The sequence below is a fragment of the Mesorhizobium sp. B2-6-2 genome, from assembly GCF_006440615.1.
GTDB lineage: Bacteria > Pseudomonadota > Alphaproteobacteria > Rhizobiales > Rhizobiaceae > Mesorhizobium.
The window spans coordinates 1-54103 of record NZ_VFUG01000019.1; the positions used below are offsets into that span (position 1 = coordinate 1).

The 54103-nt window shown below is 63.6% G+C and carries 58 protein-coding genes and 2 pseudogenes; 19 read left to right on the forward strand and 41 right to left on the reverse strand.

Annotation, left to right across the window (positions count from 1 at the left end):
* Positions 1-11: 11 nt before the first annotated feature.
* On the reverse strand, positions 12-896 hold the full coding sequence (locus tag FJ419_RS25500) for a LysR substrate-binding domain-containing protein (protein WP_140699718.1): 885 nt from the start codon (positions 894-896) through the stop codon (positions 12-14).
* A 115-nt stretch (positions 897-1011) separates the two neighbouring features.
* On the opposite strand from FJ419_RS25500, the gene FJ419_RS25505 reads away from it, so the two are divergent.
* Complete coding sequence (locus tag FJ419_RS25505; protein WP_140699721.1) at positions 1012-1302, forward strand: muconolactone Delta-isomerase family protein; 291 nt, start codon at positions 1012-1014, stop codon at positions 1300-1302.
* A 29-nt stretch (positions 1303-1331) separates the two neighbouring features.
* Here FJ419_RS25505 and FJ419_RS25510 read toward each other — a convergent pair whose 3' ends face one another.
* Together FJ419_RS25510 and FJ419_RS25515 are read right to left on the reverse strand one after the other, a co-directional pair.
* Positions 1332-2183, reverse strand: coding sequence for a hypothetical protein (locus FJ419_RS25510; RefSeq protein ID WP_140699724.1), 852 nt, complete (start codon positions 2181-2183; stop codon positions 1332-1334).
* A 340-nt stretch (positions 2184-2523) separates the two neighbouring features.
* Positions 2524-2706, reverse strand: a complete 183-nt coding sequence (locus FJ419_RS25515; RefSeq protein ID WP_140636372.1) for a hypothetical protein — start codon at positions 2704-2706, stop codon at positions 2524-2526.
* Between the two features lie 366 nt (positions 2707-3072).
* Between FJ419_RS25515 and FJ419_RS25520 the strand changes: the two genes are divergently transcribed.
* On the forward strand, positions 3073-3855 hold the full coding sequence (locus FJ419_RS25520) for a glucose 1-dehydrogenase (RefSeq protein WP_140699727.1): 783 nt from the start codon (positions 3073-3075) through the stop codon (positions 3853-3855).
* A 32-nt stretch (positions 3856-3887) separates the two neighbouring features.
* On the opposite strand, the gene FJ419_RS25525 is transcribed toward FJ419_RS25520, so the two are convergent.
* The 7 genes from FJ419_RS25525 to FJ419_RS25550 form a co-directional block, all read right to left on the reverse strand.
* A complete protein-coding gene (locus FJ419_RS25525) occupies positions 3888-4172 on the reverse strand; it encodes a hypothetical protein (protein ID WP_140699730.1) in 285 nt (94 codons plus the stop codon).
* A gap of 100 nt (positions 4173-4272) precedes the next feature.
* Entirely contained in the window at positions 4273-4884 is a 612-nt protein-coding gene (locus tag FJ419_RS31485) for a type ISP restriction/modification enzyme (RefSeq protein ID WP_281405836.1), read from the reverse strand.
* Complete coding sequence (locus FJ419_RS31490) at positions 4785-7583, reverse strand: type ISP restriction/modification enzyme (protein WP_281405835.1); 2799 nt, start codon at positions 7581-7583, stop codon at positions 4785-4787. Before FJ419_RS31490 ends, FJ419_RS31485 begins: the two co-directional genes overlap by 100 nt.
* A gap of 186 nt (positions 7584-7769) precedes the next feature.
* Complete coding sequence (locus FJ419_RS25535; RefSeq protein WP_140699732.1) at positions 7770-8255, reverse strand: DoxX family protein; 486 nt, start codon at positions 8253-8255, stop codon at positions 7770-7772.
* Between the two features lie 248 nt (positions 8256-8503).
* Complete coding sequence (locus tag FJ419_RS25540) at positions 8504-8965, reverse strand: tetratricopeptide repeat protein (RefSeq protein ID WP_140699735.1); 462 nt, start codon at positions 8963-8965, stop codon at positions 8504-8506.
* Between the two features lie 31 nt (positions 8966-8996).
* The gene (locus FJ419_RS25545) at positions 8997-9968 is read right to left on the reverse strand and encodes an MBL fold metallo-hydrolase (protein WP_140699738.1); all 972 of its coding nucleotides are present in this window, start codon (positions 9966-9968) and stop codon (positions 8997-8999) included.
* 325 nt (positions 9969-10293) lie between these two features.
* A complete protein-coding gene (locus FJ419_RS25550) occupies positions 10294-10515 on the reverse strand; it encodes a DUF680 domain-containing protein (protein ID WP_140699741.1) in 222 nt (73 codons plus the stop codon).
* Positions 10516-10935: 420 nt separating this feature from the next.
* Here FJ419_RS25550 and FJ419_RS25555 point away from each other — a divergent pair, with 420 nt between their 5' ends.
* Positions 10936-13473 (forward strand): EAL domain-containing protein, encoded by a 2538-nt coding sequence (locus FJ419_RS25555; RefSeq protein ID WP_246679390.1) that lies wholly within the window; start codon positions 10936-10938, stop codon positions 13471-13473.
* Between the two features lie 196 nt (positions 13474-13669).
* Positions 13670-14665, forward strand: a complete 996-nt coding sequence (locus tag FJ419_RS25560) for a transporter (protein ID WP_140699747.1) — start codon at positions 13670-13672, stop codon at positions 14663-14665.
* A 4-nt stretch (positions 14666-14669) separates the two neighbouring features.
* On the opposite strand, the gene FJ419_RS25565 is transcribed toward FJ419_RS25560, so the two are convergent.
* The 9 genes and pseudogenes from FJ419_RS25565 to cysS all read right to left on the reverse strand — a co-directional run bounded on the left by FJ419_RS25565 (position 14670) and on the right by cysS (position 22613).
* Positions 14670-15356, reverse strand: a complete 687-nt coding sequence (locus tag FJ419_RS25565; protein ID WP_140699750.1) for a glutathione S-transferase family protein — start codon at positions 15354-15356, stop codon at positions 14670-14672.
* 62 nt (positions 15357-15418) lie between these two features.
* Positions 15419-16348, reverse strand: a complete 930-nt coding sequence (gene rarD, locus FJ419_RS25570; protein ID WP_140699753.1) for an EamA family transporter RarD — start codon at positions 16346-16348, stop codon at positions 15419-15421.
* Between the two features lie 463 nt (positions 16349-16811).
* Positions 16812-18428 carry a citramalate synthase gene (gene cimA / locus FJ419_RS25575; protein WP_140699756.1) on the reverse strand — a complete coding sequence of 539 codons (1617 nt, stop codon included), beginning with the start codon at positions 18426-18428 and terminating at the stop codon, positions 16812-16814.
* A 52-nt stretch (positions 18429-18480) separates the two neighbouring features.
* Positions 18481-19446, reverse strand: coding sequence for a prolyl aminopeptidase (pip, locus tag FJ419_RS25580; RefSeq protein ID WP_140699759.1), 966 nt, complete (start codon positions 19444-19446; stop codon positions 18481-18483).
* Positions 19443-19919, reverse strand: coding sequence for a GFA family protein (locus FJ419_RS25585; protein WP_140699763.1), 477 nt, complete (start codon positions 19917-19919; stop codon positions 19443-19445). The genes pip and FJ419_RS25585 overlap by 4 nt, the downstream gene beginning before the upstream one ends.
* On the reverse strand, positions 19916-20407 hold the full coding sequence (locus FJ419_RS25590) for a GFA family protein (RefSeq protein ID WP_140699766.1): 492 nt from the start codon (positions 20405-20407) through the stop codon (positions 19916-19918). Before FJ419_RS25590 ends, FJ419_RS25585 begins: the two co-directional genes overlap by 4 nt.
* Positions 20408-20428: 21 nt before the next feature.
* Positions 20429-20815: a VOC family protein gene (locus FJ419_RS25595; protein WP_140699769.1), complete on the reverse strand. Its 387-nt coding sequence runs from the start codon at positions 20813-20815 to the stop codon at positions 20429-20431.
* A pseudogene (locus FJ419_RS25600) lies at positions 20812-20925 on the reverse strand (endonuclease domain-containing protein); the annotation flags it as partial. The pseudogene FJ419_RS25600 and the gene FJ419_RS25595, both read right to left, overlap by 4 nt.
* Positions 20926-21161: 236 nt before the next feature.
* Complete coding sequence (gene cysS / locus FJ419_RS25610) at positions 21162-22613, reverse strand: cysteine--tRNA ligase (RefSeq protein ID WP_140699773.1); 1452 nt, start codon at positions 22611-22613, stop codon at positions 21162-21164.
* Between the two features lie 390 nt (positions 22614-23003).
* On the opposite strand from cysS, the gene FJ419_RS25615 reads away from it, so the two are divergent.
* Positions 23004-23159: a hypothetical protein gene (locus tag FJ419_RS25615; protein WP_140699776.1), complete on the forward strand. Its 156-nt coding sequence runs from the start codon at positions 23004-23006 to the stop codon at positions 23157-23159.
* A 108-nt stretch (positions 23160-23267) separates the two neighbouring features.
* On the opposite strand, the gene FJ419_RS25620 is transcribed toward FJ419_RS25615, so the two are convergent.
* Complete coding sequence (locus tag FJ419_RS25620) at positions 23268-24029, reverse strand: SOS response-associated peptidase (protein WP_140699779.1); 762 nt, start codon at positions 24027-24029, stop codon at positions 23268-23270.
* A 117-nt stretch (positions 24030-24146) separates the two neighbouring features.
* On the opposite strand from FJ419_RS25620, the gene FJ419_RS25625 reads away from it, so the two are divergent.
* The 4 genes from FJ419_RS25625 to FJ419_RS25640 all read left to right on the forward strand — a co-directional run bounded on the left by FJ419_RS25625 (position 24147) and on the right by FJ419_RS25640 (position 26545).
* The gene (locus tag FJ419_RS25625; protein WP_140699784.1) at positions 24147-24572 is read left to right on the forward strand and encodes an NUDIX hydrolase; all 426 of its coding nucleotides are present in this window, start codon (positions 24147-24149) and stop codon (positions 24570-24572) included.
* Between the two features lie 71 nt (positions 24573-24643).
* Complete coding sequence (locus FJ419_RS25630; RefSeq protein ID WP_140699983.1) at positions 24644-25021, forward strand: TIGR02301 family protein; 378 nt, start codon at positions 24644-24646, stop codon at positions 25019-25021.
* Between the two features lie 353 nt (positions 25022-25374).
* A complete protein-coding gene (locus tag FJ419_RS25635) occupies positions 25375-25632 on the forward strand; it encodes a hypothetical protein (RefSeq protein ID WP_040984202.1) in 258 nt (85 codons plus the stop codon).
* Between the two features lie 124 nt (positions 25633-25756).
* Entirely contained in the window at positions 25757-26545 is a 789-nt protein-coding gene (locus FJ419_RS25640) for a hypothetical protein (RefSeq protein ID WP_181170808.1), read from the forward strand.
* A 244-nt stretch (positions 26546-26789) separates the two neighbouring features.
* On the opposite strand, the pseudogene FJ419_RS25650 reads toward FJ419_RS25640, so the two are convergent.
* A pseudogene (locus FJ419_RS25650) lies at positions 26790-27015 on the reverse strand (hypothetical protein).
* A 50-nt stretch (positions 27016-27065) separates the two neighbouring features.
* Positions 27066-28397 (reverse strand): dihydroorotase, encoded by a 1332-nt coding sequence (locus tag FJ419_RS25655; RefSeq protein WP_140699788.1) that lies wholly within the window; start codon positions 28395-28397, stop codon positions 27066-27068.
* An 85-nt stretch (positions 28398-28482) separates the two neighbouring features.
* Between FJ419_RS25655 and FJ419_RS25660 the strand changes: the two genes are divergently transcribed.
* The 3 genes from FJ419_RS25660 (at position 28483) to FJ419_RS25670 (ending at position 32185) form a co-directional block, all read left to right on the forward strand.
* On the forward strand, positions 28483-29346 hold the full coding sequence (locus FJ419_RS25660; protein WP_140699792.1) for a folate-binding protein YgfZ: 864 nt from the start codon (positions 28483-28485) through the stop codon (positions 29344-29346).
* Positions 29346-29984: an HD family hydrolase gene (locus FJ419_RS25665; protein WP_140699795.1), complete on the forward strand. Its 639-nt coding sequence runs from the start codon at positions 29346-29348 to the stop codon at positions 29982-29984. Before FJ419_RS25660 ends, FJ419_RS25665 begins: the two co-directional genes overlap by 1 nt.
* Positions 29985-30049: 65 nt before the next feature.
* Entirely contained in the window at positions 30050-32185 is a 2136-nt protein-coding gene (locus FJ419_RS25670) for an EAL domain-containing protein (protein ID WP_140699798.1), read from the forward strand.
* A 45-nt stretch (positions 32186-32230) separates the two neighbouring features.
* On the opposite strand, the gene FJ419_RS25675 is transcribed toward FJ419_RS25670, so the two are convergent.
* From FJ419_RS25675 to FJ419_RS25695, 5 genes are all read right to left on the reverse strand, one after another.
* Positions 32231-33121: a fatty acid desaturase family protein gene (locus FJ419_RS25675; RefSeq protein ID WP_140699988.1), complete on the reverse strand. Its 891-nt coding sequence runs from the start codon at positions 33119-33121 to the stop codon at positions 32231-32233.
* A gap of 210 nt (positions 33122-33331) precedes the next feature.
* Positions 33332-34795: a RimK family protein gene (locus FJ419_RS25680; RefSeq protein WP_140699800.1), complete on the reverse strand. Its 1464-nt coding sequence runs from the start codon at positions 34793-34795 to the stop codon at positions 33332-33334.
* Between the two features lie 4 nt (positions 34796-34799).
* Positions 34800-35897: a GNAT family N-acetyltransferase/peptidase C39 family protein gene (locus FJ419_RS25685; RefSeq protein WP_140699803.1), complete on the reverse strand. Its 1098-nt coding sequence runs from the start codon at positions 35895-35897 to the stop codon at positions 34800-34802.
* A gap of 208 nt (positions 35898-36105) precedes the next feature.
* Positions 36106-36900, reverse strand: coding sequence for an anti-sigma factor (locus FJ419_RS25690; protein WP_140699806.1), 795 nt, complete (start codon positions 36898-36900; stop codon positions 36106-36108).
* Positions 36897-37415 (reverse strand): RNA polymerase sigma factor, encoded by a 519-nt coding sequence (locus FJ419_RS25695; protein WP_140545291.1) that lies wholly within the window; start codon positions 37413-37415, stop codon positions 36897-36899. Before FJ419_RS25695 ends, FJ419_RS25690 begins: the two co-directional genes overlap by 4 nt.
* A gap of 216 nt (positions 37416-37631) precedes the next feature.
* Between FJ419_RS25695 and FJ419_RS25700 the strand changes: the two genes are divergently transcribed.
* Positions 37632-37883 carry a type II toxin-antitoxin system prevent-host-death family antitoxin gene (locus FJ419_RS25700; RefSeq protein ID WP_140699809.1) on the forward strand — a complete coding sequence of 84 codons (252 nt, stop codon included), beginning with the start codon at positions 37632-37634 and terminating at the stop codon, positions 37881-37883.
* Positions 37876-38271, forward strand: coding sequence for a hypothetical protein (locus FJ419_RS25705; RefSeq protein WP_140699812.1), 396 nt, complete (start codon positions 37876-37878; stop codon positions 38269-38271). The genes FJ419_RS25700 and FJ419_RS25705 overlap by 8 nt, the downstream gene beginning before the upstream one ends.
* Positions 38272-38308: 37 nt before the next feature.
* Here the strand turns inward: FJ419_RS25705 and FJ419_RS25710 are convergent, their stop codons facing one another.
* The 3 genes from FJ419_RS25710 to FJ419_RS25720 are packed head-to-tail and all read right to left on the reverse strand — an operon-like array spanning position 38309 to position 41794.
* Positions 38309-38722 (reverse strand): type II toxin-antitoxin system VapC family toxin, encoded by a 414-nt coding sequence (locus FJ419_RS25710; protein ID WP_140699815.1) that lies wholly within the window; start codon positions 38720-38722, stop codon positions 38309-38311.
* Positions 38722-38964 (reverse strand): type II toxin-antitoxin system VapB family antitoxin, encoded by a 243-nt coding sequence (locus FJ419_RS25715; protein WP_140699818.1) that lies wholly within the window; start codon positions 38962-38964, stop codon positions 38722-38724. Before FJ419_RS25715 ends, FJ419_RS25710 begins: the two co-directional genes overlap by 1 nt.
* 58 nt (positions 38965-39022) lie before the next feature.
* A complete protein-coding gene (locus FJ419_RS25720; protein WP_140699821.1) occupies positions 39023-41794 on the reverse strand; it encodes a DUF2339 domain-containing protein in 2772 nt (923 codons plus the stop codon).
* A gap of 348 nt (positions 41795-42142) precedes the next feature.
* Between FJ419_RS25720 and FJ419_RS25725 the strand changes: the two genes are divergently transcribed.
* Entirely contained in the window at positions 42143-42607 is a 465-nt protein-coding gene (locus FJ419_RS25725) for an NUDIX domain-containing protein (protein ID WP_140699824.1), read from the forward strand.
* 12 nt (positions 42608-42619) lie between these two features.
* Here the strand turns inward: FJ419_RS25725 and recO are convergent, their stop codons facing one another.
* The gene (recO, locus tag FJ419_RS25730; RefSeq protein ID WP_140699827.1) at positions 42620-43378 is read right to left on the reverse strand and encodes a DNA repair protein RecO; all 759 of its coding nucleotides are present in this window, start codon (positions 43376-43378) and stop codon (positions 42620-42622) included.
* A gap of 99 nt (positions 43379-43477) precedes the next feature.
* Between recO and FJ419_RS25735 the strand changes: the two genes are divergently transcribed.
* The 3 genes from FJ419_RS25735 (at position 43478) to FJ419_RS25745 (ending at position 44941) form a co-directional block, all read left to right on the forward strand.
* Entirely contained in the window at positions 43478-43756 is a 279-nt protein-coding gene (locus tag FJ419_RS25735; protein WP_140699830.1) for a DUF1778 domain-containing protein, read from the forward strand.
* Positions 43753-44280, forward strand: a complete 528-nt coding sequence (locus FJ419_RS25740) for a GNAT family N-acetyltransferase (RefSeq protein WP_140699833.1) — start codon at positions 43753-43755, stop codon at positions 44278-44280. The genes FJ419_RS25735 and FJ419_RS25740 overlap by 4 nt, the downstream gene beginning before the upstream one ends.
* Positions 44281-44467: 187 nt before the next feature.
* Positions 44468-44941: a VOC family protein gene (locus FJ419_RS25745; RefSeq protein WP_140699836.1), complete on the forward strand. Its 474-nt coding sequence runs from the start codon at positions 44468-44470 to the stop codon at positions 44939-44941.
* An 82-nt stretch (positions 44942-45023) separates the two neighbouring features.
* Here FJ419_RS25745 and FJ419_RS25750 read toward each other — a convergent pair whose 3' ends face one another.
* From FJ419_RS25750 to FJ419_RS25775, 6 genes are all read right to left on the reverse strand, one after another.
* A complete protein-coding gene (locus FJ419_RS25750; RefSeq protein WP_181170809.1) occupies positions 45024-45917 on the reverse strand; it encodes an aminoglycoside phosphotransferase family protein in 894 nt (297 codons plus the stop codon).
* A gap of 28 nt (positions 45918-45945) precedes the next feature.
* Positions 45946-46878, reverse strand: a complete 933-nt coding sequence (gene era / locus FJ419_RS25755) for a GTPase Era (RefSeq protein ID WP_181170810.1) — start codon at positions 46876-46878, stop codon at positions 45946-45948.
* Positions 46863-47579 (reverse strand): ribonuclease III, encoded by a 717-nt coding sequence (gene rnc / locus FJ419_RS25760; RefSeq protein WP_140699842.1) that lies wholly within the window; start codon positions 47577-47579, stop codon positions 46863-46865. Before rnc ends, era begins: the two co-directional genes overlap by 16 nt.
* A 4-nt stretch (positions 47580-47583) precedes the next feature.
* Positions 47584-48333 (reverse strand): signal peptidase I, encoded by a 750-nt coding sequence (gene lepB / locus FJ419_RS25765; protein ID WP_095766934.1) that lies wholly within the window; start codon positions 48331-48333, stop codon positions 47584-47586.
* Between the two features lie 79 nt (positions 48334-48412).
* On the reverse strand, positions 48413-48826 hold the full coding sequence (acpS, locus tag FJ419_RS25770) for a holo-ACP synthase (RefSeq protein WP_140699845.1): 414 nt from the start codon (positions 48824-48826) through the stop codon (positions 48413-48415).
* Positions 48823-49410 (reverse strand): DUF2062 domain-containing protein, encoded by a 588-nt coding sequence (locus tag FJ419_RS25775; protein ID WP_140545797.1) that lies wholly within the window; start codon positions 49408-49410, stop codon positions 48823-48825. Before FJ419_RS25775 ends, acpS begins: the two co-directional genes overlap by 4 nt.
* 211 nt (positions 49411-49621) lie before the next feature.
* Here FJ419_RS25775 and FJ419_RS25780 point away from each other — a divergent pair, with 211 nt between their 5' ends.
* Complete coding sequence (locus tag FJ419_RS25780) at positions 49622-50152, forward strand: GNAT family N-acetyltransferase (RefSeq protein WP_140699849.1); 531 nt, start codon at positions 49622-49624, stop codon at positions 50150-50152.
* Here FJ419_RS25780 and FJ419_RS25785 read toward each other — a convergent pair.
* The 4 genes from FJ419_RS25785 to rpoZ form a co-directional block, all read right to left on the reverse strand.
* Positions 50130-50513, reverse strand: a complete 384-nt coding sequence (locus FJ419_RS25785; RefSeq protein ID WP_140699852.1) for a VOC family protein — start codon at positions 50511-50513, stop codon at positions 50130-50132. The genes FJ419_RS25780 and FJ419_RS25785 overlap by 23 nt on opposite strands.
* A gap of 75 nt (positions 50514-50588) precedes the next feature.
* Entirely contained in the window at positions 50589-51167 is a 579-nt protein-coding gene (gene pyrE, locus FJ419_RS25790; protein WP_140545800.1) for an orotate phosphoribosyltransferase, read from the reverse strand.
* Between the two features lie 99 nt (positions 51168-51266).
* Complete coding sequence (locus FJ419_RS25795; protein WP_140699855.1) at positions 51267-53498, reverse strand: bifunctional (p)ppGpp synthetase/guanosine-3',5'-bis(diphosphate) 3'-pyrophosphohydrolase; 2232 nt, start codon at positions 53496-53498, stop codon at positions 51267-51269.
* Positions 53499-53622: 124 nt separating this feature from the next.
* Positions 53623-54024: a DNA-directed RNA polymerase subunit omega gene (gene rpoZ, locus FJ419_RS25800; RefSeq protein WP_095766929.1), complete on the reverse strand. Its 402-nt coding sequence runs from the start codon at positions 54022-54024 to the stop codon at positions 53623-53625.
* Between the last annotated feature and the right edge of the window lie 79 nt (positions 54025-54103).

The window sequence follows — 54103 nt, forward strand, 5'->3', positions numbered from 1 at the left end:
CCCCTACTCCCCTACTCCCCTACTGCCCTCCTCAAATCCCCAATCACCGCCCTCCCATCATTCCGCCGCCATGCCAGATGGATCGACACGCTGCGCTTGAACCATGGTAGGTCGCGGAAGACGATGCCGGGCGGCGCTGTGGAGCGCAGGCTTTCCTGTACCGTCGCCAGGCCCAGCCCGGCGCTGACAAGGCCAAGCGAGGTCAAGGGATCGGCGGTCTCATAGGCGATATCGGGCATGAAACCGGATTCGGCGCAGGCCGCCAGGAATTGCGCGCGGTTGGTGTCGCCGGGCTGGCGCACGACTGTGATCCAAACGCGGCCGTTGAGATGGCCGGGCGCGATGTCGGCGACATCGGCGAGCGGATCGCCTTCCGGGATTGCAAGCACCAGCGGTTCGCGCCGCACCAGTATGCTCTCGATATCCGGATCGCCTTGCGGCGCCGGCGCATAGACGAAACCGAGGTCGAGGACGCGCTGCCTCAGATCTTCGAACTGCGCCGCCGTCCGCCGGCTGCGCAACTGCAGATGAAAATCCGGCCGCGCACGGCGAAAATCCCGCAGCATGTCCGCGACCAGTCCGGAATGCACCGCGCCCTCGACATAGCCGATGGCGAGGCTGCCTGTGGCGCCGCTGGCAAGGTTGCGGCCGAGCTCTTCCAGCCGCGCCGCATTGGCAAGCAGCGTGCGGGCTTCGGCAAGGAAGGCCCTGCCCTCGGCGTTGAGATGGACGCGCTGCTTCGCCCGCTCGAACAAGGCGACGCCCAGCTGCTCCTCGAGTTGCATGATCTGCCGGCTCAAGGGCGATTGCGAGATGTGCAACTGCTCGGCGGCGCGGCCGACATTGCCGGCCTCGGCGACGGCGACGAAATATCGTACCTGGCGCAAGTCGAGCATCTTCACCTCCAAGGTCAGTCCTGAGAAGTCTCAACTGTATCCTAATCAGTCTTGGACAGTCTAATCATATGGCGCGATAGCTTCCAGCATCAACCAGCCATGAAAGGAGATCGCCATGCAGTTCTTTGCCCTGCTCACCCGCAACACCCAGAAGTTCGGCGACGCCGATTTCGCGCCGCTGCTGCCGCCCGAATCCGAGCAGCGCAAGACGCTCTACGTCCAAGGCGCCGTGCGCCAGATCTGGAACCGGGGCGACGTTCCCGGCAGCGGCATGATGTTCGAGGCGGCAGACGAACAGGAGGTGCGCGGCCACCTTGCCACGCTGCCGCTGATCGAGGCCGGCATGATGGACATCGCGGCGATCGTGCCGCTCAACCCTTATCCGGGCTTTGGACCGAAGCGGTGAAGCAGCTGCGGCGGCCCATTTGGCAGCGCCTACCCGCAACCGAAAAGACGACTGAAAATACCCGGGCGCGCGCCGCTGTAGCGCTCGGGCAGAGGGCGGATGAGCAGGAACTGTTCGTGGCCCTCGACGGTCTCGGTACCGCGATAGCTGCATTGCAGCGACCTTGCCAGCGGAACGATTTCCTTCAGCACGGAGCCGAAACCCTCGCCGTCGATCGGCACGTCCTTCGCCATCCTGAGCTCGCGCGAGACTATCTCCAGACTCAAGAAGCGGTAGCCGCGCTTTTCAAGCTCGGCGCGCAGCTTCGCCAGAGAAGGCTCGGCGCCCCAGAACTCGAAGCGTGTCGGCCGGATGCGGGCATCCGCGGCGATTTCCAGCCGGAGGTTGCCTATCGCCTCGGCGGGAAGGATGAGCGGCGCCAGCGCGGCAAGCGAATGCCGTTCCAGCGTGAGCGGAAAGGCCAGCGCCTCGGCGGCCTTGCCAGCTATCTGTTCGAAACCGGCGATATCTTCGGTCGTAAAATAGAAATCGCGGCCGCCCTCGCCATGCTGTTCGGCGATATAACAGGCTGGGCAGTTTGCGGCAGCCAGATCCTGGCAAAGCTTTTCGAGGAAAGCGTAGTTTCGCTGCGATCCATTGGGCGTCAGCAGAGTGTCACGCGCCGTCAACTCGTCTGCGCGCGGCGTGGGCTTCAGGCGCAGGATCGGCAGCGAGGCGGCGGCCCGCAACAGCGCCATGTTCACCCGCGTATGGATGAAGAGCTCGCCGCCATCGGGGCGGTAGCGTACCAGCGCGCGATGCGGTTCCGCCTCGCGGATGACCTCTTCCGTCTCATCGTCCGAGACCTGTTCGCCGGTGACCGGAAATTGAAGCAAAGTCATGCGATCGCCCCAAATCGCGTTGATCGAGCCATCCTGCCAGTTTGTTGCGACCTAGCCTAGATGCCTCACGGCCAGGCGTCCTGCATCGCATTCATCGACAACCAGGCCATCGCGGGCAGCGCGACGAGCAGCGCCAGCCGCGTCCCCGCCAACCTTGCGTGGTCGGCTTCACGCCGCTGAAGTCGGCGCCAGATCTGGAATGCCGCGGCGAGAATGAGCAGCGCATAAAAGCCGGCGCAGGGCCAGCCGCAGCCTTGCGGAATGCGCCTCAGCGCCTCGGGCTATGCTTGCGGGACAGCACGGATAGCGTTCCGCGGGCCAACGGACCGCCAGCCGAAGCCTAGCGGCGATCCGGCAGCAACCGCAGGACAAAGCCGACTATGAGACCGAGGACGAAGCCCAGCGGGCCGGTGATGAAGATGCCGAGCAGCGGACCCTGGTTTGCCTCCGGCGTGAAGATGACCGGGCCGACGAAGCCGCCGAGAAAGCCGATCACACCCAGGATTGCACCCCATTTAAGCATCGTTCCCCCATAAGCCTGCCGACGACCGCAAGCAATTCTCGCGTGAAATCAAGCCAAGTATTAGCTCCATCTCAGTCAACTGCACAGGGATGGGCGCCTTACGCGGATGCGCAAGCAATCCCGGGACAGTTTATGACATATCCCCCACGATGATAGGCCACGCCATACCGCACCGACTAATTGCCAATGCGGCACAGCCCGCTTGTTAGTCCGATTTATCAGATGAATCGGTTGAATGGAGCCGGGCTTTGCTGCTAGCTGTGAGAGGAAGAATTCCGCCCCCCCTGCTCGGCAACATTTTGCCGCTCGCCGAGGCCCGCAAGGTCGAGCTGGCCAGCGACAAATCGCAATCGATGAAGGTGCAAATTGCGCTCGACTGATTATCTCGGCCGTCTCTTCGGCCTCGAAGGCCGGCATGCCTTCGTCACCGGCGCCAGCCGCGGGCTGGGGCTCGCTTTCGCGGAGGCGTTGGCTGCCGCGGGCGCACGCGTCACCATCGGCGGCCGCAAGGCCAACGAACTGAAGGCCGCCGGCGACCGTTTGCGCGCCGAAGGCTACACGGTGGCGGAGGCGGTTATCGATGTCACCGACACGCAGTCGGTCGACGCGGCGATCGCGGCGAGCGAAGCCGGCACCGCGCCGATCGACATCTTGGTCAACAATGCCGGCATCCAGCGCCGCGCGCCGCTCGAGACGTTTTCCGACGCCGACTGGGACGCGCTGATGGCGACCAATCTCGACGGCGTGTTCAAGGTCAGCCGCGCGACCGTCAAAGGGATGATTGCGCGCGGCAAGGGTGTGATCATCAACGTGTCGTCGGTGCAGAGCGCGCTCGCCCGGCCCTCGATCGCGCCTTACGCGGCAAGCAAGGGCGCTATCACCATGCTGACCAAGTCGATGGCCGGCGAATGGGGCCAGCATGGCGTGCGCGTCAACGCCATCGCGCCCGGCTATTTCAAGACCGAGCTCAACGCCGCGCTGGTCGCCGACGAGAAATTCTCCACCTGGCTCGCCGGCCGCACCCCGATGCGGCGCTGGGGCGATGTCGAAGAGTTGGCGGGCGCGGCGGTGTTCCTGGCGTCGGATGCGGCAAGCTTCGTGACGGGACAGACGCTGCTGGTGGATGGCGGGATCACCAGCGTGTTGTGAAAGCAGGCAGAAGCGATTGCATCGAGCAGATATTACGCTGCAGCCAGTCGCCGCATCTCTTCCTCGAATTCGAAGCAGAGCTGCGCGCCTTCCTCCTGCGGCAACCAAAGGACCATCTGCGGCACGATCTTGCGATAGAGACGAACACTGTCCGCATCCCAAGGTAGCGAGTCAGCCGCTCGCGCTTCCGCGATCAGCTTGTGCAGCCTTGTGCGGACGCGATCGGGATCGCCCTGGTAGTAGACGGGTGGCGCGTCTTGATCGAAGAGCTCGGGCTCATCGCTGCCGAAAAGATCGAGCTGGTGTCTGCTGGCCATGGGTGTACCGGGTACGATTCGTACCTGCACTATGGCGTAACCAAATTGGTTACACGATGGCGCCAACCAGGCTTATCCCCGTTTTCCTGACATCCCGCTGTCAGTTATCCGCTTCGCCTTCGCCGAGCGCCGCCTTCAAATGATCGGCCTTGATCAGTTCGGCCTTCAAGATGCGTTCCATCAAATCGGCCTGCGCCGGCTCCAGCGCAATCAAGCGGCCGAGAACATTGAGGAGGTCGATCAGATCGGTCGTGTATTCGGCCAGCCAATGATCCGGTTGGATCGAATCGAGCTGCGACGGAGGCCGTTTGTCGCCGATCTGCGGGCGCGAGCGGTCCAGCCGGCGATAGCTGAACCAATGCCAAACGACCTTCTTGCCCGAAACTTCGTAGTTCCACATCTCCGGCGAGACATTGTCGATGAAGCCCTTGCCGACATGAAGCCGGCGCTGAGCAGCATCATACTCCATCGTGTCGGGCAACGGCTCCGGTGCGCCCGGAATGCCGCCGTCTTCCGGAATGAAGGGACGCAGGTCTTCCGGCATACGGGGTGGGCTTTTCGGCCGTCCAGCTTCCATGTCCGCAAAGCGCTCGCCATAACAATGCAGCCAGATCACCTCACGGCCAAGTGCCGCAGCTTCAGCGAACAGCATAGGGTCCGCAGTGAGAGGAACGCGCAGGCCAGGCTGCACCAAATCGGGTTGGAAGCGCACCGTGAAGGCCGGATGCGAAAGCACTGCAGCCAGATAGCCCATGACGTCCTCAGAGATATGGGGTGGCCATATACATCGGCTAGCGCGCCAAGCAGTTTTGGCAAGATGTTCGGGGTCTTTGCCGCTGCGTCGCGCCAAAGAGGATGTGCGCGCCCCCCACGTCCGTTGAAGTGGTCAAGATCGGGAATAAATCCCGTGAAAGTAATCGAGGGCCCGGATTTCGGGGCGACCCGCTCGAGTGCCGTTAAATAGACCTGTCTCGGTGAATAGTTATCCCACAACGAGGGATTTGGCCGATTGATAAGCCGATTATCAGGAATGATCCATTGGCGATCGAACGAGCGAAATCCATAGCGGGTTGGCGCAATCGCCGGAAGTTTATCCTTTCCGACGGCGATCAAACGACATTCATGGCCTGCCAATCCGTTCTGCGCCTGCTTTGAAACGGTCTTGTCGCCGCCTTGATGCGGATGAAACAGTTCCTCCTGCTTATTTGGATCCTTGTCGGAGGTAAGCTTTGTCCAGCGTCGCTTGAGTGACTGTCTATCTGGTGCAATGATCCAGGTTCGACCTGGCATGACGCCTGACCCATCATAGTCGAAGAAGGACTTTAGCTCCGGAAATGTCGCCCAATCGCCGCTGGCCGCGGGGAAAAAAGGGGCACGCCATGCGGACGCACAGTCCTGCCACGCCCCTGAGCCCAGTGTCAGCTTTTCCAATGCCGCGAACTTATCTTCGCGCGACCCTTTCGGCAGCGCACGGAAGCGCACTCTCGCGGGAGTGTCCTTGCTCTTTCCGAGTGTCTTGGCCGCGAGCACGATGCAGACCGGTTGCTGCACCCCCTGGAAAATGCGCGTCCTGACCTCAGGCTGGTGTCCGTCCGGAGAGCAGTCGATCACCCATATGTCCGAACAGGTGCGCCGAAGATCGTCGCGCATGCGTTCGAACCCGGGGCCGTTCAGAAAACCGGCAACCGTGATGAAACAGACGATGCCTTCCTCATCCTTGTCGGGAAAGCCAGTCGCAGCATAATTCCCGGTGCCGAATACCTTCCAGGTCGCCCAGCGCCAAAAATAAATATAGAGGTTTTTCAAGTGCTTCGCGTGCGCACCGACGCCCCATTCGCGCGGCGCGGCCCACCAATCCATCGGGGCCTTGAGCTTTCCCCCCGAGCCGGCCTCGATCCAGCCGCCGCGCCCCTTCGCCTTTTCCTTGTAAGGGGGATTGCCGAGGACAACCGTGATCTTCTGTTCTTTCTTCACCGTGTTGGCGTCACGCCGCGATTTGGCGATGGCGCCGCCCTGCATCAGCGTTTCTTCCTCGACGTAGGGATTGCCGAGCGTATTGGTGATGAAGAGTTTCATGTCCGGCAATTTTAGCGCCTCGCCGGGCTTCGGCTTGATAAGGGCTTGCATTTCGGCGACGAGCCGAAGCTGAGCCACCGCGAACGGGCCAAACTGCAATTCGAAGCCAACCAGTCGCTTCGCCGCCCCCTCGATGGCATTTGCGACCGCACCGGGACCCTGGTCGCCCGAGATGGTCGCGGCGATCTTGCGCAAGACACCGAGCAGAAAAGTACCCGTTCCCATCGCGGGATCGGCCAGTGTGACATCGGCGGATGCAAGTCCGGCCGGGCGCTCGAAAAGCGGCCCTCGCAGTGCCTCATCCACCAATCCGGCCATAGCATCGACGACTTCCGGCGGCGTGTAGTATGAGCCGGTTTGCTTCCTCAGCTTGTTATCGTAGACGCCAAGGAAATCCTCGTAAAAATAGAGCCATGCTTCTGGTTTATCCTTGCTGATCGTGTGCCAATTCACCTTGTCCAGCACACGTGTCAGCGTCGACAGAGAGGTCTGGAGAGCCTTCTGATTGGCGTCATCATCGGTCAGCATGCCGAGCGCTGTGCCTATGAGGGAGTTCGTCTTTCTGAGCTCGTGGGCCGCTTGATGGATACCGGCAGCGAGCGGAATATCGAGCGCCCTGGCAATCAACAAGCCGAAGGTCACGGCCTGTGCGTAGCCATCAGCGAATTGTTGATCATCCGCCTCGGGGAAAAGCAATTTGCGCCAGTCCTGCTTGAGGGCGGTCAGCCCTTCGCTGTTGCGGGCAAGTTGCTCAATCACCTCGTCGCGCAGGAGACGACAGAGGCGGGCACTAATCTCCGCGAGTCGTTTTGCATTTGGCGGGGGCACCGGTGCCCAGGTCAGAAAATCGAGCAACAACGGTAGCAAGCCGTCCGGCGGAGTGAGTTTTGAGCCGGCGGTTTCGAGATCGCCTTCCAAAGCGGCAATCTTGCCCACAAGCGCACCATCACGCCACAAGCTGAAAGCGCTGCCATCCGTGTAGAGAAGGTTCGGCAGAGATTTCAGCTTGTTCCACTGATCCTTGTCGTGCGGATCGGCGAAATGCCGTGGGTCGGCTCCCTTGCCCGGAGCCTTGACCTCGATAAATCCCACCAGAGCGTGGTGAACGGTGACCGCGAAGTCCGGGCGTGTCTTGATGTCGGCAAGACTGGTCTCGCCGACCAAATGGACTGAGCCGGCCGCCAGCCCGCCGATTTCACCCAGTTCGCGAACGAGCACTTCAAGCGGCGCGCGAAGCTGGTCCTCGGGTTGTCCCCCGATCGCCGGATTTGAAAGCTTCGGCTTAAGTGACGCGCCATAGGCCGATACGGCATCAGCCAAGGTCTTTACAGTCAACAGCCCCCTCCACCCCACTGGTTCAGCGCGATTTGAATCGCGTGAATTATCTATTGCGGGCGAAGCTTATTGAAACGCTTGCGTATTTGCAGGTGTTTTCTTTTCCGCCGATCGCTGCTGCTTACACAGCGAAAGATGTCCCAGGCCAGCAAGCGGGCTGAACGCCCAGCGCGGCGGCAGGTTCCCTCAGACCGGCAGGCTGGTAGCGCCCGGCGCGGTTCCGGCTTCGGGCTCTAAAGCGTTGGCTGCCCTGCCCTTCATCATCGCAATCAGCACCCTGTCCATCGACAGCCCGCCCGCGCCGCTGAGCGCCAGGATGAACATGCCGCCGGCAATGGCGAGGTCCTTCTCGAAATGCAGCAATTCGTTCTGGCTGGCGAAGTTGGTGTGAAAGAGGCCGGCCGTCATCAGGCAGAACAGGCCGAGCCCGATCGCGCCCAGCCGCGCCAGGATGCCGAGCGCCACCGATAGGCCGGCGCCGAGCTGCAACGCGATGGTGGCCAAAAGCAGCGGCGTGCCGACGCCGAGCGCGGTCATCGCCTTCTCAGCGCCCTCGAAATGCGTCGCCAGTTCCAGGCCCTCATGCACGAAGATCAGCGACAGCAGCAGCCGGCCGGCAAGCAGGACGACGTCGCTGGCGTGAAGTTTTTCGGCGAGTTCGATCGGTGTCATGGTCGGCTCCAGTCTTTGGAAACAGCCAATTTGGAAAATGGGCGGTCGCCCGTGTCCACGCAGGTGCGCTCGGGGTTGAAAGGTCGGAGCCGGCGCGAGGGAGAGGAACGCCGGCTCCGGTTTTCGGGCGCTACCGCCGTGGCGCCCAAAAATCGGTGCCTATGGGGGCTAGGTCGGTGCCAGGCCCCCTCTCCGGCCGCTTCGCGGCCACCTCTCCCCCACGTTGTGGGGGCGAGGTACAGGCTGAGCTACTTCGTCACCTTGGTGGCGATCGCCTGCTTGAGGTCGGCAAGCTCCTCGCAGCCGGCCGGGCAGAGCTTTTGCAGCGAGGCGAGCTGCTGGTTGGCCTTGGCCATGTCGCCGGTCTCGACATAGAGCTCGCCCAGATATTCATGCGCGGCCTTGTGATCGGGCTGAAGCTCCAGCGCCTTGGTGTAGTAGGTGAGCGAGGTCTGGTAGTCGCCGGTCTTGCGCAGCGTGAAGCCGAGCAGGTTGTAGACGTCGGCCTGCTGGGTGTCCTGCGCGAGGTCGCGCAGGTCGGCAAGCGCGCCCTTGTAGTCCTTGGCCTCGATCTTGGCTTTCACCGCCGTCAGGTCCGGCGCGTCGGCGCCTTCGATGTCGTCCACGGCATAGGCCGGAACGGCGATGGCGATCGGGGCCGCCGTCAAGACCGCAATGGTACCGAGCACCGCGAAAAGTGCGTGTTTCATTGTAGTTGTCACTTTCTGTTCAGGATCCGATTCAGATCTGGGTTGGGGTGAAAGCGTAGGCATTGCCGTCCTTGACGAAGCTGCCTGTGCCGGGGAACGGAAAGTGCGAGCCGCAGATGCGGACGTTGTCGGCGATCACCTGGTCGACGATCTTGTGGCGCGTGGCGATCGCCATCGGCCCGTCCTGGTCGTAGGCGCCCTGCCATTCGGGATGCGGGGCGAGCAGCGCCGGCACGTACATGGTGTCGGCCGAGACGAGGAACTGCTCGGAGCCGGCATCGACATGGTAGACGGAATGGCCGGGCGTGTGGCCGGGCGCCGCCATGATGCGGATGCCGGGCACCGCTTCAGTGCCGTCGTCGACCAGCTTCCAGTTCTTCCATTTCGGGAAGTTCTCGGCGATGCGCTTGCCCGCGGGCTTGCGGCCCTCGGGCAGCTTGGCCAGCCGGCTCGGATCGGTCCACCAATTATACTCGGCGGCGTTGACGATCAGCTCGGCATTCGGGAACACCGGATCGTTGGTGCCCTTTTCCATCAGACCCCAGACATGGTCCGGATGGAAATGCGAGATCAGAACAGTGTCGATCGCCTTGTAGTCGATGCCGGCCGCCTTCATGTTGGCCGGCAGATGCGTGGCGTTGGCCTGCCATTGGCCGACGCCGGAGCCGGCGTCCATCATGATGGTGCGGCCGTTCATCTTGAGCACCACGACGGTGAGCGGGATCGGCATGAATTCCGTGGTCAGCCCCGCCTTGGCGAGTGCCGCCTTGGTGTCGTCGACCGACACGTCCTTGATGAAGGCCGGGTCGTGCGGCTTGCGCCAGATGCCATCATAGACCGCGGTGACTTCGAGCGGGCCGACCTTGTATTTGTAGAAGCCGACCAGCGGCTCGACCGGGGTTTCGGCGTGAGCCGCGGGCGCGAATTCCAGCTTGCCGGCAATGCCGAAGGCGGCAGCGGCGGCGGCGGACCCCAGCACCATGCGACGTGTCATGTTGAACATCGGAAATCTCCTCTAATGGCTGCGGGTTGTTTCAGGTTTCATGCGGTATGCGAGAATGGCGGAGGGCCCGGTGCTGCCCTCCGCCCAGACTGCGGAAACCGGCGCCGACCGGTTCGACTGAAGACCGGCCGGCGCCGAGGAGATCAGGACTTCTGGTTTCCGACCCGGCGAGGCGTGCCTTCCCCGCCGCGATCAGAACCCTTCGCCCCGAGCTCCGGAGCGAGGACCTTTCGGTCCGGCTGGGATCAGAACCCTGCGGTTCTGACTCCTGGGCGAGGACCTTTCGGTCCCGCCTGGGATCGGGACCTGTGGTCCCGACTCCTGCTTAGTGACCCCAAATGCCCTGGCCGGGCTCTTCCGCAGTAATCCTGGCTGCCGGCTTCATGGCGTGGCGGGCCATTTCGGGCCTCGCGATGGAGCCGGTGGTGGTGGTGTCGACGACGGCAGCCTGCTGGCCGCCATTCGTCCAGGAGAAGTGGTCGCTGCCGGCAAAGGCGCTGCCGGTGGCAACCAGGATGGCGACTGCGGCAAAGGCGGTTCTGTTCATTTGCGTATTCCTTCCGGGTTGGTTGATGCGTGCCTTGGGAGGATGGCCTCGCTACAGCCAAGACCCCGAGGGCCCCGGCTTTATTCCCGGGGGCGGAAAGAATTTTTTGGAGGCAACGGAAGATCGCGATTTTTGCGCGATGAACGGCCCAGTCAGCCGGCGTTAATCATGGCTCGAGTTTGTTGGCTCAAGGCAAGGCTCCAGGCCGCGAATGGCGCAACTTGAGGCGGGCATGGAAGTTCTAATTTAAGCACTTTCCTTTAACTCCGATCGATGGCGCGTCGTCCTCCGATCGACAGAGCGTCGCCCAGGAAAGCTATTCGGGTTGAATTGACCGCGACAAGTTTCAACATCGGCCGTATCAGGCGGGCCGTTCTCTCTTCCGCCAACGTGCCGGCGGCGATTGCCTTCGTCGTGCTCATGATCTGCGCGATCTTCGTCGACCAGCAGAACAAAACGGTTTCCGATCAACTCACGCGCGCCGACGTCCTCTACAAGGTCAATATCATCCGCGCCAAGCTGGAAGGAAACGTCAACGGCAATCTCCAGCTGGTTCAGGGCCTCGTCTCGGCCATCGTCACCGAGCCCTATATGGGGCAGCAGAGATTTGCCTCGCTGGCTGCCAATCTCTTCAAGCAGAAATCGCAGCTGCGCAACATTGGCGGCGCGCCCGATCTCGTCATTTCGCTGATGTATCCGATGGAGGGCAACGAGAAGGCGATCGGGCTCGACTACCGCAAGAACGAGGCGCAACGCTTGGCGGCGCTTAGGGCGCGCGACCAGCGCATATCGGTGCTTGCCGGTCCCGTCGACCTCAGGCAGGGTGGGCGCGCCTTCATCGGCCGGATCCCTGTCTTCGTGCCGACAGCGGGGGGCGGCGATCGCTTCTGGGGCCTTGTCTCGGCGGCTATCGACATCGATCGGCTCTACGCCGCAAGCGGCCTCACCGACCCCGGTCTCGACATAGATGTGGCGCTTATCGGCAAGGATGCGCTTGGCGGTGGCGGCCAGCGCTTCTTCGGTGGCGCCGACATCGTCAAGAACAATCCGGTGACGGCAGAAGTGCAGCTGCCGTTCGGTTCCTGGCAGATATCGGCAGTCCCCAAGGGCGGCTGGCCGGCCGTGCCGAAGAACGAGCGGGTCTTGCAGGCGCTCATGGCGCTTGCCGCTGTGCTGGTGGTGCTGCCCATCCTGGTGGCCGGACGGCTGTTCGGCGAAAGGCAGAAAAACTATGCCGAATTGAGGCGCCTGTCCGGGAGGCTGGAACTGGCTCTGGAGGCTTCGGGCATCGGCGTGTGGGAGCAAGACCTCGTCACCGACGAGCTGCTGTGGGACGATCGCGTCAATGAGATCTACAGCAAGCCCGCCGATGGGAAGCCGCGCGGCTATGATGACTGGGCACTGGTGATCCACCCCGAGGATATCGCGCGGGCACAGCGCGAGTTCGACCTTGCCGTGGCTGCAAAAGGTCCCTACTCGTCGCAGTATCGACTGCTTCGCCCAGACGGCACCGTCCGCCATGTGCGGGCGCGTGCAAGCTACTTCCAGGACAGCGACGGCACGCCGAAGATGGTCGGGGCCGAATGGGACGTGACCAGCGACGTTCTGCTCAACGAGAATCTGGTGCGTGAACGGCAATTGTCGGAATCGAAGAATGCCGAACTCAAGGCAGCCAAGGCACGCATCGAGCATGTGGCGCTGCACGATTCGCTAACAGGCCTGCCCAATCGCCGTTACCTCGACGAGATGCTGGCCAATTCGCCCGAGGATCGCACTGCGCTGCTGCATCTCGACCTTGACCGCTTCAAGCACATCAACGACACGCTCGGCCATGCGGCGGGCGACGCCATGCTCATGTATGCCTCGAAGGTCATCAAAGCCAACGTCCGGGCAGGCGACTTCGTGGCGCGCATCGGCGGAGACGAGTTCGTTGTGGTGTGCCAGGGGCGCGATGACAATGAACTCGCCGCGCTAGCGGACCGTATCATCGAAGAAATGCGCCAGCCCGTCGACTATAAAGGCCACCAATGCCGGTTCGGGGTCAGCATCGGGATTGCGGCGCTTAGCGGCGTCGATGCAAAGCAGCTGCTGGTCAACGCCGATCTCGCGCTCTATCGAGCCAAAAGCCGCGGTCGCAATCGTTATGAGTTCTTCAATGAAGAGCTGCAGAGCGAGATCGTCAGGACCAAGCAGACCGCGGACGAGATCCTGGGCGGGCTGGAGCGCAACGAGTTCATCGCCTACTACCAACCACAGTTCGATGCCAAGACCCTCGAGATCGTCGGCGTCGAGGCGCTGGCGCGCTGGCGCCATCCACGACGCGGCATCCTCGCCCCCGACATCTTCCTCAAAGTGGCCGAGGAATTGAATGTGGTCTCGCTGATCGACCGCACGATCCTCGAACAAACGCTGGAGAATTTCCAGTGCTGGTCGCGCGACGGTCTCAACATCCCGCGCTTTTCCGTCAACGTCTCGGCACGAAGGCTGGAGGACAAAGACCTGATCAACGGCCTGCGCAAGCTGCCGATCAAGGAGGGAACCGTCTCATTCGAGCTCGTGGAATCGATTTTCCTGGACGAAAATGACGAGCTTGTCACTTGGAACATCGAGCACATCAAGGAACTCGGGATCGACATCGAGATCGACGATTTCGGCACGGGCCATGCATCCGTCGTCAGCCTGCTCAAACTGCAACCGAGCCGTCTCAAGATCGACCGGCAGCTCGTCACGCCGATAACCGGTTCGGCGGCGCAGCGGCGGCTGGTGTCGTCAATCATCGAAATCGGCAAATCGCTCGGCATCGGCGTTGTGGCGGAAGGCGTCGAGACGATGGAACATGCGCGCATCCTGAAGGACCTCGGCTGCGACATCCTGCAAGGCTACGCATTCGGGCGCCCGATGGACGCAAAATCCTTCAGGACCTTCGCCATATCGCGCAAATGGCTGGCCACGGCATAGCGGACGATGCGAGCTGCCGTTGACAGCACCGCCGCCGCGCGGGGTGTTCAGCAAACGAGCAAACGATAGGACAGCCCTGTCGAGAGTGACAGCAGCTGCAGTCATCAAACTGTCACACCAGGCGGCAACCTCCATGGTAGGTTTGCCGTGGCCGTCCCCGCGACCCCTGACCGCATCAAGAGCCGGCGAAGCCGCCATGAACATCGCCCTCCCCGCCGAAGGCACCGACCTCTCGCCCTATTTGCCGGACGAGCACGGGCTGTTCTTCATCTACCATTTCAAGGCCGACGGCAGCCGCACCAAGGATCCAGCGGAGGCGCATTGGAGCTGGCGCAGCTACCAGATCACCGACATGCGCGCCCGCCAGGAGATCGGCGCCGAGCAGGCCCTGCCGGCGCCGGTGCGCGATGCCTTCCTGTCGCCCAGCCATGGCTGGCAGATCGATTTCGAGGACGACTTCCTTTATGGCGACCTGCCCGACCTCAGGCACGATTTCGCCGAGGCGCGCGGGCTCACGCATTTCCGCTTCGCTTTCAACGACAGGATGCTGGTCGGCGCCCGCAAGCAGCCGCTGGAATCGGTCGACAAGATCCGCAAGCTGGTGGAGAGCGGCACGCGAAAATTCCGCACGCCGGCCGAGCTGATCGAGGCGGTGATGGGCCAGTCGCTCGACGGCATGGCGGCCGAGCTCGACAAGATGGGCGACACGCTCGACGGCATCGAGGACCGCATCGTGTGCGATGCATGGCACAATGAGCGCCAGGCGCTGGTCGACGCGCGCCGGCAGCTGGTGCTGATCCACCGGCAGATGGCGACGCTCACCAGCCTCTTCCGCCATCTCGACCATTCGCATCGCAACGAACTGCCCGACCCCATCAACGACATGGCGACCCGGCTTTCGCACCGGGCGCACACGCTGCATCACGACGGCGAGCAGTTACAGGCGCGCACGCGCCTGTTGCAGGACGAGCTGATGGCGAAGCTGACCGAGCAGTCGAACCAGCTGCTCTATGTCCTCTCCGTCATGACGGCGGTGCTGTTGCCGATGACCATCATCTCCGGGCTGTTCGGCATGAATGTCGGCGGATTGCCGCTGGTCGGCACGCCTCTGGGATTCTGGGTGGTGACGGCGATCTCGGTCGTCATCGCCGGCATCATCTATATGTTCGTGCGACGGCTGGGGCGCGTGTAGCGCTTCAGGCGGTCGCCCGCAAATCCTCGACGATCGCGCCGGCGGCCTGGACTTCGGCCTCGTGGCCAGGCTCGCGCCACGTCTCGGCAAGTCCGGCCACGTACCATTCGCGCATGGCCGGCAGGTCAAGCAGCTGTTGCGGGTAGGCAGCTGCCGCGCCTTCGAAAGTCAGGCCGTAGGACTGTGCCCTGAACGCGATGGGGGCGAAGAAGGCATCGACGGCACCGAAACGGTCGCCGGCCAGGAAAGGTCCGCCGAAACGCGCAAGGCCGTCGTTCCACAAATCTCCCATGCGGAAGATGTCGTGCTTGAGCGCGCCGGACATCGGCAATGGCTCGACGCGGACGCCGCAGCTCATCGGGCAGTCATTGCGCATCGCGGTGAAGCTCGAATGCATCTCGGCGGCGGCCGAGCGCGCCCAGGCACGCGCTTTTGCGTCCTCCGGCCAGACGCCCTGGTGGCGTTCGGCCAGGTATTCGACGATCGAGAGCGAATCCCAGACTGCCCAGCCGTCATCGACCAGGCAGGGCACCCGGCCATTTGGTGAGAACTGCCGGTAGAGATCGAAACTCGGTCCGCTCGGGAACGGCGTCAGCCGCTCCTCGAAGGGAATGTCGAGGACGCGCATCAGCAACCACGGCCGCAGCGACCAGGACGAATAGTTCTTGTTGCCGATATGCAGAACGTACATCAGGACCCTGCCCTGTTTGATGCAATCCTAGACGGAAAACTGTCTCGAACTTTCCCTGGAAGTTACTTTATCGCGGGCGCCGGCGAGCGAAGCTCACGGCCCCTGAACATCGACCAGCTATACATCGCCAGCGCCGTCCAGATCAGTGCGAAGGCGATCGCCTGCGTGGTGCCGAACGGCTCATCGAAAATCAGCACGGCGATCAGGAACACCATGGTCGGCGCGACATATTGCATGATGCCGATGGTGGACAGGCGCAGCAGCCTGGCGCCGAAGGCAAAGAGCAGCAGCGGCACCGCGGTGACGGGACCACAGCCGATCAGCAATGCGGTGTCGGCACCGGTGCTGGAGATGAAATGATCCTGGCCGGTGGCGATCAGGTAGACGATGTAGCAAAGCGCCGGCACCGAAAGCAAAAGCACTTCGAGCAGGAAGCCCTGGCTCGGGCCGATCGGCAGCGTCTTGCGGAAGAAGCCGTAGGCGGCGAAGGAGAAGGCGAGCGCCAGCGACACCCAGGGCAATTTGCCGGCCTCGATGGTGAGCACTGCCACCGCGACCGTGGCGAGCGCCACCGCGGCGATCTGCAGCCGGTCGAGCCGCTCGCCGAGCAGCACGGCGCCGACGACGACGCTGACCAGCGGGTTGATGTAATAGCCGAGCGCCGTCTCGACGGTGCGGTCGACCGCGATCGCCCAGACATAGATGCCCCAGTTGATCGAGATCAGCACCGCCGTCAGCGCTGCCATGGCAAGGCTTTTCGGCGAGCGGATCGCCGCCTTGAAGTCGGCGGTGCGGCCGGCCCAGATGAGCACCGCCGCGGCGATCGGCACCGACCAGACGACGCGGTTGGCGATCACCTCGGCAAGCGGCAGATGCGCCACCGCTTTCATGTAGAACGGCAAGAGCCCCCAAAGGAAATAGGCGCCAAGCGCCAGGAGGAAGCCGCGGCGGGCCTTGGCATCCTGATCGAGATCGGCTGTAGCGGTGACCATGGCCTAACGCTATGGCCCAGCGGAGCGGCCAAGACCATCCTAAAATTATGATGGATCAACGGACTTTTGGTGATGGTTCAAACGGTTCACAGGTCCTCGCCCCACGCAGTGGGCTACGGCATGCACACATTTCCAAGCGGCTGGTCTTTGGCGATAGCCTGCTTGTCAGCTTGGCGCATGCATTGTCTTATGTAGCGCAGGTCGACCCCCACTCCGTCTCGGCTTCGCCGAGCCACCTCTCCCCCGATCGACGGGGGAGAGGAAAGGCGCCAAGCCTTTTGCCGTCAATGCTTGTCCAGCAAGGCTCCCTTCCTTTCCCTCCGGAGGGGGGAAAGGTGGCGCTGCGAAGCAGCGACGGATTGGGGGAACCAAGTGGCAATCAAGCCTCAGGTCGATCAGTCACGCCAGTCACAGAAGATGTGTGCATAGCGTAGCCGCCTTCGCGGGGGCGAGGAAAGGCGGTCTACTCCGCCGCCACCAGTCCCGCCATCTCGCGGTTCTTCATCAGCTTGTAGACGATCGAATCCATCAGCGCCTGGAAGGAGGCGTCGATGATGTTTTCCGACACGCCGACCGTCCACCAGCGGGCGCCGGTGGAATCGTGCGATTCAATCAGAACGCGAGTGATGGCCTCGGTGCCGCCGTTGAGGATGCGCACCTTGAAGTCGGCGAGCTCGAGATCGGCGATCTCGTTCTGATACTTGCCTAAATCCTTGCGCAGCGCGATGTCGAGCGCGTTGACCGGGCCGTGGCCTTCGGCGACCGACATTTTCTCCTCGCCGTCGACCTCGACCTTCACGATCGCCTCTGAGACGGTCTTCAGATTGCCGTTGGCGTCGAAGCGGCGCTCGACCATGCAGCGGAAGGAGGTGACGTTGAAGAACTCCGGCAGGCCATGCAGCATTTTTCGCGCAAGCAGCTCGAATGAGGCATCGGCGCCCTCATAGGCATAGCCTTCCGCCTCGCGCTCCTTGACCACCGCGATCAGGGAGTCGAGCCGGTGATCGTCCTTGGGCACGTCGATGCCGCGCCGCTTCAATTCGGCCAGGAAATTGGCCTTGCCGCCCTGGTCGGAGACCATGACGCGGCGGCGGTTGCCAACGGCTTCCGGCGGCACATGCTCATAGGTCGCCGGCTCCTTGGCCAGAGCCGAGGCATGGATGCCGGCCTTGGTGGCGAAGGCGGAGGAGCCGACATAGGGCGCCTGCGCTTCCGGTGCGCGGTTGAGCAATTCGTCGAAGGCGCGGGAGAGCCTGGAGATTCCGATCAGATTCTCGGCCGAAATGCCGGTTTCGAAACGATCGGCGAAGGCGGGCTTCAGCGAAAGCGTCGGGATGATGGAGATAAGATTGGCGTTGCCGCAGCGCTCGCCGATGCCGTTCAGCGTGCCCTGGATCTGGCGCACGCCGACCTCGACGGCGGCGAGTGAATTCGCCACCGCCTGACCGGTATCGTCATGGGCATGGATGCCGAGATGATCGCCCGGGATGCCGTGCGCGATCACCTTGCCGACGATTTCGCGCACTTCCGAAGGCTGCGTGCCGCCATTGGTGTCGCACAGCACCACCCAGCGCGCGCCGGCGTCATAGGCGGTTTTGGCGCAGGCCAGCGCGTAGTCGGGATTGGCCTTGAAACCGTCGAAGAAATGCTCGCAGTCGACCATCGCCTCCTTGGCCGAAGCGACCGCCGCCTCGACCGAGGCCTTGATCGATTCCAGATTCTCCTCGTTGGTGCAGCCGAGCGCGACGCGCACATGATAGTCCCAGCTCTTGGCGACGAAGCAGATGGCGTCCGACTTCGACTGCACCAGCGCCGCCAGCCCCGGGTCGTTGGAAGCCGAGACCCCTGCCCGCTTGGTCATGCCGAAGGCGACGAATTTCGCGCTCTCAGTCCGTTTCTTCTGGAAGAACGTCGTGTCGGTCGGGTTGGCGCCCGGATAGCCGCCCTCGACATAGTCGATGCCGAAGTCGTCGAGCAGCTTGGCGATCGCGATCTTGTCCTCGACGGAAAAGTCGATGCCCGGCGTCTGCTGGCCGTCGCGGAGGGTCGTGTCGAAGAGGTAAAGGCGTTGCTTAGTCATGGCTGTAGCTCGAAAGGCTGCGATCCTTCACCGTGGAGAGCGACGTGCATCACTATTTCCCCGCGAACCGATCCGTCGCCCGGATCAGCCGGTCCAGGATCCCGGGCTCCGAATAGGCGTGGCCTGCCCCCTCGATGAGGTGGAAATCGGCCTTCGGCCAGGCCTTGTGCAGCGCCCAGGCATATTTCGCCGGGCATGGCATGTCATAGCGGCCGTGGACGATGGTGCCGGGGATGTCCTTCAGCTTCCAGGCGTCGCGCAGCAGCTGTCCCTCCTCCAGCCAGCCGGCATGGACGAAATAGTGGTTCTCAATACGGGCGAAGGCGATCGCGTAGTCGTCCTGGGCGAACGGGTCGCTGGTCTCGGGCTCGGGAAGCAGCGTGATCGTCTCGCCTTCCCAGATGCTCCAGGCACGGGCGGCCTGAACTTGAGCCTTGCGGTCGGAGCCGACCAGCCGCTTGCGATAGGCGGCCATCATGTCGCCGCGCTCGGCCTCGGGGATCGGCGCCAGGAAGCGCTCCCATTTGTCGGGGAACATCTCGGAGACGCCGAACTGATAATACCATTCGAGCTCGGCGCGGGTCAGCGTGTAGATGCCGCGCACCACGAGCTCGCTGACACGCTCGGGATGCGTCTCGGCATAGGCGAGCGCCAGCGTCGAACCCCAGGAGCCGCCGAACACCAACCATTTGTCGAAGCCGGCCATCTCGCGCAGGCGCTCGATATCGGCGACGAGATGCCAGGTGGTGTTGGCCTCCAGGCAGGCGTTGGGCGTCGACTTGCCGCAGCCGCGCTGGTCGAACAGGATGACGTCGTAGAGTTTCGGGTCGAACAGGCGCCGGTGTTTCGGCGAGATGGTGCCGCCCGGACCGCCATGCAGGAACACCGCGGGCTTGCCGCCCTTGGTGCCGCAGCGCTCCCAATAGACGGTGTGACCGTCGCCGACGTCGAGCATGCCGGACTCGAACGGCTCGATCTCGGGGTAGAGCGTACGCAAGGAACCGCTGTGGATCGTCATAGTTTCAAGCCCTGCTGCGGCCAGTTGACCGTCTCGTGGTCGGGATGCTGGAAGGAGATGATCTGCTCCTGCCGCCGATAGAAATCGGGGTCGTCAAGGATCGGCGCCTCGAAGATCTTTTCCACCCAGGGCAGGCGAACGGCGTAATTCACCTGGATCTGCGGCGCGAGGTCAGAGCGGTCGTCGAAAGCGCCGATGGCGATCTCCAGCGCGCCGGGCTGGCGGTAGGTCAGCGGCGTGCCGCAGCGGGCGCAGAAGCCGCGGTCGATATTGACCGAGGACTGGAAATAGCTCGGCTCCTCATGGGTCCATTCGACGCCGTCCTTCGGCACCGCCACCAGCGCGCCGAAGAAATTGCCGAACTGTTTCTGGCACATGCGGCAATGGCAGATGGACGGGCGCCCAAGGCTGCCGTGGACGCGGAAACGCACGGCGCCGCACTGGCATCCGCCTGTTCGAACTTGGTCGGTCATGGTCTTTCCTCCGGCGGCCATTGCTCGGTGTCGTGATCGGGATGCTGATAGGAGACGAGCTCGGCCAGATAAGGCGCAGACGCGATATCGGCCATCGTGTCCTCGGACGGCAGTTTGGGGATGCCGTCGACATAAGGAAGCTTTGCTTCGACGCCCCACTGGATGGTGGGCGCGATACCGGTCGGATCATCGAAGGCAGCGATCGCCAGTGCTGTGCCATCCGGCGCCTCGAAAGTCAGCGGCGTTCCGCATTCGGCGCAGAAGCCGCGCCAGGCGGCGTTGGACGAGCGGAAGCGCTTCGGCTCGCCGCGCGTCCAGTCGAGCGTCGCTCCGCGCACCGAGACCAGCGGCAGATAGAAATTGCCGCTCGCCTTCTGGCACATGCGGCAATGGCAGACCGAGGCGTCGCCCAGCGCGCCCTCGACGCGGAAGCGCACGGCGCCGCACTGGCAGCCGCCTGTATAGACCGGCCGGTTGTCGAGGCTCATCGCTCACTCCTGGTCATCGGCTTACTCCGCATCATGGCAGACCGCCTCGACATTGTTGCCGTCGGGATCGAAGACGAAGGCGCCGTAATAGTTGGGGTGGTAGTGCGGCCTCAGGCCCGGCCCACCATTGTCCTTGCCGCCAGCGGCAAGCGCTGCCGCATGGAAGGCATCGACCTCGGCGCGGCTGCGCGCGGTGAAGGCGACATGCTGGGTGGATTTGGGCTTGTCCGTGCTGTCGCTCAGCCAGAACACCGGCCGGTCGCGGCCATAACCGCCAACCTTGGCGCCGCCGGTATATTGGTCAGGCACCATGTAGAGCAGCGAAGCCCCCAGCGGCGCCATCGCCTTGTCGTAGAAAGCCTTCGAAGCGTCAAAATCGGACACGGTGATGCCGAGATGATCGATCATATGACGAGCTCCTCCCTTGGTGGCGCATCGGCCAGGCCGGCCACGATGACGATGTGCTGGCAGGCGTTGTCGATATCGCGGATCACGTCGTCATTCCAGAAGCGCGGCAGACGGCTCCTAACAGTCGAAATCAGCGCTCTACGGCGCCCCCCTCTGTCCTGCCGGACATCTCCCCCACAAGGGGGGAGATCAGACTTCACGCCGGCTTTCGCCAATAGCCCACGCCGCAGGATTGAGCGAGGCGCCAAAGCTGCCAATCTCCCCCCCTGTGGGGGAGATGTCCGGCAGGACAGCGGGGGGCGCTGTCCCGCCAACCTCTCTATGCCTGACCTGACAAAAGCCACCCTCACCGCTTGATCTCCCAGGTCGTCACGCGCTCGCCGGTGACGGGGTCCTTGCCGTCTTTCAGTTGCACGCCCTGCGCCAACAGTTCTTCGCGGATGCGGTCGGCTTCGGCCCAGTTCTTGTCGGCAATGAACTTCAGGCGATCGGCGATCGCCTTGGCGATCGCTTCCTCATCCACCTTGGCCGCGCCCGTATCGAAGCCGAGGAAGGCCAGCGCTGCCTTTAGCGAAGCGGCTGCGCCATTCCCGACCTCGCCGCCGGCATCGACCGCCTCGCCGGCGAGCTGCGTCAGCCGCTGGAAGGCGGTGTAGGTGGCGAGATCGTCGGAGAGCGCTTCCACCACCTCGGCCGGCAATTCTTTTGCCGCCACAGGCGCGAGGTCGGCGGCGCGTTTCCATTTGCGCAACGTGTTCTCGGCTTCCTCAAGCTTGCGCACGGAGAAGTCGATCGGCTCGCGGTAATGCGTCATCAGCATCGCCAGCCTGAGCACCTCGCCCGGCCAGGCGCGGCCGCCGAAAGTGTCGGTCTCCAGCAGCTCATGGATCGAGAAAAAATTGCCGAGGCTCTTCGACATCTTCTGGCCTTCGACCTGCAGGAAGCCGTTGTGCATCCACACATTGGCCATGACCTTGGTGCCGTGGGCGCAGCGCGACTGGGCAATCTCGTTCTCGTGGTGCGGGAAGATCAGGTCCAAGCCGCCGCCATGGATGTCGAAGACCTCGCCAAGATAGGCGGCCGACATGGCCGAGCATTCGATGTGCCAGCCGGGCCGGCCCCTGCCCCACGGGCTCTCCCAGCCGGGCTCTTCGGGGCTCGACAGTTTCCACAGCACGAAATCGCCGGGGTTCTTCTTGTGCGCGTCGACAGCGATGCGCGCGCCGGCCTGCTGCTCGTCGAGATTGCGCTTCGACAATTCGCCATAGTCCGGCATCGAGGCGGTGTCGAACAGCACCTCGCCTGCGGCGACATAGGCGTGGCCGCGCTCGATCAGCTGCCGGATCAGCGAGAGCATGTCGGCCTTACCGTCGGCACGCGGCGCGACAAACTCGGTGGCGCGCGGCTCGTAGGTCGGCTCAAGGCAGCCGAGCGCCGCGACATCCTTGTGGTACTGGCCGGCGGTCTTTTCGGTGACCTTGCGGATCGCGTCATTGAGCGACAGCTTTCCGGCCGCGATGTCGCCGCCGAAGTCGCGCAGCGCCCTGGCATTTATCTTGTCGTCGACATCCGTGATGTTGCGCACATACGTGACGTGGCTTTCGCCGTAGAGATGGCGCAACAGACGGAAGAGCACGTCGAAGACGATCGCCGGACGCGCATTGCCGATATGGGCAAAGTCGTAGACGGTGGGGCCGCAGACATACATGCGCACATTGTGCGGATCGATCGGAACGAAAAGTTCCTTCGCCCGCGTCAGCGTGTTGTAGAGGCTGAGGCCCTTCGATGCGTCCGACATGCGGTCCCGGTCCTTAATCTGGGTTCACTGGAACCAGCTCTGCGCCATCGGCGCAAATCAGGCTCCAGCCTGCTGGCCGGGGCGTTTTTCCGATCTGGGGAAAGATAAGGCGAAAACGTCCGGACCAGCGCGAGGCTAGCCAATAATGCAAATGCCACAAATGGCGAAAGACGTTTTCATGGGCGGCTTTATCGCGCCGGCGGGTGTTGCCGTCAAGTCGCTCCGCTCAGGAAAGATGTCGTTGGATCACAGGTAAAGACAGGCCGAAACATTTTATTAAACATGTCGGCACAGTGATGAAACATTCGCCGGCTAGACCGCCAGAAGTCACGATTTGGTCGGAATCGACCGCCAAACGCTGAACACGAAACGGTTACCAGGGAGAGAATCATGGCTCGCGCCAAGCAGGAACAAGACCGACAAACGCAGCCGGCTCTCGCCAGCCACTACCGCGCGATCGGCCCGGCGGCCATCGTCGCAGCGCTTCTTCACACCGCGAAGAAGAAGAAGCCGACGCAGAAGATCGTCTCGCCGCGCGCGGCCTGACAAGAACGACCGGCACGGTCCCGACCATGGGAAGCCGGCGATGAGGGCGCAAGCAAGCGCCCTGGAGATGAAGGTCCCAAAGCAGCCTCTCGAGGCGAGCAGCCTTCGCTAAAAGAGCGTCATCTGGTTTTCGTCAGCGCCGGGCTTCTGGCGCCTGACCTTCTCGGCCTGTGGCCCGACGACGCCCCGTTCCTGAATCTCCGGCCCGGTGTTGGCGACCATGTTGACCAGGTCTGAAACCGGAATCGCCTCGAAGAAATCGGGCTCGGCGGGCTTCAACAGGTCGAGCACGTCGCGCGGCTCCTGCGTGCGGCAATCGAGCCAGCGGGCGAAGTCGCGTTCCTCGATCACCACGGGCATGCGGTCATGGATATGGGCGATGCCCGTATTGGCCCCGGTCGTGAGGATCGCGCCGGTGTCCATCTCCGAGCCGCCTGGTTCTGCATAGGTCTCGATCAGCCCGGCGAAGGCAATCACCTCACCTCGCTTCGGCCGGATCCAGTAAGGCTGGCCCTTTTTGCCGCCCGACTGCTGCCATTCGTAAAAGCCGGAGGCCGGCACCAGAGCGCGGCGGTGGCGCATGGCGGTTTTGAACGAAGCCTTTTGCAACACGCCTTCGGAGCGGGCGTTGATGAGCAGCGGAAACGCCTTAGTGTCCTCGACCCAGGTGGGAATCAGGCCCCAGCGCACCAGCATCGCCTGGCGGTCCGGCAAGTTCGAGCCCGACTCCCGCGGCGGCCCGGCAAGCGCCATAAGCACCGGCTGCGTCGGCGCGATGTTGTAGCGCGCCGGAAATTCCTCCAACTCGGCCAGACCGAGCAAGGCGGCGGTCTGGTCCGGCGTGGCGGTCAGGGCAAAGCGTCCACACATGGATCTGGGTTCTTCGATTGACGTGCCACGAAAGTGGCGATGGAACAGCCATGCCGCAACGGCTAAAGCTGGATTCGCCCAATCGATCCACAAAAGGCTGCAGAAAGATCGGCACGCATGGAACAGCGCAAGATCATACCGGCCGTTTCCGTCGCCGTCGTGCGTGGCGGCACCGTGCTTCTGGTCAAGCGCGCGCGGGCGCCGTCGCAAGGGCTCTATGCCTATCCCGGCGGCAAGGTCGAGCCGGGCGAGACGCTTGCGCAAGCCGCGGCGCGCGAGTTGCAGGAAGAGACCGGGCTCGAGGCGACAGGCTACCGGCCGCTGCGCGACATCCATATTGACGGCCATGTCGAAAACCACGCGGTCGACTATCTGCTGACGGTGTTTGGCGCGGCCTATGCCGGCGGCGAACCCGTCGCCAGCGACGACGCCGAGACGGCGGCGTTCTACACGCTGGCGGAAATGGCAGGGATGCCGCTGGCGGGCGACGTGTTCTCGGTCGCCGAGGAATTGCTCGGCCCCGCACAAGACGCCAGGCGGTGAGCGTCCAGAATGGCCTTGCAGGCGACAAAATGTTTCGCCACAAAACCCTGCTCTTTCATCGCAAGGCTTTGATGACCCGCGCTTCCGCTTTTCTCGCTGTGTGCCTCGCCGTCAGCATGACCGTCGCAGCGTCCCCGGCGCCCGCCGCCGAGGCGCCTTTCGAGCCCGGGCTGATGCGGCTGGCGGAAGTGCTGGGATCGCTGCATTTCCTGCGCAACCTGTGCGGCGAGAAGGGCGACAAGTGGCGGGTCGAGATGGAAAAGCTGCTCGAATCGGAAAATCCCGATCCTGACCGGCGCGCCCGCTTCATCGCCTCGTTCAATCGGGGCTACCGCTCCTTCAGCGGCACCTACACCCGATGCACGCCTTCGGCGACCGAGGCCATCGCGCGCTACATGAAGGAAGGCGAGACGCTGTCGCGCGACATCGCCTCCCGCTACGGGAATTGAGCCCGGCTCGACCGCTCCGCGTTTTGCGCAGATTTGTTGCGGGCAATCGGCGCCAATGTGACGTGCCTTATTGTGTCCTGTCTCGCTCTGGTGCAATCATGTGTTGCACTTGCGCAACAGTGTTAATGAAACGTTAGCGCGCAGTTGTGGAATTAACTCAAACTGAAGGTTTCGATGCCCCAAGCCGGTCTAATCGGCTAAGCTCGGCATCGATTGAGAGCAGTCTCGACCGGAATGTGGATTTCGACCGTAAAAATGTCGTATTTACAAAGACTTAATTGAGACTGCGGACGAACTGACAGACCAAGCAGGATCCCTCGTCGGATCGACGCTTGCAGAAAGTGGACATCGCAATGGAACATGGTGTCAGCGACATCGACGCTTTGGTCAGGGAAGAAAAGCGGCTGACCGCCGTGGAGAGCCACAGCGAAGCGTGGGCCGAGGGCCTGTCGGCGGGCATCGAACCGGAAATCATCGCCGAAGCAGCGCTGGAGACCGCTTTCGGCGAGATGTTGCGCGCCAATGGCGAGACCTCCGCGCTTGCCCTGCTCGACCGCATGCGGGAAAAAGTGATTGCCGGCGCGTTCGAGCCGGAACGGCTGAAGCACTAGCCACCTGTTTTGACAACGACTTTTTGATAGTGACTTTTGACGCACCGTTTGGGCATCATGTCCGTGCGCTCGGACATTCAAAGCGCCGGCCGGGCCGAACCCGGGAACCATGGAGAGGCAAGCGGTGAGATTTTCGATGTCAGGCCGGCCGCGCGGGCCGGCCCTCAGCATCCTGATCGCCGCCTCCTGCCTGGCGCTGCCTCTGTGCCTCACCAGCACGCCCTCCTACGCACTGAGCGAGATTCAGCGCGAGGACCTGCCTTCGCCGGTCACCCCGCCCGCCAATAGCGACAGCGCCGCGCCCGGCGCTGCCGTGCCGATGCCGGAGGCGCCCGGCACCAAGCCCGCGGACGGCCAGCCGGCCGACGACACCGACAAATCGGAGCCGGAGACGCCGCCCGCCAATGGCGGCATCACCAGCCCGCGCGCAGACCCTGACGCGCCGCCGCCCGCGGTCGTCTACGACCTCAACACGCTTCCCGAACCGGTCAAGCGCATGCACGGGCTGCTCATCGAGGCCTGCCGGACCGGCGACATCGAGAAGCTGAGGCCGCTGATCGGCACGGGCGAGGCGATGACGCAATTGTCGCTGGGCGACATCGATGGGGACCCGGTCACCTTCCTCAAGAGCCTTTCGGGCGACGGCGACGGCCAGGAAATCCTCGCCATCCTGGAAGAGGTGCTTTCGGCCGGCTACGTCCATGTCGACACCGGCACGCCGCAGGAACTCTATGTCTGGCCGTATTTCTTCGCGCTGCCGCTCGACAAGCTCGATGCCAGGCAGCGCGTCGAATTGTTCAAGCTGGTCACCGCCAGCGACTATGACGACATGAAGCAGTTCGGCGCCTACATCTTCTACCGCGTCGGCATCACGCCGACAGGACAGTGGCTGTTCTTCGTCGCCGGGGATTGAGTTTCGCCCTTACTCGGTAATGCTGGCGGGACAGCGCCCCCCTCTGTCCTGCCGGACATCTCCCCCACTTGGGGGGAGATCAGATGTCACGCCGGCTTTCGCCAATCACCAACACTGTGGAGCGAGCGAGGCGCCGAAGCTGCCAATCTCCCCCTCGTGGGGGAGATGTCCGGCAGGACAGTGGGGGGCGCGAAGGAACACGACGATAGCGGATCGTCCTATTGCCGAGGATTGTTGCGATGGCTCAGGCAGTGGTCAGAAGGATGCCGTGGCCGAATTCGTCGGCCAATTTCATGATAAGCAGCTTCTCACGCGCCGTAAGGCGCTTTTGGTCGACAAAACGCCAGTTGCCTTCGTAAAGCGCAAAGGCCTCTTTCGCGGGGGATAGGACGCGCGACATCGCGGTTCCAGGCGAGCGCCTGGAGCTCAGGAAACTCCGCAGGAATGATCGGCGCAATATTCGCGGTCATAGCCCACTCAAGATAATGCAGAGCGCTTAACAAATCCAATGTCGGCGGGATCAGGCCGGCAGCGCCTCGGAGAACTCCACCGCCCTGCCCTGGCCGGGTGTCGCGATCTCGCCTTCCCACATGACGCGCACGCCGCGCACGATGGTGCCGACCGGCCAGCCGGTGACCTCTTTGCCGTCATAGGGCGTCCATCCGGCCCTGGAGCCGGCCTGCGCGTTGGTGATGGTCTCGCGCCGCTTCATGTCGACGATCGTGAAATCGGCATCGTAGCCGGCGGCGATGCGGCCTTTCCTGGCCATGCCGAAAATGCGCTGCGGACCATGGCTGGAAAGGTCGACGAAGCGCTGCAGGCTGAGCCGGCCGGCATTGACGTGGTCGAGCATGATCGGCACCAGCGTCTGCACGCCGGTCATGCCGGACGGCGAGGCCGGATAGGTCTTCGCCTTCTCGGCCAGCGTGTGCGGCGCGTGGTCGGAGCCAAGAACATCGACGATGCCCTGCGAAATGCCGTGCCAGACGCCTTCACGATGGTGAGCCGCGCGCACCGGCGGATTCATCTGGATGAGCGTGCCAAGCCTGGCATAGTCGTCGGCGCTCAGCGTCAGGTGATGCGGCGTGGCCTCGCAGGTCGCGACATCCTTGTGCTGCTCGAGGAAGACGATCTCCTCGGCCGTCGATATGTGCAGCACATGGATGCGCGCGCGCGTCTGCCTGGCGATGCGCACCAGCCGCTCCGTGCAACGCAGCGCCGCGATCTCGTCGCGCCAGACGGGATGCGACGAGGGATCGCCCTCGACGCGCTCGCCGAGCCGTTCGCGCAGGCGGAACTCGTCCTCGGAATGGAAGGCGGAGCGGCGGCGGGTGTTGCGCAGGATCGAGGCGACGCTCGCGTCGTCCTCGACCAGAAGATCGCCGGTGGACGAGCCCATGAACACTTTTATGCCGGCCGCGCCCGGCAGCCGCTCCAGTTCCCCGACATCACGAGCATTGTCGCGCGTCCCGCCGACCCAGAAGGCGAAGTCGCAATGCATGCGCCCGGTGGCCCGCCGCACCTTGTCGGCGAGCGCCGCCTCGCTGGTGGTCAAAGGGTTGGTGTTGGGCATTTCGAAGACGGCGGTGACGCCGCCCAGCACCGCGGCGCGGGAGCCGGTTTCCAGATCCTCCTTGTGCTCCAGCCCCGGTTCCCGAAAATGCACCTGGCTGTCGACGACGCCCGGCAGGATGTGCAGGCCCGCGCAGTCGATGGTTTCGCCGGCCGAAGCCTGGCCGAGATCGCCGATCCGTGCGATGCGTCCGGCCTTCACGCCGATGTCGCGCCGGCCCTCGCCGTCATGGTTGACCACCGTGCCGCCTGTCAGGATGAGGTCGAAGGTGGTTGCCATGGGCAGGTCCAATCTCTTGCGGGGGGAGTGTGGCCGGCTTACGTAATGACCGGACGTTTTGCAAGATCAGGCCGATTTCACGCTCATGCCCTTTGCCCAAATCAAAGACCGCGCGCTCATTTCCGTGTCAGGCCTCGATGCCGAGCATTTTTTGCAGAACATCCTCACCACCGATCTCGACACGCTTGCGCCACGCGAAGCGAGACCCGGCGCACTGCTTTCGCCGCAAGGCAAGATCCTGTTCGATTTCCTGATCTCGCGCGCCGGAGACGATGGCTTCCAACTGGAATGCCGGGCGGACATCGCCGACGACTTCGTGCGCAGGCTGATGCTTTACCGGCTAAGGGCAAAGGCCGAGATCGCCAAGCAGGATCAGGTGCTTGTCACGGTCGCATGGGGTGATGATTCAACCGCCTCACGTTCTGATTCAACAGCGCTTGCCGACACGCGGTTTCAAGATATCACGGTTACGCGCACTTATGGCGGTAAGGCGCGGGACGGCGGCGACCCGAATGGCTGGCTGAACATGCGCATCGGCTACGGCATTGCAGAAAGCGGTTCCGACTACCAGCTTGGCGACGCCTTCCCGCACGACGTGCTGCTCGACGAGACGGGCGGCGTCGGTTTCAAGAAGGGCTGCTATATCGGCCAGGAAGTGGTCTCGCGCATGCAGCATCGTGGCACCGCGCGTCGCCGTGTGCTGATCGCGGTCGCAGCCGGTCCGCTACCGCCGGCCGGCACGGAGGTGACGGTCAATGGCCGGCCGGTCGGCACTCTGGGTTCGTCAAACGAGGGGCGCGGCCTCGCCATCGTGCGCACCGACCGCGTCAAGGCGGCGATCGACGCTCACGATTCGATCAGGGCCGGCGAGACGCCAATGATGCTTGCCATCCCGCACTGGGCGAAATTCACCTTCCCGCAGGATGCGACCAGCGCGGAGGAGGCCTGATGGCTGCCGACCGGGCCGGCGCGCCGCCGCGCGCCTGGCAACGCATGCTGTCCGGCCGGCGGCTCGACCTGCTCGATCCCTCGCCGCTCGACATCGAGATTGCCGACATCGCGCACGGGCTCGCCCGCGTCGCGCGCTGGAACGGCCAGACCAGAGGCGAGCACGCCTTCTCGGTGGCGCAGCACTCGCTGCTGGTCGAAGCTCTCTACGGTGAACTGGCGCCTGCCGCCCCGGCCGAGGCGCGGCTGGCAGCGCTGCTGCATGATGCGCCGGAATATGTCATCGGCGACATGATCTCGCCCTTCAAATCGGTGATGGGCGGCTCCTACAAGGATTGCGAACTGCGCCTGCAGCGCGCCATCCATCTGCGGTTCTCGCTGCCGGCGGAGCTCGCCGCCTCCTTGCGCAACGACATCAAGCGCGCCGACCAGATCGCCGCCTATTACGAGGCGACGCTGCTGGCCGGCTTTTCGACCGCTGAGGCGACCGAGTATTTCGGCCGGCCGCGCGGCTTCTCCGCCGATCGCTTCGACTTCACGCCAAAATCCGTGACCTGGGCGCAAACAGCTTTTCTGAAGCGTTTCAAGACGCTGGAAGCCAGGCGCCAGCCGTCGCTTGCCGTGAATACAACCCCATGAAAGAACGCTAAATTAACCCGCGGCCGCGACAGTATTGCGTTCGGTCACGATCCGAAGGCGTGCTCATGCCCGGCGCACATGTCAAGACTGGTTCGGTCGTCGGCAGGCGAAAGACGTCCGGTGTTGGTCCAGCCCGGCAAATCGCAGAAGAACTTCGCGCGCAGAACGAGCGCTTCGCGGCCGCTGTCGAGAACATGTCGCATGGCCTGTGCATGTTCGACGCCGATGAGCGGATGATTATCTGCAACCGCAATTACATCGACATCTTCAGCCTGGACGCCAAAGTGGTGAAGCCCGGCATTCGTTTCCTCGACATCCTGCAGCACAGCGTCGACATCGGCATCGCCTCGCAGAGCGCGAGCGAGCTTTATGCCATCCGCAAGCCTTACATCGACGGCGCCAAGGCTTCGACCTATGAGGAAATCCTGTCGGACGGGCGCATCGTCGTCATTTCGCACCGGCCGATCGCCGTCGGCGGCTGGGTGTCGATCTACGAGGATGTGACCGAGGAGCGGCGCGCCGAGGCCGAGTTGAAAGAGCAATACCGCCGCTTCGACGCCGCGCTGGCCAATATGTCGCAAGGCCTGCTGATGTACAGCGCCGAGGGCCGGCTCATCGTGCGCAACCAGCGCTTTCTGGACCTATGCAACGCCAAGGCGTCGGATTTCACGCTCGGCATGACGCATCGCCAGATGCTGGACAAACTCATTCGCCTCGGCATCTTCGCACCGCTCGAAATCGACGTCGAAGTCGGAAAAACCAAGGCAAGGCTGGATGCCGGCCAGTCGCACGCGAGCTATCGCGAGCTGGTCGACGGCCGAACGCTCTTCGTCCAGCGGCGACCGCTGGCCGGCGGCGGCTGGGTGGCGACTTTCGAGGACGTCACCGAGCGCCGGCGCACCGAAGAGCGCATGACGCATCTGGCGCATCACGACACGCTCACCAATCTGCCCAACCGCTCGATGTTTCGCGAAAAGCTGGACCAGGCGCTTGGCGAGGCAAAGCCGCTGGCAATCCTTTCGCTCGACCTCGACCGCTTCAAGGCCGTCAACGACACGTTCGGCCATCCGGCCGGCGACTGGCTGCTGCAATGCGTCGCCAAGCGGCTGCAGCACGCCGTGCGCAGCAGCAAGGACGTGGTGGCGCGCTTCGGCGGCGACGAATTCGCCGTCATCCAGTCGGGCACCAGGAGCGCCGCCGACGCCGAAAAGCTCGCCAAGCGCATCGTCGAGATCGTCGGCAAGCCTTATCGCGACAAGGGGCGCGAGATGCATGTGGGCGTGAGCCTCGGCATCGCGCTCTATCCCGGCGACGGACACGACGCCGACACGCTGCTCACCAACGCGGATATGGCACTCTACCGGGGCAAGAGCGAAGGGCGCAACGTCTACCGCTTCTTCGAGCAGGGCATGGATGCGCTGATGCGGGAGCGCCGGGCGCTCGAGGCCGATCTCGAGGCAGCGCTGTCCAGGCGCGAATTCGAACTCGACTTCCAGCCGATCCTCGACATCGGTTCCGGCAAGATTGTCGGCGCGGAAGCCCTTATGCGCTGGCGCTCGCGGTCGCGCGGCCTGGTATCGCCGGAAAACTTCATCGCGGTCGCCGAGGAAACCGGACTGATCGTGCAGCTCGGCGATTGGGCGCTTCGCAAGGCCTGCAACGTGGCGGCGAACTGGCCGCCGGACATGCGCATGGCCGTCAATGTCTCGGCCGCGCAGATCAAGAGCGGCGGCTTCGCCCGCAGCGTGATCTCGGCGCTTGCCTTTTCCGGCCTGCCGGCCAACCGGCTGGAGCTCGAAATCACCGAGACGGTGATGATGGACGAAAGCGACGCGGTGCTGAAGACGCTGAGCCAGTTGCGCGGTCTCGGCGTGCGCATCGCGCTCGACGATTTCGGCACCGGCTATTCCTCGCTCGGCTACCTCCGGCGCTTCCCCGTCGACAAGATCAAGATCGACCGCTCCTTCATCCGCGATCTCGACAAGCGCGACACGGCGGCGATCGTGCGCACGGTGATCGGGCTCGGCGCCGAGCTCGGCATCACCGTCACCGCCGAAGGAGTCGAGACCGAAGCGCAGCTCGACACGCTGCGCAAGGCGGGCTGCGGCGAGGCGCAAGGCTTTCTGATCGGCGTGCCGGCCAAGGCCGCCGACATCAGCCGGCTGCTGCGTTCGCAGGCGCTGCTGCGCCAGTCAGGCTGAGGACCAAAGCGCGTCGCATCAAAGGTCGAGGCGACGCGCTTCAAGTCAACGCAGTGCCTCTATGTATTTCTCGTGGAAAGAGACATAGCCTGGCTCGACCACCTTGAGGTGCCGCTCGATCAGGCGGTGGAATTCCGGCAGCTGGTGGAACGGCACGCCGGGATAGGCGTGGTGCTCGGCATGATAAGGCATGTTCCAGGCGAGCTTGCGCACGAACCGGTTGGTCAGTGTGGTCCTGGTGTTTTCCAGCATGTTGGCGACGAAGGGACAGCGGCCGTGCTCGGCCAGCAGGTAAAGCCTCAGGAACGGCTGGCCGAGCAGCGCCGGCGCGATCCAGACATAGAGCAGCACCGACGCCTTGAACCAGACCGCCAGCGCCAGCAAGACGACATAGAAGGCGATCATCGCGCGCGCCTCAGCCTTCACTTTCGGCAGCCCCTTGGGCGGCACGTAGATGTCGCGGCAGCGCCCCATCGCATTGGTGTAGAGCGTCTTGAAATGCCCCCACCACACCGGCAGCCCGGAGACGTAGACGATGTATTGCCGCATCGTCTCGGGCTTCGGGAATGCGAGCTCCGGATCGTTTTCGGGATCCTGGGTGAAGCGGTGATGGGCGAAATGGAAGTAGCGGAACCAGTCGGCCGGCAGAGCGAGCGCCAGGCTGCAGAAGCGCGCGACGGTATCGTTCAGCCACTGCGTTTCGAACGCCGTCCTGTGCACCGTTTCATGCAGCAGCGTGAACAGGAAGACGATCAGAATGCCCTGCGGCAGCATCAGGACCGGCCAGAACGGCACCTTGGCCGCGATCAGCCCGCCGAGGAGGACGATCGCGCCGAGATGGAGCGCGAACTGGACAAGGGCCGGCCCGTCCGATTTGCCGGTCAGCCGGCTGCGCTCCTCATTCGTCAGCGAGGCTATCACGGAGCGATGGTCGATGGCTGCGTCGTGGTCGATTGCGCTCATGGGATCACGATACCCAGGGGGAATTGAGGAATTGAAGAATTGAAGAACTGAAGAACTGAAGAACTGAGGAACTGAGGAACTGAGGAAGCGAGGACGGATGACTCGGCTAGACACTCAATTCTTCAATTCTTCAGTTCTTCAGTTCTTCAGTTCCCCAGTTCCCAAACTCCCCTTCTCCCGCCGCTACTTCTCCGGCCTTTCCAGGCGCTCCAGGAACCACTGCGTCAGCCGCACCCAGAGCTCGTCCTTCTCGCCGGAATCCTCCCAGCCATGGTCGAGGTTGGGATTGTCGTTGACCTCGATGACGAAGACCCCGTCCTTGGTCTCCTTGAGGTCGACGCCGTAAAGCCCGTCGCCGATGCATTTTGCCGCCCGCACCGCCGTCTCGACGACATGCGGCGGCGTCTGCTTTAGCGTGAACGTCTTGATGCCGCCCTGGTCGGGCTTGCCGCTGGCCTTGTGGTTGACGATCTGCCAGTGCTTCTTCGCCATCAGATAATGCACGGCAAACAGCGGCTGGCCGCCGAGCACACCGACGCGCCAGTCATATTCGGTCGGGATGAATTTCTGCGCGATCAAGAGATCGGAATCGTCCAGCCATTCGGTCGCGAGCTTGGTCAGCTCCGCCATGTTCTCGCATTTCTTGACGCCGCGCGAGAAAGACGAATCCGGGATCTTCAGCACCAGCGGAAAGCCCAGCGTCTGCGCCGCCACTTCGAAGTCGGACGTGCCGGCAATCATCACCGTCGGCGGCACTGGCACCTTGTTGTAGGTCATCAGCTCGTTGAGATAGACCTTGTTGGTGCAGCGGATCATCGACAGCGGATCGTCGATCACCGGCATGCCTTCCTGCTGGGCGCGGCGCGCGAAGCGGTAGGTGTGGTTGGAGATCGACGTCGTCTCGCGGATGAACAGCGCGTCGTAATTGGCGAGCTTGGCGAGGTCCTTCCTGGTGATCGGCTCGACCTCGACGCCCATCTTCTCGGCGATCCTCGCCCAATAGCGCAGCGAGGAAATCTCCGACGGCGGCAGTTCCTCATGCGGGTCGACCAGCGTCGCGAATGTATAGCGCGCCGGCGTGCGGCCCTTGGTGTCGCGCCATTCGCGGTTGGTGTAGGTGTCCAGGCATTGCAGGAAGAACTCTTCCTCATCCTCGGACATGCGGGCAAGCGGCAGGAAGCCGATCTTGCGGATCGAGGCCCATTCGGCGCTGTCCTTGATATGGACCTCGAGCGCCGGCGCGCGGAACCAGTCGAACAACAGCTTGGCGAAACGATCCCATACTTTCGACGGACCGATGCCGAAGAAGATCGCGACCTTGGCCGGAAAAATCCCGCCAAGATCCTTGCGGCATTTGTTCAGGGCAAGCTCGAGCTCCGGCAGCGCGTGCTCGTAGAGCTTGCGCTCCGAGAGGTCGATCATGGTCTCGACGGTCGGGATCACCCTATGGCCGCGCGAGCCGGCCAGCAGCGAGGCGTAGTAGCCGCGGCTCTGGTAGCCGTAATTGTTCGACAGGTTGATCACCTTCGGCCGCTGGCCGCGGAACAGCGCCGGATGCGCGAGATAGTCGCGGTTGGTGATGATCTTGTGGGGGGTGGCCACCTGATCGAGATCGTTCTGCCTGCCTGTCAGGATAACCCAGGTCATTGTTTCAGCGTTTTCCCAGAGTGATGGCGGCGCGCAAACCGTCGCGGCCGAACTGCGCCATATTCATGAAAATGTCGTAAGGCACCGGAATGTTCGCGGCATCGAGGATCGTTTCCTGCCTTTCATCCTCGACCCAGGGATCGTGGATCAGGATATGGTCGCCATCGTCGCCGATGGCCAGCACCCAATGCGGCACCTTCTTGCCGAACATCAGGAAACCACTGATCAGGACCACAACCAGCTTGCCCTCGGCAAGGGCGTCACGGATGTCGCCGATGCCGAACGGACGGTAGTTGACAGGGATGCCGTAGAGTTCGGCGCGACGGCGGAAATCGACCTGGGCAAGCTCCATCACCCGGCGCTTGTCCACGCTCCTCACCGACTGCAGGAACAACGCGCCGTAAAAGGAGACGAATATCTCGGCCGCAAGTCCGCTCTCGTAGCCGGCGACCGCCAGGCCGAAAGGCTCGCAGCCGCCAGGGCCGGACATCATGAAGACCGTGGTCGCCTCGCGCCACAGGCGGATTTCCATGACCGGATCGGGCACGAAGCCGGGATCGAAATTGGCCATCGCCATCATCAGGCAGCAAGGGCCGCAGGTGAACTCGCAGGTCTGCTGGTAGAACGGTACCCTGGTCGCGGTCGGGGTGTCGCCGCGCAGCGTCTTTTCGTAGCGCAGCGCCGTGGCGCCATCCTCGTAATAGTCGGGCTCGCGGCCCAGTTTTCGATAGCCGGCCTGCTCGTAGATACGAATGGCGCGATCGTTGTCCTCGCGCACTTCGAGGCGCAGCAACAGCCGGTCGTGCTCGAAGGCAGCTTCCTCGGCGGCCGCCAGCAGAAGGCGGCCGATACCGAGCCGACCGAAGAACGGGCCGACGGCGATGGAATAGAGCCGCGCCACGCCGCTGCCCTTGCGAAACAGAACCACCGCATAGCCGGCGACATGGCCCTCGTTCTCAGCCACCAGCATCTCGGCGGTTTCGCGTTCGATGAACTGGCGGAAGGAGCGGCGCGAGAGCCTGTCGCCCGGAAACACCGCCTTCTCGATGGCGGCGAGGTCATCGACGTCTGACGCACGGGCCTTGCGGATCTCGGCAGGCATGCGGGCTTGGGAGAACCTCGATTGGGTTAAAGAAAACGGCCCCGGTGGATGCGTCGCGAACACCGGCCGAACCGCCAGTATTCATCAAGCGCTATCGCTCCTTGATTAGGGCTGAATTGTGACAGTTTCCGCCCCCGCTGGAAAGGGCAAAGCGTTTGAACAGGATTGCCGTTCAAAGGGCTGCCGGCCGCCGAAAAAGGCAGCCGGTTCAGCTCGATATGCCTGTCACAAGCTGGCCATAAGCGGTTTTTGCGACATCCGACAGCCGCTCCGGCGGCAACGAGCCGACGACGGCGCAAGCATAGCCTTTATCCAGCCAGTAGACCGCCTCCGGTCCGCCCCCCTCTGCAGTATAGGTGCCCTTGGACGTCGCCGACGATTCGGCGGTGACGAAGAGCGAGATGCGCTCGCCCTTGGCGTCCTCGTAGAGCAGCATCGCCGCCTTGCCCTGGCCGCCGGCCGGCAGCAGCCGGCCACCGACCAGTTCGAACCCCTCGGCCGCCAGGTCGGGCGCAACCAGCTTCAGCCCGACTCGGTTCGACAGCCAGGCCTGGAGATGGTCCTTGTCGCTTGCCGGGACCTCGACGGCATGGCGCTTCTCGGCGGCGTACAGGACATGGGCGGCGATCGCCTGCTCGGCGAGCTGGTCGTCGCCGTCGTCACCGCGGCTGACGCTGTCGATGCCGGCGACATAGCCGCCGAGGCCGCCAACGGCGAGCACAACGGCGGCCGCGGCCGAGAGCCACCAGCGCGAACGCCAGGGCGATGCCTTTGCAGGCGCCTGACCGAGCAATGCCTGCCGCAGCCTTGCCGGGACCGGCTCGTCGATCACGCCGGCCAGGGCGGCGCGCATGGCGGCGCGGTCGGCGATGTAGCGCGCGGACTTTGCCTTCATCTCGGGATTGGCTTCGAGCCAGGCGTCATAAGCCATGCGCTCCTCGCCCGGCAGCTCGCCGTCGAGGGCCATATGGATATCGCGTTCGGAGAAATCGCGGCGGGTCATTTCTCAACAATCCTTATCGAGCGGCGGCGCGAGCCATCGTCGAGCAGTCCACGCAGTTCGTCGCGGCCGCGCGCAATGCGCGACATCAGCGTGCCGGCGGGCACGCCAAGGATGTTGGCGGCCTCGGCATAGGAAAAACCCTCGATGGCGACCATCACCAAGGCCGCGCGGCGATCGGGGCTGATCGCCTGCAAGGCATCCATGATCTCGCGCGAGGCGATGGTCTCGACCTGATCGGCGGGTGCGGCTTGGGCTTCACCGGCTTCGAGAGGCAATATCGCCGCCTCGCCGCGCCGGTTGACCTTGCGCATCTGGTCGATGAACAAGTGATGCATGATCGTAAACAGCCACCTCCGGGGGCTTTCTCCCGTCTGCCAGTTGTCGAGCCGTACAAGCGCCCGCTCCAGGCAATCCTGGACGAGGTCGTCGGCGGAATCGCGGTCGCGAAGCAGCGAGCGCGCGTAGCGCCGCAACCGCGGTATCTCGCTTAGGATCGCTGCCTTCTTGTCGTCCATGACCGCTTGTTTCGAGGTCGCTTTCCATCCGGATAGAACGCGCCTTCGCGGCGCGGTGCAAGCAGTCAGCGCGAAGCGGCCCAACCGCTGCGGTTACCCAAGCACATGAATAACGCCGGCAGAGGCCAATTTATTCCCGCTGCAAAGCGACCCGGGAATTGGTTGTCTTAGTTACGTAAAATACCTATAATAGATGAATTACGTATGAGGCCTGCGATGAAGCAATTCACCTTCTCAGACATGAACCGCGCTTCGGGAGAGATACTCGAAACGGCAATGATCGAGCCCGTAGCACTCACGAAACGCGGCAAGGAGAAGCTTGTCATCCTTTCAGCCAGTCAATACCGCAAGCTCATCAGCATGCCCCATGCGGCCGCTTACACGCTCGAGAGTGCACCGAACGACGTCCATAATGAACTGATGTCCGGGCTCGAAGCGATCATAGCAGGTGAAGAGCCTGATGCTTAAGCCGGGCGACCTGCTCCGATATTATTATCTTTGGGCGCGGCAGGCGAAGGCCGGCGAGGAATCCGGCCGAAAAGCGCGCCCTGTCTGCATCGTGGTCAGAACCCCGGCTACACCTGCCGCGCTGTTCCTGTTTCCGCTCACCTCGCAAAAGCCGGACCCGTCCCGACTATACATCGCAATCAGTGAGATCGAGTGCCGCAGAGGCGGGCTCGACTTTCCCTCATGGCTCATCGTCGACGAATACAACCGCGCACAGGTCGATGAGGCGTATGATCTCGTCTCCACCAAGCCAATCGGCGCTTTCAGTCCGGCATTTGTCCGCAAGATTGCCAGCATCATCAAGCAAGCAGCAGAACAACACCGCCTGCAAGGCACTGTTCGCAGGTAACAGCGACGCGCCAGCTATCCGATTGTCGAAGCTAAGATCATGCCAAATCCGTCAGCAGGAAATCGCCACCCTTATAGAGCAGCGAAACACCGAGAGTTTTTGCACAGGCATAGGCAAAACAGTCGCCCAGGTTCAGATCGGCCTGATGACCAACGGCCTTGCCATAGCGCGCGCTTGCGTCGATAGCGCGCAAGCCGATTTCGTCGCCGATCGGCACATTTTCTCCGCCAATTTCCAAAATCAGCTGGTCCACCAGATCGCGAGCCTTCAGGAGGGCTTCAGCGGTCGGCTTGCGGGAACCCGCGCCGGCTCTCGCCAGAGCCTGTGTCGCCTCAAGGCGGACCATCGCGGAGACGTGGAAGTCGACAGTTCCGGAGAGCTGTTTGAACAATTCTTCCCAGCCCGGTTCCTGGTTGAGGATGGCGACGATCACCGAAGCGTCGACAAACATCAATCTTCCCACATCTCATCGGTGAATTTCTTCATGTCGAAATCGGGATTGGGCAGACCGATCTTCTTCGCCTCCGCCTGAAGCCTGATGATCCGATCGCGCAGCGGCACCTTTGCGCGATGGCGTTCCAGTTCGTGCAAAAGCGCGGTCCGCACGGCTTCGGTCTTGCTGGTCGCATTGGTCTCGCGCTGCAATTTTGCAGCCAGCGCATCGACCTCGTCGTCGCGAATGTAGAGCGGCATGAATATCTCCTATTGGATATTCATACATTCCATTTTGAATATCCAAACAAGTCGACGCCTACGCTTCCCTCGCTGCCCTGGTCAACAGCCGCTGATAGAACAAGCCGATGCCGATCAGCACGGCACCCAGACCGATGAAGGACAGCGCACGCAGCACGCCTTCGAGCTCCGACATGTCGAAGAGAAAGACTTTCAGCACCGCGACCGCGATCAGCGCCGCCGACGCGATGCGCAGCACCTGCGATTTCAGCCGGACGCCGGCGGCGAGCAGTGCCACGCCGATGACCAGCCAGAGCGCGGAGTAGGTATAGGTCTCGAGCTGCCCGAGCCCGCTCCACAGGGCGATGAACTCGCCCTTGAACAGGCGGCGCACCGAGAGCGTGGCATAGGCGAAGGCAAGCAGCGCGGCGATCAGCGCCAGCATCGCCGCATACCATCGCGGGCGCTTGTCGCGGACATAGAGCGCCAGCGCCCCGGCGGCGACCGCCGGCAAGAGATAAGCGAGAAACAAAAGGTTGAAGACGGGAACCGTGCCGGTCGACTCGTCCGTCAGCAGCGGGTTCAGCACCACGAAATGCTGGACGGCGATCAGGCCAGCCGAAACGACGCCGGCGGCCATCGAGCCATAACGCAGGACCGAGCTCGGCGAACGCATGTCGATGGCGACCAGTATGGCGCCGGCGCCGAGCGCGATCAGCGTGTAGATCGCCTGTTCGGCAAGGGTCACGGTGCCGGTGTCGATGACGCCGCCATGCATGGCGTGGCGCACCAGCATGGCAATGGTGAGCAGCGCGAACAGCGCCGACGCCGCTTCCAAGGCAAGGCGCGGGCGGCCATTGGTGGTGCGGGCGAGTTGCCAGGCGGCGAAACCGAAGGCCAAAGCAGGCACGCCATAACCCGGCAGCAGCCAGTTCAAGATCGGCGTCCTGGCGAGAGACGCCACGCCGACGATGGTCGGATCGAAGGCGACGCGGCCGAGCACGGCGATCGCCGCGCCGACCGCGATCCAGCCCAGCACGGGGTAGGAGCGCCAGCGCGTTGCCAGCGCCGGGACGACAGCGGCTGCGCCGAGCAGCAGGGTCGTCCAGCCGGAGCCGAAGGCCATGTGCAGCATCAGCAGGCCGGCGACGCCGGCGCCGCCGAGCGCGAATGACACGGCCGGGCCGCCGGCCAGCGGCGGCTCCTCGGCGCGCGCGATCCATTCACCGCCGGCGGCGAAGGCGAGCGCCAGCAACAGGGCCGGCAGCGCATAACCCAGGTCGCGGTCGATATCGCCAAAGGTCAACCACAGCGCGGTGAGCACCACCAGCGGGACGATGACGCCCCAGGCCGCCCAGCAGGCCGCGCGCAAGGGTGCGGCAGCGGCGAAGCGGCGTGCCGCCCAGAAACCGGCGGCGAGGAAGATCATGCCGAGCGCGACGCCGATGCGGAACGTCAGCGCGTCGGACCACGCCAAAGGCTGAGCGTCGAGCCCGACATCGAGCGCATCCGCCCCGATCGTGGCGGGCGGGATGATGCCCAGATAGATCAGCAGGGTCGCGATGCCGCCGGCAAAGATGAGCGGAAGCGCGCGCGGCCGGTAGAGCGCCACCGCGACCAGCGCGGCCAACAGGATCGCCCCGTGCAAGGCATCGCCGGCGCTGGCGAAGGCCGGATCGACGGACAGGCCGAGCGCGCTCAAGGCGATGAAGAAGCCGGGCACGATCGAAGGCCAGTCGAAGCCGCGCGCCGTATCGTCGCGGCCAGTAACCAAGAAAAGGCCGAGCCAGACGAAAGCCAGCACGGCGAGCGTCGCCAGGCTGATGAACAGGACAGCGGCGAGGTTCACCTCAGGCGCGTCGACCATATAGAGAATGGTCCAGACGCCGGCGCCGGCGAAGGCCGCGGCCACCAGCGCCTTCCAGTCGCGGATGCGGGCGATTGCCGCTGTGGCGGCAAGCACGATCGCGAGATAGACGAACAGGGCCCAGGGATTGGGTGCTTCCGAGGCGACCAGCGCCGGCGTGACTATGGCGCCGACGAGGCCGATGCCGGCCAACGCCAGGCCATGCAGGAGCGAAGCGCCAATGGTCGCGACGCCGATGACGCCAAGCAGCGCGAAGGCCGTCGCCGGACCGATGAAGCCATAGATGGCGTGCGCCGCGTAGACCGTGCCGAACAGGATGAAGGCGCCCGCCCCGGTCAGAATCGCGGGGATGTAAGCGCCGGCGGCGCCCTGCACCGGCACCCTGAAGCCGGTGCGGCGGATGAATTCGGCGCCGGCAATCAGCACCAGGCCGAGGATGCCGGCCATTGCGAGGCGCACGCCTGGGCCGAAGATGCCGGCCTCGATGGTGTAGCGGATCAGGAATAGGCCGCCCAGCGCCAGCGCGATGCCGCCGACCCAGACTGCCCAGCGCGTGCCCAGCGCTGTTTCGACATCGGTTTGGCGCGCTGCTCTGAGGGCTGCGGGAGATCCGGCTGCGGGCGTTTCGACCATGGAAGCAGCGTGCGCCGGTTCGGCCGTCCCGGCGGATTGCGCGGGGACCGTCCTGCCCTTCGTCCAGGGTCCGGCCACGGACTCGCTTTCGGCATCCTCGGGCCTCGCGACGACCTCCTCGGCCACGGTCGCGCCATCCGCCAACGGCGCGGCAGGCGCTGCCTTGGCCTCCTCAGGAAGACCTTCCTGCGCCGCGTCCACCGGCTTGGGCGCCGATAGCGAAGCGCCCGACTGCACCAGGCCGCGCAGCACAGCCAATTCGCGCTCGACAAGCGCGATGCGGTTCTGCTGTCGTGACACGATGACGAAAAGAGCTATGACGGCGGCAATGGCGATCAGGCTGAAAAACATAGCGGTTTCCCTCAAAACCAGACCGGTCGTGGCCAAACAATGCGGCAATGAGACGGCTGGTGCAAACCAGCGTCTTGCCGGCTAAACGCGAGTCGCGCCGAAACGGAATCAGGCGACGCGCCTTTAGTCATTGTTTTGGTGCATGTCGTTCTCCCAAAACCGCTGCGCACTTTTGGGCGACATGCACTGACAAGACCGAGCATGTTTCGTCGCCGATTGCCAGCAGCTTGCCGGTTTATCCATGTCGGGCCGCCGAGGCGCCGGCATTGCCGGCGAGATTACGTGACCTCTGCCGCGGAATACTCATGCTATTCTGGCGCGCGCGAAGAAAATGCCGCGAGGTGACGGATGCCGCAAAAAAGCGCTGGCCTGCTGATCCACAGGCGAACCGCCGGTGTGTTCGAATTCCTGCTCGTCCACCCGGGCGGGCCGTTCTGGGCAAGAAAGGATGAAGGCGCGTGGACCATCCCGAAAGGACTGATCGGCGACAACGAGGATGAGCTCGAGGCCGCCAAGCGGGAAGCCGAAGAAGAGCTCGGCGTCGCCGTCGACGGCGATTTCCGGCCGCTCGGCAGCTACAAGCAGCCGGGCGGCAAGATCGTGATCGCCTGGAGCGTCGAAGCGGACATCGATGCGGATGCCGTCAAGAGCAATATGTTCACGATGGAGTGGCCGCCAAAATCGGGGCGTATGAAGGAGTTCCCCGAAGTCGATCAAGCCGGCTGGTTTTCTCTGCCCGAAGCCGGCGTCAAAATTCTCAAGGGCCAGCGCCCCATGCTCGACGATTTCCTGGAGCGACGTGGAGCCGAATAGGCGGCTGCCTCGCTATCCTGCCTCGCCGGCAATCGCCCTCACCGCGGCATGATGCCGGCGTAGCGCGGCCAGGAAGCCGGCGCGGGCGTCGGGCGGCTCGAGGCCGCGAGGCTCGTAGACGTGACGGGTGAAGAAGAAGCCGCTCAGCCGGAACGCGTCCTCGAGCGCCGCCGCATCGGCGTGCAGGCCGGAGCCGCGCTGCAGGAAAGCCGGCAGCGCCAGCATCTTGTCGTGCCAGGGCGCGCCGGCCTCGCGCGACACGGCGCGCCCGGATTTCGGCGAGACATAGGCGAGATCCTGCTTGGTGCCGGTCGCCGCGCATTGGCTGAGGTCGAGGCCGAAGCCCAGTTCGTCGAGGATAAGCAGCTCGAAGCGCGCCACCAGCTCGCCCGCCGCGTCGGCATCGCCGAGATGCGAGATCATCACGGCAAGCGCCTCGTAAAGGCCGCCATGGGCGTCGCGCTCGGGCAGGAGCCTGAGATGCGCGGCCATGGTCTGCAGGCCGTAGACGGCGACGGCGCTGTCCATCAGCCGCGCGGCGTTCATCTCGATCGCTTCGGCCTGGAAGATGCCGAGATGCTCGTCGAGCCGCGCCCGCCACAGAAGGTCGACGCGGTTGCCGGGCTGCAGCACCGGCTGCTGCTTGCGCGAGCGCCCTCCCCGCACCAGACCGAGATGGCGGCCATGGGCGCGCGTCATCACCTCGAGGATGGCGCTGGTTTCGCCATGCTTGCGAGTGCCGAGAACGATTCCCTCGTCGCGCCATTCCATGAGACGAGCTTTTCACCCGTTGGGCGGCGAAATCAAGAGAGAGATGAGTTGTACGCATGATGTGCGTACGCTATTATTTGGCGTGAAGGAAGATACCCCATGCCCAAAATAGCCACTGACAAATCCGAGCGTTTCAACATCCGCATACGGCCCGCCCAGAAGGCGATGATCGCCCGGGCGGCGGCGCTGTCGAACAAGGATATGACCGACTTCATCCTCGACAAAGTGCTGCCCGAGGCCGAGGCCGTGATTAAGGCAGGCGAGAAGATCGAGGTTTCGGAACACGATTTCAAGCGTATTCTCGATTTGCTTGAACATCCGCCTAAGCCCAACGCGAAGTTGCGGGCTGCTATCGCAGCGCTCCCTGACACCATATGACCCTGCCAGGTTGGCATGAGGAGCCGATCTCGAAATCGCATGATCGCGCGTCCTTCGATTGCGGCGACGAGCAGATGAATGATTTTCTGCGTCGCTTCGCCAGGCAAAGCCATGAACAGAATGCTTCGAAGACTTTTTGCGCTGTCGACAGCACAAACCCCAGCCGCGTTTTTGGCTTCTATACAATCGCACCGTCCGCCGTTGCCCATGAGCAAGTGCCCGCGGCCCTGACAAAGGGGCTCGCCCGACACGAGGTGTCGGGCTTCAAGCTTGCCCGCCTGGCGGCCGATCTCTCAGTGGCCGGACAAAGGCTCGGTGGCCAGCTTCTCGCCGCAGCGGCCTTGCGCTGCCTGCGGGTTGCGGCCGAGGGCGGCGGCCTCCTGCTGATCATCGATGCCAAGTGCGAGCGCGCCGCTAACTGGTATCGTGGGTATGGTGCCGAGCCGCTCTCAGCTATGCCGCTAACCTTGGTCATGCCGCTGGCGACCTTCGCCGCCGATCTCAGGGCTAAAGGCTTGTTGTGACAATGCTCATGACTGGTGATCCGGCAAAGGCGGCACAACAATTTTGACCTGGAGCGAACGCTCCCCGTGTAGCGGCGTTCCGGGAACCGGAGAAAGCGGCCCGTGTTTATGACTGATGATGTCGGTCGCAAAATCCGGTGACCGCACGAAACCGATTGCGGCGACAACAGCATCAGCGAGCCCGCCGATGACAATACGACCTCTCCGCTACCTAAACGCTGTCGTTCCGCACATCTATGTCCAAGGCGCGGCCGAAGCCGTCGCCTTTTACGCCAAGGCGTTCGGCGCCGAAGAAATGTTGCGCATCACGGCACCGGATGGACGGATCGTCCACAGCGAGCTTGCTATTTGCAATGCAACGGTGATGCTGGGCGATCCGACCAGCCAGCTCTACGATGAGCCACGGCATCTCGGAGCATGCACGGCGGGCCTGCATCTGATGGTGGACGACAATGCGGCGGTTCTGGCCCGTGCGGTGGCGGCAGGCTGCGAGCAGGTTCAGCCGCCAACGGACATGTTTTACGGCGCGAGTTCGGCCAGCGTGCGCGACCCGTTTGGCCATGTCTGGGTGTTGCTGACATGGAAGGAAGACTTATCGCCGGCCGAAATGGAGCGCCGCGGCAAGGCCGCCCTGGGTGGCGAAGAGTCTAAGGCTCAGTAGTGGCGGCGGCGCCCTCTCCGTCTGCTTCCGACGGGCTGCCAGCCGCCTTGGCGTTTCCCCAGTGCAAGCCGCATTTTTCCCATCACGCCCACCGCCGATGATCGGCAAGCACTTCGTCGATCACGTTGCGCTGCCTTTCCGCCTCGGCCTGGTTGGCGTCGTGGCCGGCGACGGTGATCAGCGCCTTCCACAGCGTCCAGCCGCGGCCGCGCGCCCAGGTGGCGTCGTCGACGTCGATGCGGGTGCGAAACGCCTCGCGGCTTTCGCCTTCGAAGAATGTCCAGGTTACAGCAAGATCGCAGGACGGGTCGCCGACGCCGGAGGTGCCGAAATCGATGACGGCGCTCAAGCTGCCGTCCTCGACCAGAAGATTGCCCGAGGCGACATCGCCGTGGAACCAGACCGGCGAGCCATGCCAGGTGGCGGCGAGTGCCGCGTCCCAAACGACGGTTGCGGCTTGGGTGTCGATCCGGCCTTCGAGCGCGGCGATGGCTTGCCGCGCCTCGTCGTCATAGACGCTAAGCGATCCGCCGCGGTGGAAATTGTGCTGGCCGGGCGCCGGCCCATCCGTCGCATCGATGCCCCTCAACGCGACAAGGAAATCGGCGAGCGCCACGGCAAACGCGCCGAGATCGGCGATGCGTGCGCTCCGTGCCGTCTCGCCCTCTATCCAGCGATAGACCGACCAATGCCAGGGGTAGCCTTGGGCCGGTTCGCCCATGGCGAGAGGCATCGGAATGGGCAGCGGCAGATGTGGGGCGAGTTTCGGCAGCCAGCGATGCTCCTTCTCGACCTGCAGCGAATAGGCGGCAGCGCTCGGCAGCCTGACGGTCATGTCGTCGCCGAGATGGAACGTGCGGTTGTCCCAGCCGCCGAACGCGACCGGGCTGACCGGCAGATGCCGCCATTCAGGGAACTGTGCATCGACCAGCCGGCGGACGAGTTCGGTATCGATGGTTATCTTTGGATTATGCAATGTCGCTGACCCGTTTATCGGGCATTTATCAATGGGGAAACTCCAGCCCCATCTCGCGGTAGCGCTCGGGGTCGTCGCCCCAGTTTTCGCGCACCTTCACGAACAGGAAGAGGTGCACCTTCTGCTCCAGAATGCCAGCGATCTCCATCCGCGCGGCTTGCCCGATAGCGCGGATCGTCTCGCCCTTGTGACCGAGCACGATCTTCTTCTGGCTGTCGCGCTCGACATAGATGACCTGCTCGATGCGCACCGAGCCGTCCTTCTTCTCTTCCCATTTCTCGGTTTCGATGTGCGAGGAATAGGGAAGTTCCTGATGCAGCCTCAGATAAAGTTTTTCGCGCGTGATCTCGGCCGCGAGCTGGCGCATCGGCAGGTCGGAGATCTGGTCCTCCGGATAGTACCAGGGACCGGCCGGAAGCGTCTCGGCGAGATAATCGAGCAGGTCCTTGCAGCCGGAGCCGGTGAGCGCCGAGACCATGAACGTGCGCTTGAAGGGCACGCGTTCGTTCGCGGTCGCGGCCAAGGCGAGAAGCGTTTCCGGCTTGACGCGGTCGACCTTGTTGAGAACCAGAAGCATCGGCTGCCTGACGTCCTTCAGCCGGTCGAGGATGGCGTCGGCATCGCCCCTGATGCCGCGCTCGGCGTCGATCAGCAGCACTACTATATCGGCATCCTTGGCGCCGCCCCAGGCGGTGGTCACCATCGCCGTGTCCAGCCGCCGCTTCGGCTTGAAGATGCCCGGCGTGTCGACGAAGACGATCTGCGCGTTGTCATGCGTGGCAATGCCGCGCACGATGGCGCGGGTGGTCTGCACCTTGTGGGTGACGATCGACACCTTGGCGCCGACCAGCTGGTTGACCAGCGTCGACTTGCCGGCATTGGGCGCGCCGATCAGCGCTACGAAACCGGAGCGCGTCGCGGGGGCTTGAGTGGTTTCCGTTTCTGTCATGCCGCGCTCCATACGCCTTCGCGCAGCAAAAGAGTAGCCGCCGCGGCCTGCTCGGCCTCGCGCTTGGAGCGGCCGCTGCCGACGGCGGGCGCGAAAGAGCCGACTTTTACGCTGACCGTGAACACCGGGTCGTGGTCCGGTCCGTCACGGCCGTCGATATGGTAGGCCGGCACGGCGCCGGCGGCCGCCTGATGCGCCCATTCCTGCAATTCGGTCTTGGCGTCGCGCCGCGCAGCGCCCATCGCCTGCGAGCGCGGCTGCCAGTAGCGGTGGATGAACGCGCGCGCCGCGTTCATCCCGCCGTCGAGATAGAGCACGGCGATCAGCGATTCCAGCGCATCGGCGCGCAGATTGGTGCGCTTGCGGCCCTCGAGATTGCGCACATCGGAACCGGCGCGCACCAGTTCCGGCAGGCCGATCTGTTCGGAGATTTCCGACAGCGCCTCGGCATTGACCAGCGCGTTGAGGCGCAGCGAAAGCTCGCCTTCGGCGGCATCGGGAAAGGAGGCGAGCAGCATGTCGGCCACGACGAGGCCGAGAACACGGTCACCCAGGAATTCGAAACGCTCATAGTCGACGCCGGCATGGGTCGAACGGGCGCTGGCATGGGTCAGCGCCCGCTGCAGGCGCTGGCGGTCGGCGAAGACATGGCCGGTGCGCTCGACAAGCGCTTCGGCAAGGGCATCGGCGGTCAAACGCTTGCTGGCCGCCATCGCTCTAGTGGACGAAATGGAACAGGCGCCCGGCGCGCATCAACGACGGCCACTTCCAGATCTCGAGCGGGCTCGCCTTGCCGGCGATCGAGAAGAAGATGAGGTTGGCGCGGCCGACAAGGTTCTCGGCCGGCACATAGCCGACGGCAAAGCGGCTGTCGGAGGAATTGTCGCGATTGTCGCCCATCATGAAATAGTGCCCGGGCGGCACGACGAATTCGCGCGTGTTGTCGCCGATCGAATCGGAATTGATGTCTAGCGTGTCGTAACTGACGCCGTTCGGCAGCGTTTCGCGGTAGACATCGATCGGCCGGTTTTCCTCGGTGACATCGGGATTGTCGATCTGCCCGGTCTTCACGCGGGGCACGCCTACGTCATTGATGAAAAGCTGGCCGTCCTTCACCTGGATCTTGTCGCCGGGCAGGCCGACGACGCGCTTGATATAGTCGACCGACGGATCCGGCGGGAACTTGAACACCACCACGTCGCCGCGCTTGGGCTCGGAACCCCAGATGCGGCCCGAGAAGAGATCGGGACCGAAGGGCAACGAGTAACGCGAATAGCCATAGGCCCATTTGGTGACGAAGAGATAGTCGCCTTCGAGCAGCGTGGGCCGCATCGAACCGGACGGAATGGAGAAAGGCTGGAAGAGCAGCGTGCGGATGACGAGCGCGAGCAGCAGAGCCTGGATGATGACGGAAAAGGTCTCACCAAGCCCGCCGGATTTCTTCTGCGATTTTTCAGCCACGCTCATGTCGTCCTCGATTGTGCGATGTTGGTATAGAGTCTCGGCGGGCGCTGGGCAACGTCATGCCGCTCGTGGTCAGATGGAATCAATGTGGCGCTTGTTCGGCGGGCACTGCCTCGATGATCACAAAGGCTTGAGCAAGCGGGAAATCGTCGGTGATGGTGAGATGGATGAGGGCACGGTGGCCTTTCGGCAGGATTTTCTCCAGCCTGGCCGCGGCGCCGCCGGTCAGCGCCATGGTCGGCGCGCCGCTCGGCAGGTTGACCACGCCCATGTCGCGCCAGAACACGCCCTCGGCCATGCCGGTACCCAACGCCTTTGCGCAGGCCTCCTTGGCGGCGAAGCGCTTGGCATAGGAAGCCGCGCGGGCGGCACGCGCCTCCGACTTGGCCTGCTCGACCTCGGTATAGATGCGCTGGACGAAGCGCTGGCCGTGCCGCTCCAGCGATTTCTCGATACGTCTGATGTCGATCAGGTCGCTGCCGATGCCGATTATCATTCCGCCGGCACTTCCCGTCCGCCCTGCCGCGCTTTCTTCTCGGCACGCTCGGCCATTCGCTTCCGGCGCTGCTCGCGAAACACCGTCATGCCCCAGCGCGTGATGGCGTAGAACACGAGCCCGAAGACCAGGCCGAGCGGCACCGCGCCGATCAGCATCGGCTCCAGAATGGGGTGCCAGAGCTTGGCGAAGGAAAGCTTATGCATCATTTCGCCCAGATGCTCGGGCGGGCCGTGCTTCGGCAGATGCTCATGCAGGAGCAGCTTGCCGGTCTCCCAGGACGCGCCCCACAAAAGCGGGAAAGTCAGCGGATTGCCGAAGAACACCGCGCCGAGCGCTGCCGCGACCAGATTGCCGGCGATGATCCAGCACAGCACGGCGGCGACGATGAAGTGGAAGCCAAGCGGGAAGAAGGAGGCGAAAACGCCCGCGGCGACGCCGGCGGCGACGGAATGCGGCGTCGCCTTCAGCCGCAGGATGCGTTTGGAGAAATACTGCACGGAACGCGAGAACGAGCGGCGCGGCCAAAGATAAGTACGCACCTGTTCCAGGAGGCCATCAGGCTCTCGGCGTCGAAAAAGCACTCTGTTCCAGTTCCCGGTCCAATACGCGCTGCCCCTGCCCACCGGGTCGCGCCAACATATCTTGCGCTTCGATGGCGCAGAAAGGCAACAAGCTTTGATATAGCGACGACCGGGCCGCGCAACAACGAACGCCGCCGCGATGGTCTGCCGCAGGCTGTAACAACAGCGTCATTCTGGCGAAACTGAGGAAAACAACCGGGATGCGGAGCCGATGATCACCATTCGACCGGCGCGGGCCGAGGACGCCGAGGCGCTGCCGCGGATCGAGCAGTCCGCCGGGCTGGCGTTCCGCGCCATTGCGGAACTGGCGTGGCTCGCCGGCGGCGACAATATCAGCGTCGAGCGGCACCGCGCGCGGATCGCCGCCGGCGCATGCTGGGTTGCCGCAGACGAGAAGGACCGGCCGGTCGGCTTCCTGAGCGCCGGGATCGAGGGCGATGCGCTCCATATCTGGGAGTTGGACGTGCGCCTCGACCGGCAGGGCCAAGGCATCGGCCGCGCCCTGCTCGAACGGGCGGTCGCGGATGCCGGGCGGCGCAGACTGGCGGCGGTGACGCTGACCACGTTTCGCGCCGTCGCCTGGAACGCGCCCTTCTATCGCAAGGCCGGATTTCGCATCCTGGAAGACGCCGAGATCGACGAACGGCTGGCAAGCCTGCTCGACGACGAGGCCAAGCACGGCATGCCTTCGGACCAGCGCTGCGCCATGCGGCTCGATCTCAGCCGAGCCGATACTCGCTGACCTCGACCAGATTGCCGTCCGGATCGCGGAAATAGACCGACATCATCTTGCCGCGCGCGCCGGTGCGTTCGACCGGACCGACTTCGATCGCCACGCCATTGGCCTCGAGGCTGGCCTGGACTTCGGCAAGCGGCACGGCCGCCACGAAGCAGAAATCGCCGGAACCCGGCGTCGGCGCCTTTGCCTTCGGCTCGAACGTGTGGCCGACTTCGTGCAGGTTGATCTTCTGCGAGCCGAACAGAAGCGCGGTCGGCCGGTTCGGTTCGTCGAGCCGCCGCATGCCGAGCACCCGCCGGTAGAAGTCGCAGGTCGCTTCCAGCGAGCGGACCGTCAGCACGAAATGGTCGATCCCGGCAATCATTGTCGCCTCGGCGCACGTCTCCGGCAAAGACGTTCAAACGACGCGCTCAAGTATCTGTTTTCATACATCGCGATGTCAGATGTTGCGGCTTCCCGGCTTAACGGCTGGAATGGCGGCAAGTTCCGGCGGCAGGCGGTCGGCGGGATAGGCCGGCACTTCATATTCGGCAAGCGCGATCAGCGGCACGCCGACATCGGTCTTGCCGGCCGAGCGATCGATGATGCAGGCGGCCGCCACGACTTCGGCGCCAAGCTCGCGCAGGCAGTCGATGGTCTCGCGGATCGACAGGCCGGTGGTGACGATGTCCTCGACGATGACCACTCGCGCGCCTTCGGCGATCTCGAAGCGGCGCAACCTGAATTCGCCCCCTTCCCGCTCGACCCAGATCGCCGGAACGCCGAGATGGCGCGAGGTCTCATAGGCCGGGATCAGGCCGCCGATGGCCGGGCCGACGACATAATCGATCCCGCCCGGCACCGCCTTGCGGATCTTCTCGGCCAGCGCCTTGCAGAGACGCTCGGTCTTGTCGGCATGCATGAACACGCGGGCCTTCTGCAGGAAGACCGGGCTGCGCAGGCCGGATGTCAGGATGAAATGACCTTCGAGCACGGCGCCGGCCTCGCGGAAAATGCCCAGCACTTCGTCGGTGTTCATTGTTCGGTCCCCCTTGGCGAGTGGTGAATGGTGGATGGTGAATGGTAGTGAGAGCACCTTCTATTCACTATTCACTATTCACTATTCACTATTCACTATTCACCCATTCACCCGCCGCGCATCGCTGACGCTCGAATTGTCCTTGAGCTGCGACAGCAGCCGGTTGAGATGCTTCAGGTCCCAGACCTCGAGATCGATCAGCATCTCGGTGAAATCGGGTGCGGTGCGTATCATCGACAGCGTGTGGATGTTGGCGTCGTTGGATGCGACGACCTGGGCGATGTCGGCCAACGAACCCGGCGCATTGATGGCGGTGACCGAGATGCGCGCCGGAAAACGTTCCTTGGTGCGCTCGTCGATGTCCCAGCGCACGTCGATCCAACGCTCGGGCTGGTCGTCGAAGGCCTGCAAAGCCGGCGACTGGATCGGATAGATGGTGATGCCGGTGCCGGGCTGGATGATGCCGACGATGCGATCGCCGGGCACAGCGCCCTCCGGCGCGAAACGCACCGGCAGGTCGCCGCGCACGCCGCGGATCGGCACCGCGCCGTCGCGCTGCTGGTCCTTGTCCTTCTTGGCGGCGCGGGTGCCCGGCATCTGGAACAGCATGCCGGCGGCGTTGCGGATCTTCGACCAGCCCTCCTCGCGCTGCTTGGGCGCCGCGACGGTGACACGCTCATCCTTATAATCGGGGAAGACGGCTTTCATGACGTCGGTGGAGCTCAGCTCGCCGCGGCCGACCGAGGCCAGCACGTCCTCGATATCCTTGCGCGCCAGTCGGTGCAGCACCGGCTTCAGGCTCTCCTTGGTAAAAGTCTTGCCGGCGCGCTCGAAGGCTCGTTCCAGGATGCGGGCGCCGAGCCCGGAATATTGCTTGCGGATCGCGTTCTTGGTGGCGCGGCGGATGGCGGCGCGCGCCTTGCCGGTGACCACGACCGATTCCCAGGCGGCGGGGGGCACCTGCGCCTTGGAGCGGATGATCTCGACCTCGTCGCCATTCTTCAATTCCGTCATCAGCGGCATGATGCGGCCGTTGACCTTGGCGCCGACGCAGGTGTCGCCGACATCGGTGTGGACGGCATAGGCGAAATCGATCGGGGTGGCACCGCGCGGCAGCGCGATCAGCATGCCCTTGGGCGTGAAGCAGAACACCTGGTCCTGGAACAGCTCCAGCTTGGTGTTCTCGAGGAAATCCTCCGGATTGTCGCCTTCGGCCAGTTGCTCGATAGTGCGCCGCAGCCAGGCATAGGCGTTGGTCTCCCTGGAGATCGCATGGCCCGTGCCGTTCATCTTGCCGCCGGTATCCTTGTAGATCGAATGCGCGGCGACGCCATATTCGGCGATCTTGTTCATCTCCCTGGTGCGGATCTGCAATTCGACGCGCTGGCGCGACGGGCCGACGATGGTGGTGTGGATGGAACGGTAGTCGTTCTGCTTGGGCGTCGAGATGTAATCCTTGAAGCGGCCAGGCACCATCGACCAGGTGGTGTGGATAGCGCCAAGCGCGCGATAGCAGTCGTCGACCGAATCGACCACGACGCGGAAACCGAAGATGTCGGAGAGCTGCTCGAAGGAGAGCGCCTTGGCCTCCATCTTGCGGAACACCGACCACGGCTTCTTCTGCCGGCTCTTCACGCCCGCCTTGATATCGTGTTTTTCGAACAGGCCCGACAGCGCCGTCTCGATCTCCTGCAGGACGCCCCTGTTGCGCTCGAAAATCTCGGCAAGCCTCGCGGTAACAGCACGGTAAGCCTCCGGATTTATGTAGCGGAAGGCTATTTCCTCCAACTCCTCGCGCATGCCCTGCATGCCCATGCGCCCGGCCAGCGGCGCATAGATCTCCATCGTCTCCTCGGCGATGCGCAGGCGCTTGGCTTCCGGCATATGGTCGAGGGTGCGCATGTTGTGCAGGCGGTCGGCGAGCTTGACGAGCAGAACGCGGACGTCCTCGGAGATCGCGAGCAGGAGCTTGCGCAGGTTCTCCGCCTGCTCGGCCTTTTTCGAGACCAGATCGAGCTTCTTCAGCTTGGTGAGGCCCTCGACCAGCTTGCCCATCTCGGGGCCGAAGAGCTCGTCGATCTCGGCGCGGGTCGCGGTCGTATCCTCGATCGTGTCATGCAGCAGGGCAACGGCTATGGTCGCCTCGTCCATATGCATGTCGGTGAGGATGGCGGCGACTTCGAGGGGATGCGAGAAATAGGGATCGCCCGAGGCGCGCTTCTGGTGGCCATGCTTCTGCATGGCATAGACGTAGGCCTTGTTGAGCAGCGCCTCGTTGACGTCAGGCTTGTAGCGCTGGACGCGCTCGACAAGCTCATACTGACGCATCATGGGCGGGATCTCGCGGTGCTGAAATGATTGATGCGCCGCACCGACGTGCGACGCATCTCATAGATAGCCACGAAACCTAAGATACGGAAGTCCCGGATGGTTGATCCAACCCGGACAAAAGCACTTAGTAGTCGTCGCTCTTTTCCGGCGGCACCAGACCTTCGATGCCGGCGAGCAGGTCTTCCTCGCTCATGCGGTCGAAAGTGACGTTCTCCTCGGCGTCGTCGGCGTCGGCGGCAACGGCGGTCGCACCGGTCTGGTCGGCGATTGCCTCGCCCTCGGCTTCCGGCTCGTCGACCTCGACATGCTTCTGCAGCGAGTGGATCAGGTCTTCCTTGAGGTCGTCGGGAGACAGCGTCTCGTCGGCGATCTCGCGCAGCGCGATGACCGGGTTCTTGTCATTGTCGCGCGGAACGGTGATCTGCGCGCCCTGGCTAATCTGGCGGGCGCGATGGCCGGCGAGCAGCACGAGTTCAAAACGGTTGTCGACCTTGTCGATGCAATCTTCAACGGTTACGCGGGCCATGGACTGCCCCTTTCATGCGATGGATTTGATGGAAAGCTGGCGCGCTCCATAACGCGAGCGCGGCCGAAATACAAGCTTT

What these genes read in the sequence shown, in the direction of transcription:
- FJ419_RS25715 (WP_140699818.1), bottom strand. Translation starts at nt 38,964, where the DNA reads ATGCCGCTCTACATTCGCGACGACGAGGTCGATGCGCTGGCTGCAAAA.
- FJ419_RS25740 (WP_140699833.1), top strand. Translation starts at nt 43,753, where the DNA reads ATGACCCTGCCAGGTTGGCATGAGGAGCCGATCTCGAAATCGCATGAT.
- FJ419_RS25700 (WP_140699809.1), top strand. Translation starts at nt 37,632, where the DNA reads ATGAAGCAATTCACCTTCTCAGACATGAACCGCGCTTCGGGAGAGATA.
- FJ419_RS25795 (WP_140699855.1), bottom strand. Translation starts at nt 53,498, where the DNA reads ATGATGCGTCAGTATGAGCTTGTCGAGCGCGTCCAGCGCTACAAGCCT.
- FJ419_RS25535 (WP_140699732.1), bottom strand. Translation starts at nt 8,255, where the DNA reads ATGACACCGATCGAACTCGCCGAAAAACTTCACGCCAGCGACGTCGTC.
- FJ419_RS25510 (WP_140699724.1), bottom strand. Translation starts at nt 2,183, where the DNA reads ATGACTTTGCTTCAATTTCCGGTCACCGGCGAACAGGTCTCGGACGAT.
- FJ419_RS25685 (WP_140699803.1), bottom strand. Translation starts at nt 35,897, where the DNA reads ATGCCTGCCGAGATCCGCAAGGCCCGTGCGTCAGACGTCGATGACCTC.
- FJ419_RS25540 (WP_140699735.1), bottom strand. Translation starts at nt 8,965, where the DNA reads ATGAAACACGCACTTTTCGCGGTGCTCGGTACCATTGCGGTCTTGACG.
- FJ419_RS25655 (WP_140699788.1), bottom strand. Translation starts at nt 28,397, where the DNA reads ATGGCAACCACCTTCGACCTCATCCTGACAGGCGGCACGGTGGTCAAC.
- FJ419_RS25710 (WP_140699815.1), bottom strand. Translation starts at nt 38,722, where the DNA reads ATGTTTGTCGACGCTTCGGTGATCGTCGCCATCCTCAACCAGGAACCG.
- FJ419_RS25630 (WP_140699983.1), top strand. Translation starts at nt 24,644, where the DNA reads ATGACCCGCGCTTCCGCTTTTCTCGCTGTGTGCCTCGCCGTCAGCATG.
- FJ419_RS25625 (WP_140699784.1), top strand. Translation starts at nt 24,147, where the DNA reads ATGGAACAGCGCAAGATCATACCGGCCGTTTCCGTCGCCGTCGTGCGT.
- FJ419_RS25550 (WP_140699741.1), bottom strand. Translation starts at nt 10,515, where the DNA reads ATGAACAGAACCGCCTTTGCCGCAGTCGCCATCCTGGTTGCCACCGGC.
- FJ419_RS25660 (WP_140699792.1), top strand. Translation starts at nt 28,483, where the DNA reads ATGCCCTTTGCCCAAATCAAAGACCGCGCGCTCATTTCCGTGTCAGGC.
- pip (WP_140699759.1), bottom strand. Translation starts at nt 19,446, where the DNA reads ATGACGATCCACAGCGGTTCCTTGCGTACGCTCTACCCCGAGATCGAG.
- pyrE (WP_140545800.1), bottom strand. Translation starts at nt 51,167, where the DNA reads ATGAACACCGACGAAGTGCTGGGCATTTTCCGCGAGGCCGGCGCCGTG.
- FJ419_RS25555 (WP_246679390.1), top strand. Translation starts at nt 10,936, where the DNA reads ATGATCTGCGCGATCTTCGTCGACCAGCAGAACAAAACGGTTTCCGAT.
- acpS (WP_140699845.1), bottom strand. Translation starts at nt 48,826, where the DNA reads ATGATAATCGGCATCGGCAGCGACCTGATCGACATCAGACGTATCGAG.
- cysS (WP_140699773.1), bottom strand. Translation starts at nt 22,613, where the DNA reads ATGTCGGACGCATCGAAGGGCCTCAGCCTCTACAACACGCTGACGCGG.
- FJ419_RS25500 (WP_140699718.1), bottom strand. Translation starts at nt 896, where the DNA reads ATGCTCGACTTGCGCCAGGTACGATATTTCGTCGCCGTCGCCGAGGCC.
- FJ419_RS25525 (WP_140699730.1), bottom strand. Translation starts at nt 4,172, where the DNA reads ATGGCCAGCAGACACCAGCTCGATCTTTTCGGCAGCGATGAGCCCGAG.
- rnc (WP_140699842.1), bottom strand. Translation starts at nt 47,579, where the DNA reads ATGGCGGCCAGCAAGCGTTTGACCGCCGATGCCCTTGCCGAAGCGCTT.
- FJ419_RS25565 (WP_140699750.1), bottom strand. Translation starts at nt 15,356, where the DNA reads ATGTACGTTCTGCATATCGGCAACAAGAACTATTCGTCCTGGTCGCTG.
- FJ419_RS25545 (WP_140699738.1), bottom strand. Translation starts at nt 9,968, where the DNA reads ATGTTCAACATGACACGTCGCATGGTGCTGGGGTCCGCCGCCGCCGCT.
- FJ419_RS25780 (WP_140699849.1), top strand. Translation starts at nt 49,622, where the DNA reads ATGATCACCATTCGACCGGCGCGGGCCGAGGACGCCGAGGCGCTGCCG.
- era (WP_181170810.1), bottom strand. Translation starts at nt 46,878, where the DNA reads ATGGAGCGCGGCATGACAGAAACGGAAACCACTCAAGCCCCCGCGACG.
- FJ419_RS25785 (WP_140699852.1), bottom strand. Translation starts at nt 50,513, where the DNA reads ATGATTGCCGGGATCGACCATTTCGTGCTGACGGTCCGCTCGCTGGAA.
- FJ419_RS25585 (WP_140699763.1), bottom strand. Translation starts at nt 19,919, where the DNA reads ATGACCGACCAAGTTCGAACAGGCGGATGCCAGTGCGGCGCCGTGCGT.
- FJ419_RS25615 (WP_140699776.1), top strand. Translation starts at nt 23,004, where the DNA reads ATGGCTCGCGCCAAGCAGGAACAAGACCGACAAACGCAGCCGGCTCTC.
- FJ419_RS25620 (WP_140699779.1), bottom strand. Translation starts at nt 24,029, where the DNA reads ATGTGTGGACGCTTTGCCCTGACCGCCACGCCGGACCAGACCGCCGCC.
- rarD (WP_140699753.1), bottom strand. Translation starts at nt 16,348, where the DNA reads ATGGTCACCGCTACAGCCGATCTCGATCAGGATGCCAAGGCCCGCCGC.
- lepB (WP_095766934.1), bottom strand. Translation starts at nt 48,333, where the DNA reads ATGAGCGTGGCTGAAAAATCGCAGAAGAAATCCGGCGGGCTTGGTGAG.
- FJ419_RS25690 (WP_140699806.1), bottom strand. Translation starts at nt 36,900, where the DNA reads ATGACCCGCCGCGATTTCTCCGAACGCGATATCCATATGGCCCTCGAC.
- FJ419_RS25670 (WP_140699798.1), top strand. Translation starts at nt 30,050, where the DNA reads ATGCCCGGCGCACATGTCAAGACTGGTTCGGTCGTCGGCAGGCGAAAG.
- FJ419_RS25595 (WP_140699769.1), bottom strand. Translation starts at nt 20,815, where the DNA reads ATGATCGATCATCTCGGCATCACCGTGTCCGATTTTGACGCTTCGAAG.
- FJ419_RS25590 (WP_140699766.1), bottom strand. Translation starts at nt 20,407, where the DNA reads ATGAGCCTCGACAACCGGCCGGTCTATACAGGCGGCTGCCAGTGCGGC.
- FJ419_RS25735 (WP_140699830.1), top strand. Translation starts at nt 43,478, where the DNA reads ATGCCCAAAATAGCCACTGACAAATCCGAGCGTTTCAACATCCGCATA.
- cimA (WP_140699756.1), bottom strand. Translation starts at nt 18,428, where the DNA reads ATGACTAAGCAACGCCTTTACCTCTTCGACACGACCCTCCGCGACGGC.
- FJ419_RS25515 (WP_140636372.1), bottom strand. Translation starts at nt 2,706, where the DNA reads ATGCTTAAATGGGGTGCAATCCTGGGTGTGATCGGCTTTCTCGGCGGC.
- FJ419_RS25505 (WP_140699721.1), top strand. Translation starts at nt 1,012, where the DNA reads ATGCAGTTCTTTGCCCTGCTCACCCGCAACACCCAGAAGTTCGGCGAC.
- FJ419_RS25560 (WP_140699747.1), top strand. Translation starts at nt 13,670, where the DNA reads ATGAACATCGCCCTCCCCGCCGAAGGCACCGACCTCTCGCCCTATTTG.
- rpoZ (WP_095766929.1), bottom strand. Translation starts at nt 54,024, where the DNA reads ATGGCCCGCGTAACCGTTGAAGATTGCATCGACAAGGTCGACAACCGT.
- FJ419_RS25695 (WP_140545291.1), bottom strand. Translation starts at nt 37,415, where the DNA reads ATGGACGACAAGAAGGCAGCGATCCTAAGCGAGATACCGCGGTTGCGG.
- FJ419_RS25720 (WP_140699821.1), bottom strand. Translation starts at nt 41,794, where the DNA reads ATGTTTTTCAGCCTGATCGCCATTGCCGCCGTCATAGCTCTTTTCGTC.
- FJ419_RS25705 (WP_140699812.1), top strand. Translation starts at nt 37,876, where the DNA reads ATGCTTAAGCCGGGCGACCTGCTCCGATATTATTATCTTTGGGCGCGG.
- FJ419_RS25665 (WP_140699795.1), top strand. Translation starts at nt 29,346, where the DNA reads ATGGCTGCCGACCGGGCCGGCGCGCCGCCGCGCGCCTGGCAACGCATG.
- recO (WP_140699827.1), bottom strand. Translation starts at nt 43,378, where the DNA reads ATGGAATGGCGCGACGAGGGAATCGTTCTCGGCACTCGCAAGCATGGC.
- FJ419_RS25635 (WP_040984202.1), top strand. Translation starts at nt 25,375, where the DNA reads ATGGAACATGGTGTCAGCGACATCGACGCTTTGGTCAGGGAAGAAAAG.
- FJ419_RS25725 (WP_140699824.1), top strand. Translation starts at nt 42,143, where the DNA reads ATGCCGCAAAAAAGCGCTGGCCTGCTGATCCACAGGCGAACCGCCGGT.
- FJ419_RS25680 (WP_140699800.1), bottom strand. Translation starts at nt 34,795, where the DNA reads ATGACCTGGGTTATCCTGACAGGCAGGCAGAACGATCTCGATCAGGTG.
- FJ419_RS25745 (WP_140699836.1), top strand. Translation starts at nt 44,468, where the DNA reads ATGACAATACGACCTCTCCGCTACCTAAACGCTGTCGTTCCGCACATC.